The 56,847-nt window shown below is 71.8% G+C and carries 51 protein-coding genes and 1 pseudogene (2 of these 52 only partly in view); 19 read left to right on the top strand and 33 right to left on the bottom strand.

Going from position 1 to position 56,847, the window contains the following annotated elements; translation table 11 throughout:
• Positions 1-839 carry the 3' portion of an ABC1 kinase family protein gene (locus tag GUI43_RS09050; protein ID WP_112698549.1) on the top strand. 508 nt of this gene lie to the left of the window's left edge, so the window shows 839 of its 1,347 coding nt (coding positions 509-1,347); its start codon lies beyond the left edge, outside the window; it ends in the stop codon at positions 837-839.
• Between the two features lie 315 nt (positions 840-1,154).
• Here the strand turns inward: GUI43_RS09050 and GUI43_RS09040 are convergent, their stop codons facing one another.
• The 3 genes from GUI43_RS09040 to GUI43_RS09030 all read right to left on the bottom strand — a co-directional run bounded on the left by GUI43_RS09040 (position 1,155) and on the right by GUI43_RS09030 (position 4,187).
• Entirely contained in the window at positions 1,155-1,520 is a 366-nt protein-coding gene (locus tag GUI43_RS09040; RefSeq protein ID WP_030490434.1) for a WhiB family transcriptional regulator, read from the bottom strand.
• 130 nt (positions 1,521-1,650) lie between these two features.
• Positions 1,651-1,866: a hypothetical protein gene (locus tag GUI43_RS09035; protein ID WP_181518366.1), complete on the bottom strand. Its 216-nt coding sequence runs from the start codon at positions 1,864-1,866 to the stop codon at positions 1,651-1,653.
• Positions 1,867-2,021: 155 nt separating this feature from the next.
• Entirely contained in the window at positions 2,022-4,187 is a 2,166-nt protein-coding gene (locus GUI43_RS09030; protein ID WP_112583694.1) for an ATP-dependent DNA helicase UvrD2, read from the bottom strand.
• A gap of 92 nt (positions 4,188-4,279) precedes the next feature.
• Here GUI43_RS09030 and GUI43_RS09025 point away from each other — a divergent pair, with 92 nt between their 5' ends.
• Positions 4,280-4,522 carry a mycoredoxin gene (locus GUI43_RS09025; RefSeq protein ID WP_112583695.1) on the top strand — a complete coding sequence of 81 codons (243 nt, stop codon included), beginning with the start codon at positions 4,280-4,282 and terminating at the stop codon, positions 4,520-4,522.
• On the opposite strand, the gene GUI43_RS09020 is transcribed toward GUI43_RS09025, so the two are convergent.
• Entirely contained in the window at positions 4,512-5,885 is a 1,374-nt protein-coding gene (locus GUI43_RS09020) for an MFS transporter (RefSeq protein WP_112698548.1), read from the bottom strand. The two genes, GUI43_RS09025 and GUI43_RS09020, sit on opposite strands and share 11 nt — an antisense overlap.
• Positions 5,886-6,098: 213 nt before the next feature.
• On the opposite strand from GUI43_RS09020, the gene GUI43_RS09015 reads away from it, so the two are divergent.
• From GUI43_RS09015 to GUI43_RS09005, 3 genes are all read left to right on the top strand, one after another.
• Positions 6,099-7,079 (top strand): helix-turn-helix domain-containing protein, encoded by a 981-nt coding sequence (locus tag GUI43_RS09015; RefSeq protein WP_112583697.1) that lies wholly within the window; start codon positions 6,099-6,101, stop codon positions 7,077-7,079.
• Positions 7,080-7,153: 74 nt separating this feature from the next.
• On the top strand, positions 7,154-7,393 hold the full coding sequence (locus GUI43_RS09010; RefSeq protein ID WP_112583698.1) for a DUF397 domain-containing protein: 240 nt from the start codon (positions 7,154-7,156) through the stop codon (positions 7,391-7,393).
• A 277-nt stretch (positions 7,394-7,670) separates the two neighbouring features.
• Positions 7,671-7,946, top strand: a complete 276-nt coding sequence (locus GUI43_RS09005) for a hypothetical protein (protein ID WP_091406149.1) — start codon at positions 7,671-7,673, stop codon at positions 7,944-7,946.
• A 127-nt stretch (positions 7,947-8,073) separates the two neighbouring features.
• Here the strand turns inward: GUI43_RS09005 and nudC are convergent, their stop codons facing one another.
• The 4 genes from nudC to GUI43_RS08985 all read right to left on the bottom strand — a co-directional run bounded on the left by nudC (position 8,074) and on the right by GUI43_RS08985 (position 11,911).
• A complete protein-coding gene (nudC, locus tag GUI43_RS09000) occupies positions 8,074-9,033 on the bottom strand; it encodes an NAD(+) diphosphatase (RefSeq protein WP_112698547.1) in 960 nt (319 codons plus the stop codon).
• Positions 9,034-9,109: 76 nt separating this feature from the next.
• Positions 9,110-10,456 (bottom strand): M16 family metallopeptidase, encoded by a 1,347-nt coding sequence (locus GUI43_RS08995; protein ID WP_112698546.1) that lies wholly within the window; start codon positions 10,454-10,456, stop codon positions 9,110-9,112.
• On the bottom strand, positions 10,453-11,763 hold the full coding sequence (locus GUI43_RS08990) for a M16 family metallopeptidase (protein WP_112672130.1): 1,311 nt from the start codon (positions 11,761-11,763) through the stop codon (positions 10,453-10,455). Before GUI43_RS08990 ends, GUI43_RS08995 begins: the two co-directional genes overlap by 4 nt.
• A gap of 10 nt (positions 11,764-11,773) precedes the next feature.
• Complete coding sequence (locus tag GUI43_RS08985; protein ID WP_346265194.1) at positions 11,774-11,911, bottom strand: hypothetical protein; 138 nt, start codon at positions 11,909-11,911, stop codon at positions 11,774-11,776.
• A gap of 195 nt (positions 11,912-12,106) precedes the next feature.
• Here GUI43_RS08985 and GUI43_RS08980 point away from each other — a divergent pair, with 195 nt between their 5' ends.
• The 4 genes from GUI43_RS08980 to GUI43_RS08965 are packed head-to-tail and all read left to right on the top strand — an operon-like array spanning position 12,107 to position 15,281.
• A complete protein-coding gene (locus GUI43_RS08980; RefSeq protein WP_112698545.1) occupies positions 12,107-13,171 on the top strand; it encodes an ABC transporter substrate-binding protein in 1,065 nt (354 codons plus the stop codon).
• The gene (locus GUI43_RS08975) at positions 13,168-13,947 is read left to right on the top strand and encodes an ABC transporter ATP-binding protein (RefSeq protein WP_112698544.1); all 780 of its coding nucleotides are present in this window, start codon (positions 13,168-13,170) and stop codon (positions 13,945-13,947) included. Before GUI43_RS08980 ends, GUI43_RS08975 begins: the two co-directional genes overlap by 4 nt.
• A complete protein-coding gene (locus tag GUI43_RS08970; protein ID WP_112698543.1) occupies positions 13,937-14,821 on the top strand; it encodes an ABC transporter permease in 885 nt (294 codons plus the stop codon). The genes GUI43_RS08975 and GUI43_RS08970 overlap by 11 nt, the downstream gene beginning before the upstream one ends.
• A gap of 1 nt (position 14,822) precedes the next feature.
• The gene (locus GUI43_RS08965) at positions 14,823-15,281 is read left to right on the top strand and encodes an RrF2 family transcriptional regulator (RefSeq protein ID WP_112698542.1); all 459 of its coding nucleotides are present in this window, start codon (positions 14,823-14,825) and stop codon (positions 15,279-15,281) included.
• A gap of 214 nt (positions 15,282-15,495) precedes the next feature.
• Here GUI43_RS08965 and GUI43_RS08960 read toward each other — a convergent pair whose 3' ends face one another.
• The 7 genes from GUI43_RS08960 to GUI43_RS08930 form a co-directional block, all read right to left on the bottom strand.
• Entirely contained in the window at positions 15,496-15,696 is a 201-nt protein-coding gene (locus tag GUI43_RS08960; protein ID WP_112583796.1) for a hypothetical protein, read from the bottom strand.
• Between the two features lie 244 nt (positions 15,697-15,940).
• Positions 15,941-17,254 (bottom strand): DEAD/DEAH box helicase, encoded by a 1,314-nt coding sequence (locus GUI43_RS08955; RefSeq protein ID WP_112583706.1) that lies wholly within the window; start codon positions 17,252-17,254, stop codon positions 15,941-15,943.
• Between the two features lie 223 nt (positions 17,255-17,477).
• The gene (gene cspE / locus GUI43_RS08950) at positions 17,478-17,681 is read right to left on the bottom strand and encodes a transcription antiterminator/RNA stability regulator CspE (RefSeq protein WP_007464836.1); all 204 of its coding nucleotides are present in this window, start codon (positions 17,679-17,681) and stop codon (positions 17,478-17,480) included.
• A gap of 226 nt (positions 17,682-17,907) precedes the next feature.
• The gene (locus GUI43_RS08945) at positions 17,908-21,333 is read right to left on the bottom strand and encodes an ATP-dependent helicase (RefSeq protein WP_112698541.1); all 3,426 of its coding nucleotides are present in this window, start codon (positions 21,331-21,333) and stop codon (positions 17,908-17,910) included.
• A gap of 133 nt (positions 21,334-21,466) precedes the next feature.
• Positions 21,467-25,021, bottom strand: a complete 3,555-nt coding sequence (locus GUI43_RS08940; RefSeq protein WP_112698540.1) for an ATP-dependent helicase — start codon at positions 25,019-25,021, stop codon at positions 21,467-21,469.
• A 181-nt stretch (positions 25,022-25,202) separates the two neighbouring features.
• A complete protein-coding gene (locus tag GUI43_RS08935; protein WP_112604943.1) occupies positions 25,203-25,748 on the bottom strand; it encodes an LOG family protein in 546 nt (181 codons plus the stop codon).
• Positions 25,748-26,602 carry an LOG family protein gene (locus GUI43_RS08930; RefSeq protein WP_112583710.1) on the bottom strand — a complete coding sequence of 285 codons (855 nt, stop codon included), beginning with the start codon at positions 26,600-26,602 and terminating at the stop codon, positions 25,748-25,750. The genes GUI43_RS08935 and GUI43_RS08930 overlap by 1 nt, the downstream gene beginning before the upstream one ends.
• Positions 26,603-26,756: 154 nt before the next feature.
• On the opposite strand from GUI43_RS08930, the gene GUI43_RS33795 reads away from it, so the two are divergent.
• Positions 26,757-26,924 (top strand): hypothetical protein, encoded by a 168-nt coding sequence (locus GUI43_RS33795; protein WP_167457759.1) that lies wholly within the window; start codon positions 26,757-26,759, stop codon positions 26,922-26,924.
• Positions 26,925-26,965: 41 nt separating this feature from the next.
• Here the strand turns inward: GUI43_RS33795 and dapE are convergent, their stop codons facing one another.
• Entirely contained in the window at positions 26,966-28,039 is a 1,074-nt protein-coding gene (gene dapE, locus GUI43_RS08925; protein WP_091406181.1) for a succinyl-diaminopimelate desuccinylase, read from the bottom strand.
• Between the two features lie 78 nt (positions 28,040-28,117).
• Here dapE and dapD point away from each other — a divergent pair, with 78 nt between their 5' ends.
• A complete protein-coding gene (dapD, locus tag GUI43_RS08920) occupies positions 28,118-29,077 on the top strand; it encodes a 2,3,4,5-tetrahydropyridine-2,6-dicarboxylate N-succinyltransferase (RefSeq protein WP_112604946.1) in 960 nt (319 codons plus the stop codon).
• Positions 29,078-29,127: 50 nt separating this feature from the next.
• Here dapD and GUI43_RS08915 read toward each other — a convergent pair whose 3' ends face one another.
• Positions 29,128-32,547, bottom strand: coding sequence for a S8 family serine peptidase (locus GUI43_RS08915; RefSeq protein ID WP_112698539.1), 3,420 nt, complete (start codon positions 32,545-32,547; stop codon positions 29,128-29,130).
• 76 nt (positions 32,548-32,623) lie between these two features.
• Between GUI43_RS08915 and GUI43_RS08910 the strand changes: the two genes are divergently transcribed.
• Positions 32,624-33,181, top strand: coding sequence for a sugar O-acetyltransferase (locus GUI43_RS08910; RefSeq protein ID WP_112583797.1), 558 nt, complete (start codon positions 32,624-32,626; stop codon positions 33,179-33,181).
• On the opposite strand, the gene GUI43_RS08905 is transcribed toward GUI43_RS08910, so the two are convergent.
• From GUI43_RS08905 to fdxA, 5 genes are read right to left on the bottom strand one after another with little or no spacing between them, the layout of a single operon-like run.
• Positions 33,178-33,825: a nucleoside/nucleotide kinase family protein gene (locus tag GUI43_RS08905; RefSeq protein ID WP_112698538.1), complete on the bottom strand. Its 648-nt coding sequence runs from the start codon at positions 33,823-33,825 to the stop codon at positions 33,178-33,180. The genes GUI43_RS08910 and GUI43_RS08905 overlap by 4 nt on opposite strands.
• A complete protein-coding gene (locus GUI43_RS08900) occupies positions 33,825-34,475 on the bottom strand; it encodes an SIMPL domain-containing protein (protein WP_112698537.1) in 651 nt (216 codons plus the stop codon). The genes GUI43_RS08905 and GUI43_RS08900 overlap by 1 nt, the downstream gene beginning before the upstream one ends.
• 9 nt (positions 34,476-34,484) lie before the next feature.
• Complete coding sequence (locus GUI43_RS08895; protein ID WP_112698536.1) at positions 34,485-35,504, bottom strand: prephenate dehydrogenase; 1,020 nt, start codon at positions 35,502-35,504, stop codon at positions 34,485-34,487.
• Between the two features lie 22 nt (positions 35,505-35,526).
• Entirely contained in the window at positions 35,527-36,630 is a 1,104-nt protein-coding gene (gene dapC / locus GUI43_RS08890) for a succinyldiaminopimelate transaminase (protein ID WP_283016224.1), read from the bottom strand.
• The gene (gene fdxA, locus GUI43_RS08885; protein ID WP_030490464.1) at positions 36,627-36,953 is read right to left on the bottom strand and encodes a ferredoxin; all 327 of its coding nucleotides are present in this window, start codon (positions 36,951-36,953) and stop codon (positions 36,627-36,629) included. Before fdxA ends, dapC begins: the two co-directional genes overlap by 4 nt.
• 79 nt (positions 36,954-37,032) lie before the next feature.
• Between fdxA and GUI43_RS08880 the strand changes: the two genes are divergently transcribed.
• A complete protein-coding gene (locus GUI43_RS08880; RefSeq protein ID WP_112698535.1) occupies positions 37,033-38,004 on the top strand; it encodes a GNAT family N-acetyltransferase in 972 nt (323 codons plus the stop codon).
• Between the two features lie 258 nt (positions 38,005-38,262).
• Here GUI43_RS08880 and GUI43_RS08875 read toward each other — a convergent pair whose 3' ends face one another.
• The 3 genes from GUI43_RS08875 to mshB form a co-directional block, all read right to left on the bottom strand.
• The gene (locus GUI43_RS08875; RefSeq protein WP_112583719.1) at positions 38,263-38,727 is read right to left on the bottom strand and encodes a hypothetical protein; all 465 of its coding nucleotides are present in this window, start codon (positions 38,725-38,727) and stop codon (positions 38,263-38,265) included.
• A 115-nt stretch (positions 38,728-38,842) separates the two neighbouring features.
• Positions 38,843-39,280 (bottom strand): hypothetical protein, encoded by a 438-nt coding sequence (locus tag GUI43_RS08870; RefSeq protein ID WP_112698565.1) that lies wholly within the window; start codon positions 39,278-39,280, stop codon positions 38,843-38,845.
• A gap of 17 nt (positions 39,281-39,297) precedes the next feature.
• On the bottom strand, positions 39,298-40,224 hold the full coding sequence (gene mshB / locus GUI43_RS08865; RefSeq protein ID WP_112698534.1) for an N-acetyl-1-D-myo-inositol-2-amino-2-deoxy-alpha-D-glucopyranoside deacetylase: 927 nt from the start codon (positions 40,222-40,224) through the stop codon (positions 39,298-39,300).
• Positions 40,225-40,311: 87 nt separating this feature from the next.
• On the opposite strand from mshB, the gene GUI43_RS08860 reads away from it, so the two are divergent.
• Positions 40,312-42,456 (top strand): S9 family peptidase, encoded by a 2,145-nt coding sequence (locus GUI43_RS08860; RefSeq protein WP_112698533.1) that lies wholly within the window; start codon positions 40,312-40,314, stop codon positions 42,454-42,456.
• Between the two features lie 9 nt (positions 42,457-42,465).
• On the opposite strand, the gene GUI43_RS08855 is transcribed toward GUI43_RS08860, so the two are convergent.
• The gene (locus GUI43_RS08855; protein WP_249037688.1) at positions 42,466-42,849 is read right to left on the bottom strand and encodes a nuclear transport factor 2 family protein; all 384 of its coding nucleotides are present in this window, start codon (positions 42,847-42,849) and stop codon (positions 42,466-42,468) included.
• Between the two features lie 144 nt (positions 42,850-42,993).
• The gene (locus GUI43_RS08850; RefSeq protein WP_112583723.1) at positions 42,994-43,392 is read right to left on the bottom strand and encodes a winged helix-turn-helix transcriptional regulator; all 399 of its coding nucleotides are present in this window, start codon (positions 43,390-43,392) and stop codon (positions 42,994-42,996) included.
• Positions 43,393-43,496: 104 nt separating this feature from the next.
• On the opposite strand from GUI43_RS08850, the gene GUI43_RS08845 reads away from it, so the two are divergent.
• Positions 43,497-44,399, top strand: coding sequence for an NADP-dependent oxidoreductase (locus tag GUI43_RS08845; RefSeq protein ID WP_112698531.1), 903 nt, complete (start codon positions 43,497-43,499; stop codon positions 44,397-44,399).
• A gap of 67 nt (positions 44,400-44,466) precedes the next feature.
• A pseudogene (locus tag GUI43_RS08840) lies at positions 44,467-45,277 on the top strand (MerR family DNA-binding transcriptional regulator).
• Positions 45,278-45,520: 243 nt separating this feature from the next.
• Here the strand turns inward: GUI43_RS08840 and pip are convergent.
• From pip to GUI43_RS08810, 6 genes are all read right to left on the bottom strand, one after another.
• Positions 45,521-46,477: a prolyl aminopeptidase gene (gene pip, locus GUI43_RS08835; RefSeq protein ID WP_112698530.1), complete on the bottom strand. Its 957-nt coding sequence runs from the start codon at positions 46,475-46,477 to the stop codon at positions 45,521-45,523.
• 63 nt (positions 46,478-46,540) lie between these two features.
• Positions 46,541-48,283, bottom strand: coding sequence for an ABC transporter substrate-binding protein (locus tag GUI43_RS08830; RefSeq protein WP_112698529.1), 1,743 nt, complete (start codon positions 48,281-48,283; stop codon positions 46,541-46,543).
• A 156-nt stretch (positions 48,284-48,439) separates the two neighbouring features.
• Positions 48,440-49,426, bottom strand: coding sequence for an ABC transporter permease (locus tag GUI43_RS08825; protein ID WP_091406222.1), 987 nt, complete (start codon positions 49,424-49,426; stop codon positions 48,440-48,442).
• Positions 49,427-49,437: 11 nt separating this feature from the next.
• A complete protein-coding gene (locus GUI43_RS08820) occupies positions 49,438-50,445 on the bottom strand; it encodes an ABC transporter permease (protein WP_112583727.1) in 1,008 nt (335 codons plus the stop codon).
• The gene (locus GUI43_RS08815; RefSeq protein WP_249037687.1) at positions 50,442-51,503 is read right to left on the bottom strand and encodes an ABC transporter ATP-binding protein; all 1,062 of its coding nucleotides are present in this window, start codon (positions 51,501-51,503) and stop codon (positions 50,442-50,444) included. The genes GUI43_RS08820 and GUI43_RS08815 overlap by 4 nt, the downstream gene beginning before the upstream one ends.
• Positions 51,500-52,564 (bottom strand): ABC transporter ATP-binding protein, encoded by a 1,065-nt coding sequence (locus tag GUI43_RS08810; RefSeq protein WP_167457770.1) that lies wholly within the window; start codon positions 52,562-52,564, stop codon positions 51,500-51,502. The genes GUI43_RS08815 and GUI43_RS08810 overlap by 4 nt, the downstream gene beginning before the upstream one ends.
• Before the next feature lie 754 nt (positions 52,565-53,318).
• On the opposite strand from GUI43_RS08810, the gene GUI43_RS08795 reads away from it, so the two are divergent.
• From GUI43_RS08795 to sdhC, 3 genes are all read left to right on the top strand, one after another.
• Positions 53,319-54,755, top strand: coding sequence for a TldD/PmbA family protein (locus GUI43_RS08795; protein WP_112583729.1), 1,437 nt, complete (start codon positions 53,319-53,321; stop codon positions 54,753-54,755).
• Positions 54,756-54,875: 120 nt separating this feature from the next.
• Complete coding sequence (locus GUI43_RS08790; protein ID WP_112583730.1) at positions 54,876-56,282, top strand: TldD/PmbA family protein; 1,407 nt, start codon at positions 54,876-54,878, stop codon at positions 56,280-56,282.
• 245 nt (positions 56,283-56,527) lie between these two features.
• Positions 56,528-56,847, top strand: partial view of a succinate dehydrogenase subunit SdhC gene (sdhC, locus tag GUI43_RS08785; RefSeq protein WP_112583731.1) — the 5' end (the start) only. Its footprint extends 487 nt past the window's final position; only the first 320 of its 807 coding nucleotides appear in the window; the start codon lies at positions 56,528-56,530; its stop codon lies beyond the right edge, outside the window.

Raw genomic sequence — 56,847 nt, 5'->3', positions numbered from 1 at the left:
ACGCCCTGCTCGCCGACCTCAAGCAGCTGTCCCGCCTGGGTGGGATGTTCCGGGCCATCCAGCCCGGCCTGGACGTCAAGCCACTCCTGGCCGAGCTGCGCGAACGGATCACCGAGGAGTTGGACTACGAGTTGGAGGCCGAGTCGCAGCGCACCTTCGCCGCCGCGTACGCCGACGACCCGGAGATCTTCATCCCGGAAGTGGTCGACGCCTCACCCCGGGTGCTGGTCACCGAATGGGTGACGGGCACCCCGCTGGCCGACATCATCCGCGAGGGCACCGAGGAGGAGCGCGACGAGGCGGGTCGGTTGATGGCCACCCTGCACCTCTCCGCGCCGCAGCGGGCTGGGCTGCTGCACGCCGACCCGCACCCGGGAAATTTCAGGCTGCTGCCCGACGGTCGGCTCGGGGTGATCGACTTCGGTGCGGTGGCCCGGATGCCGGAGGGCACCCCGGAGCCGATCGGCCGTATCGCCGCGACGGCCCTGCGCGGCGATGCCAACGAGGTGGTGGCAGGGCTGCGGTCGGAGGGGTTCATCGGCTCGACCGAGGAGATCGACGCCGAGGGGGTGCTCGACTTCATCCGCCCCATGTTGGAGCCAATCGCGGCGGACGGTTTCCGGTTCACCCGGGCCTGGCTACGGGCCGAGGCGGGTCGACTGGCCAGCCCCCGCTCCCCCACCTACCAGCTGAGCAAGCGGCTCAATCTGCCCCCCTCGTACCTGCTGATCCACCGGGTGACACTCGGGTCGATCGGGGTGCTCTGCCAGTTGGAGGCGAAGGCGCCGTACCGAAGCATCCTGGAGCGCTGGCTGCCCGGCTTCGCCCCGGTCGCCTGACCGTCGAGGCCCGGGCGCCTGACGACATGGGGAAGGGCGGGTGCCGACCGGCACCCGCCCTTCTGCGTGGGGTGGTACTAGAGAACGCCCAGGTCGCGAGCCGCCTGGTTGCGGCTGGTCATGGCGACGGTACGGGCGGATCGGGTTGCCTCAGTGCTCGTGGTGGTACGACCGGCCTGAGGCCGGCGCATTCGAGCCCGGGTCAACGCTTCGTGGAGTAGTTGCATCTCGAAGGCTCCACTCGGAACGTTCAACATCGTTTTCTCACTCACTGCCGGTGTGCCACCGGCGTAGTTGGAACGGGTCGGGAACATGTCAGGCTGCCAGCCGGACCGCGCCACGCACCTCGGACAGCCCACTGGCCGCCAGGCGCGCCTCGGCCTCGACCCGAAGCTCGGCGTCACGGGCGACGTCCTCCTTACGCGGACGGCCACGGGGCCGCTTACGCGGGACAACCGCGCCACGCTCGAAGATCTCGCCGCCCCAGACGCCCCACGGCTCCGCTCGCTCAACGGCTCCGGCCAGGCACTCGACACGCAGCGGGCAGTCCCCGCAGAGTGACTTGGCCAGCTCGAGCTCGGTGGGCGAGTCGGAGAACCACAGGTCGGGGTCGAACTTCCGGCAGGGCAGGTTCGCCTCCATCTCGACGCTCATGTCGAGGGGGGCCAACGCCAGACTCATCTCCCGGTCACCTCTCTCTCACTTCGATCTCGTGGATCGCATTCCGACGTACTTACGGCGGGCAAAAAACTGAGGCCGCGGATCCCGGTAAGCGGGTTCCGCGGCCTCGAGGTGAGCCGGAGTCTGATGGTCAGACCGGTTTACCTCGAGGTGGAACGCCGCGGACATCCATGCGCTTCTTGGCGACCTGGATGCCATTGCCCGTGAAGCCACTGGTCCCCTCGACTCCAGCGGGCGCGACGGTCAGGATCAGCTCGGCCTGAACCTGGTGCACCTGTGGAACCGACGGTCGTGCAGCCGCAAGGGCCACCCGGACAGCCGACAGCGGAGCGCAGACAGACGGCATCGCCGCCAGACGCTCATAGGTGAAGATCTTCACGGGAACCACCTCCCTCACGTTCCTCGAATCGACTGGACCGCACCCCGTGAGCAGCCGGAATGGCGCCGCTCGCGTGGTGTGTCCTGAGGCTATTCCTCGCGCCGGGGCGAGGGCAAACGAATTTACGACGAGATTTCGAAAGTTTTCTCCGGGCAGACATCGTCCACCCCGGCACCGGCCACGAGGGCCAGCACCGACTCCCCGTAGAGGCCCAGCTTGCGCGGGCCGATACCGGCGATGGCGATCAACTCCTCCGACCGGCCCGGACGTCGCTCGGCCAACGCGACAAGCGTCGCGTCGGTGAAGACCACGTACGCCGGGACCTTCTGCGCACCGGCCACCCGCTGCCGCCACTCGCGCAGCCGTTCGTGCAGCTCATCGTCTATGTCGGACGGGCAGGTGGGGCAGCGGCCGAGCTTGCGGTCCGGGCCGGCGAGCAGGGTGGCGCCGCAGATCCGGCAGGAGACGATCTGGGTTCGCCGTCGCTCGGGACGGCGGGCCGGACCAGCGCCACCGGTCGCCCGTTCGGTGCCGCCGGAGCGGTCCAGTTGGGGCAGGAACCGCGACGGCCGCCGGGCCCGTCCGCCCGGCGAGCGTGCGGTGGCGTACGACAGCCAGAGCCACTCCCGGGCGCGGGTGATCCCGACGTAGAGCAGCCGGCGCTCCTCCTCGACCTGTTCGACGGTCTTGGCGTACGTGGTGGGCAGGGTGCCCTCGGCGAGGCCGACCAGGAAGACCGCGTCCCACTCCAACCCCTTGGCCGAGTGCAGGGACGCCAGCGTCACGCCGTCCACCGTCGGCACGTGCTGCTGGGCGGCCCGGCGCGCCAGTTCCTCGGTGAAGTCGGTGAGGGTGACCGGGCGCTCCACCGAGGCGGCCTCGCCGATCGGCACGACCTCGGGGGTGGCCGCGTACTCCTCGGCGAGTTGGACCAGCGCGGACAGCGCCTCCCATCGCTCGCGGGCCGCGCCGCCGGCCGGGGGCGCGTCCGGAGCCCAGCCGACGGCGGTGAGCGCCTCGACGACGGCGGCCGGCAGCGGTGTCTCCCCCGGGATCGAGCGGGTGGCCGCACGCAGCGCGACCATCGCCTGGCGCACCTCGGTCCGTTCGAAGAACCGCTCCGCGCCCTGCACGACGTACGGCACCGCGGCCTCGGTGAGCGCCTTCTCGTACGCCTCGGACTGCGCGTTGACGCGGAACAGCACGGCGATCTCCTTCGCCGGCGTGCCCGCGTCGATCAGTGACCGGCAGCGCGCGGCCACCGCGTTCGCCTCGGCCGGCTCGTCGGTGAAGATCCGCAGGTCCGGCTCGGGGCCGGATGGGCGTTGCCCGCTCAGCTCCAGCCGCAGGCGCGCCTCGGTGCCCCGGGCCTGGGAGATCACCGCGTTGGCCAGCCCGACCACCTGCGGGGTGGAGCGGTAGTCACGGACCAGCCGCACCACTGTGGCATTGCGGTGCCGGCGGGGAAAGTCGACCAGGTACGCGGAGGTCGCCCCGGTGAACGAGTAGATCGTCTGGCTGGCGTCGCCGACCACGGTCAGGTCGTTGCGGCCGGCCAGCCAGGCGTCCAGCAACCGCTGCTGGAGGGGGTTGACGTCCTGGTACTCGTCGACCACGAAGTGCCGGTACTGGGTGCGGATCTGCTCACCGACGTCGGGGTGCTCCTCGATGCCCCACACCGCGGCCCGCAGCATGTCCTCGAAGTCGATCACGCCGTTGGACCGTTTGAGCTGTTCGTACGCGGTGAACACGTCGGCGACCTTCGTCGGCTCGTGCGGTGTGTCGCGCAGTGCCCGGGCCGCGGCCACCACGTAGTCCGTCGGCTCGATCAGCGACGACTTCGCCCACTCGATCTCGCCGGCCAGGTCGCGGGCGGCGGCCCGGTCGGTACGCAGGCCGACCCGGGCGGCTGCGAGGGTGACCAGTCGTACCTTGCTGTCCAGCAGTTCGGGCATGGCGCGGCCGGCCAGCAGCCGGGGCGCGAAGTACCGCACCTGGCGCAGCGCGGCCGCGTGAAATGTTCGCGCCTGGACACCGTGCGCCCCGAGCAGAGTGAGACGGTGTCGCATCTCGGCGGCGGCGCGGGCGGTGAAGGTGACAGCGAGCACGTGCCGGGGGGAGATCTCCCCGGAGAGCGCCCGGTGGGCGATTCGGGAGGTGATCGCCCGGGTCTTGCCGGTGCCGGCGCCGGCCAGGATGCAGACCGGGCCGGCAGGTGCGGTCACGGCGGAGCGTTGCTCCGGGTCCAGCCCGGCGAGCACCTGTTCCGACGCTGAGTGAACCGCCACAACCAGGAATCATCTCAGCTCCTCCCAGCGTTGCAGCGAACAGGCTCGGCTTGATCCGCAAGCCGCGGCCGGAGGAGTTGGAGGATCCGAGGATGCTGACGATGTATTCCACCCCCTGGTGCGGCTACTGCCACCGGCTGAAGTCACAGCTCGACCGGGAGGGCATCGGGTACGAGGTGGTCGACATCGAGCAGGACCCGAAGGCCGCGGAGTTCGTGATGAGCGTCAACGGCGGCAACCAGACGGTGCCGACGCTGCGCTTCGCCGATGGCAGCGCCCTGACGAATCCCTCGATCGTCCAGGTGAAGCAGCACCTGGAGACTCTCAACGCCTGATCTGCCGGTTCATTCTCGACGAGCGGCCGCCCCACCCGGGACGGCCGCTCGTCGTGTTCCGGAGCGGGTCACGGCGGCGGCGGTCGGCGGGTGACGAAAGCTCGGATCGGTCGGCGTCCTCGGCCGGTCGGCGGGGTGCCGGGAGCGTCGGGCGGGTGGGCGGCGTCGGCGGGCGGGCCCCGGCCGGCGCGCTCAGGTGCCGGCCCCTCCACAGGTAGCTGCCGGCGGCCAGGGTGGCCACCCCGACCAGCGCGAACAGCAGCCGGTAGTCCAGGAACCCGACCAGCAGGGCACCCGCCCCGATGGAGACCGCCTGCGGCCCGCTGACCACCGCCTGGGTGGCCGCGGCGACCCGGCCGACCAGCGAAGGCGGCGTGCGGCGCTGGATCAGCGTGTGCAAACCAACCATCGTCAGCGGGAGCGAGACCCCGGCCAGCAGCACCGCCGCGAACCCGAGCCGCAGATCGGGGAACGCGAGCGCGAGCGCGGCCGGAGAGAAGAAGGCGACCCCGGCGGCCAGCGTGCCGACCTCTCCGAGCCGGCGGACCAGCGTCGGTGAGCAGAGTCCACCGAGCAGACCACCGACGCCCTGCACGGTGACCAGCACCCCCACGAAGGCGGCATCCCGGTTCAGCCCCTGGTCGACGTAGGCGAAGATGAGCGACTCGCTGAAGCCCATCACCAGTGACCCGAGCCCGTAGCCGAGCAGGGCCCGCCGCAGGACCGGCTCGCCGGCCAGGTGCCGCAGACCGGCGCCCAGTTCGGCCGGCCACCGCAGCCGTACGGCCGGTGGCAGCTGTTGCGGGGTGGGCAGCGCGGTGACCACCGCCGCCGCGGTCAGAAATCCGACCATGCCGATTCCGGCCAGCGCCCACCCGCCGAGCGCCGCGTAGAGCGCCGCGCCCACCAGCGGGCCGACCAGTCGGATCCCCTGACGTACGGTCTGCAGCACGCCGTTCGCGTCGGCCAGCAGCTCGACCGGCACCATCTCGCGGATGAGCCCACTGAGCGCCGCGCCGAGCGTGATGGACGAGAGTCCGTACAGGGCGGCCACCAGATAGACGACCCAGACGTCGCCCGCATCGCGGACGGTGAACAACGGGGCGAGCAGGGCTGCGGTCAGCACGTTCGCGGCCACGAAGAACGGTCGGCGCGGGTAGCGGTCGACGACCCAGCCGACCAGCGGCGCCAGCGTCATCGGCGCGATGACCGCGAAGATCGTGGCACCGGCCAACCCGTTCGAGCCAGTCAGATCCTTGACCCAGATGGCAAGTGCGAGCAGCAGGATCGACTCGGCGGTCATGCTGGCCAGCAGGCCGCCGAAGAGCAGGCGGAAGTCGGGTCGGCGCAGGATCGTGCGCATGGGTCCCTCCGGCGGGATGGCTGCCCAGGTGGGCGAGGTCGACGGGCCGCGACCGCGGGTCCGTCGTCGTCCGGCATTCCCGTGGTGCGATTTTCGCAAGACACGCCCTCGCCGGAACCTCCGACACCGGTCGCGCCGTCCATACTGACCGTGGGGGGCGAATTTCATACAGTTACCGTCGCGTCTGCGGCGGTCGACGGGAAAGAGGACACTGTGCCTCCTGCCGCACCCAGCCCGATCCTGCGTCGTCGCCGGTTGGGCATCGAGCTGCGCCGCCTACGTGAGGCTGCGGGCCTCACCGGCGATCAGGTCATCGAGCGTATCGGTTGGGCCTCCGCGTCCAAACTGTCCCGCTTGGAGAACGGCCGCAGTCGACCGGACCCGCAGGACGTCGGCGACCTGCTCGACCTCTACGGCGCCGACCAGGCGCTGCACGACGAGTTGCTGGGCATCACCAACGAGGCCGGCGACATGCGCGGCTGGTTGAAGAACTTCCCGGTGATGACGCAGCAACAGCGCGGCTGGGCCGAGTTGGAGGCGGGCTGCGCGGAGATCTCCGAGTACAACCCGGTGCTCGTGCCGGGCCTGTTGCAGACCCCCGGGTACGCCCAGCTCCGGATCGTGTCGGCCCGGCAGGTGAACGCGGGCGCGGGCGAGCCGGAGCCCGGCGACGAGCCGGAGACCGAGGTGCAGGCGCGGCTGGCCCGCCAGTCGCTGCTGACCCGCGAGCCGCACGCTCCCCGCTACACCGCCGTGTTGGAGGAGGCGGCTCTCGGCCGCCGGGCCGGGCCGCCGGAGGTGCTGCACGAACAGTTGCTCCAGCTCTGCGAGTTGGCGCTGCTGCCCAACGTGGCCCTGCACGTGCTGCCCCGGGACACCCAGATCGGCGATTGGTACCTTCCGCCGACCGCCTTCTCGGTCTATCGGTTCGCCGATCCCCTCGATCCGGAGACATTGGCCATCGAAGGTGGCTTCACCGACGTCATGTCGACCGAGTCAATCACGCTAAATCGCTATAAAGTGGTGTTCGAGTGGCTATGCAAGGCGGCACTTGACGCCTCGGACACCCTCTCCTGGCTGATCGAGGCGACGGGACGGCTGACCGAGGCGACGCCCCCATCCACAGTGGCGTTCGGGCCGGCAACGGCGCCGACCCAACGCCGCCGGGAATCAGGGCGACTGACGGACCGGTGATCCACGGGGGACCCTCCGTCGGGACGTGCGGCACCACTCGTCCCATCGGATCGCTGCACATCAGGAGCAGAACCATGAACGAAATCCGCAACACGCCGTCCGTCTCCGCCCACTCGTTGGCGGACGCCCCGTGGCGTACCAGCACACGCAGCCAGACCTCCAACTGCGTGGAGGTCGCCCCGCTGGCCACCGGCCCGTCGGCGGTCGCCCTGCGCGACAGCAAGGACCGGGGCGGCCCGGTACTGCTGTTCAACCGCGCGGGATGGCTCGGTTTCATCACCGGGGCAAAGAAGGGCCAGTTCGATCTGAACTGATTCGGTGACTGGTACGGGGCCGTCGGCGCACTGCCGGCGGCCCCGTCGCGTCATACCCGCCGGCTCCGTCGCTCGGCGACACGCCGACTCGGTCGACCCGCCGACTCCGTCGCTTTGCGACCCGGCGACCCTGCTGAGCAGCCATCCGCCGATCGGACGAGGCTCGAAACCGATAGGCGCGTTTCAGTTGCTGGGACGAACACGGGGCGTAACATGGCCCTCGGATACGTGGAACTTCCACACTGGCTCATCCGTCGCGGTTCATCCGGAGACCCTCATGCGGTTCCTGATCGTTCGCACCGACATCCGCGCCGTCGCTGACGGGGACATCGCCGCCGCCTGGGCGGACGGCCACCGACTTCGCGACGAGACGACCACGCCCGAGCCGCGCCGGCAGATCGTGCACGCCGAGGACCGGGACGCCGCGCTGCTGCTGGCCCGCGCCCTGGCCACCGTCGGCGCGGTCCGCGCCGGCAAGCAACGGGTCAAGGTCCTCCCGCTGATCGAGTCGCGGCCCGCCTTCCGACACAGACCGGGCCGCACCGGCACCTGATTCCACAGGTCGTCCGTCGTGGTCGGACCGGCTCCCCCGCCGCGTTACTCGCACCCGCCGACCACGACGGCCCGTGTTCCCGGCCCGTGACCGCCGCGGCAACGGCGGCCACGGGCCGGGACCGTGCTCAGCGGTCGACGTCCACCCAGCCGTCCAGCCAGCGGTGAATGAGGAACAGCGCGATCGACGACGGAGGCGGCAGGATCAGCCGGGCCCCGTCGCCCACGTCCACCGACTCCCCGGCCAACGCCGCTCCGATCTCCCGGCGGGAGAACCACCGGGCGTACGCAATCTCGGACGGGTCGACCCGCACCGGCTCGGCCGGGTTCGCGGTGGCCAGGAAGCCCAGCATCAGCGAGCCGGGGAACGGCCAGGCCTGGCTGCCCACGTACCCGACGCGCTCGACCCCGATGCCCACCTCCTCGCGGACCTCGCGCAGCACGGCCGCCTCCGCCGACTCCCCCGGTTCCACGTAGCCGGCCAGGCAGGAGTAGCGGCGACCACCCGGGGTGCCCTGCCAGCCGGCATTGTTGCCGAGTAGGCAGCGGCCGTCCGGGCCGTCCACGCCGTCGTGCACGAGCACGATCATCGCCGGGTCGGTACGCGGCCAGATCCGCCCACCATTGCGGTCCACCCGGGACCAACCGGCCTCGTCCATCGCGGTCGGCGCGCCGGTGCTCGTCGAGTAACCGTGTCGGGTGTGCCAGTTGACCAGCGCCAACGCGGTGGTGAAGATGCCGGCCTCCCGGTCGGCGAGCAGGTGACCCACCTCCCGGAGGTGGACCGCCCGGGTCCCCGGGATCGCCGGAAGAGGCGCGTCGACAGCGAAGACCGGCACCCCGTCCGGTTCGACACCCAGGAACATCGCCATCGACTCTGACCCGGCGGGTACGTCAGCCGCCCCGAACAGCACCAACGTCGGAGGCGACGTCTCGGTGCGGGCCAGCGTCCGACCCTCGTCGGTCGAGTCGAGCAGCAACACCCGGGCGCGCAGCCACGCCTCGGTCAACCACTGCGAGTCACCCCGCCGGTGCGCGGCCCGATCCAGCGTGGACCGCGCCAACGGCGGCGCCGCCTCCCCGCTCACGCCGGCGCTCCGCTTCGCTGCACGCCGCCGTGAGACAGCCCGCTGCTGAACCCCATGGCCCGCTCGCTCCGCTCGCTCACGCCTCGTGCTCGGTCTGAACCGTGGTCAGCGCGGCCAGCCCCGGGGTGACCCGCTCCGCGTCGCCGAGCACCACGATCGCCGCCCGAGCCGGGGCCAGATAGCGCGCCGCCGCCTCCGCGACGTCGCCGATGCTCGCCTTCGCCAACCTCGCGGCGTACTCGGCGAGGAAGTCCAGGCGCAGACCGTTGCCGGCGTACGCGCTGGTCAACGCCGCCAACCCGGCCTGGGTGGACATGCCGAGCTGGAGGGTGCCCAGGGCGTACTGCCGGGCCTGCTCCAACTCCTCGGGCTTCGGCGGGAGTGACGCCAACCGACCCAGTTCGTACGTCGTCTCCAGCAGCGCCGGGCCGGTGACCTCGGTGGCCACGTCGGCGGCGGCGACCAGCACCGACCCCGCGACGGAATGCTCGATCACCGAGTGCGGGCCGTAGGTGTAGCCCTTGTCCTCGCGGATGTTCTCCACCCACCGGGAGGAGAAGTAGCCGCCGAAGATCAGGTTGGCCAGTTGCAGCGGGGCGTGGTCCGGGTCGGTGCGCGACACCGCCGGCAGCGCGATCCGCAGCGAGGACTGCACCGAGCCCGGCCGGTCGACCAGCAGCAGCGGCCCCGGCTCCAGCGGCGGGGTAACCGGAAGCTCGGCCACGCGCCCGGCACCCGACCAGCCGCCGAGCGCCCGCTCGGCCGCGTCCAGTGCCTTCTCCGGCTGCACGTCACCGACCAGCACCAACTGCGCGCCGGTCGGGTGGACCCGCTCCGAGTGCAGGGTACGCAGCGCCGCCGGTCGGACGGCACGGATCTGACCGGGCTCCGGCGTCTGCGTCGCGTACGGGTGCCGGCCGTAGATCCGCTTGAGCAGCGCCTCCCGGGCCAGGTGCGAAGGCTGGCTCTGCGCCACCTGGATCCGGTCGACCAGCCGGTCCCGTTCGGTGGCCACCTCGTCACCGGGGTAGCTGGCACCGGTCAGCACCTCGGCCAGCAGCTCCAGCATCCGGTCCAGACCGGTGACCAGGCCGGCGCCGGAGAGCATCAGCCGGTCCGGGTCGACGCCCGCGGAGAGCCCGCCGCCCACCTTCTGCAACTCGGCGGCGATCTGCACGCTGGTCATCGACCCGGTGCCGGAGAGCATGGTCTGCGAGAGCATCGCGCCGCGGGCCAGGTGGACCCGCCCGAACGGCACCCAGAGCCGCAGTTCGACGAGGGGTACGGCGGGCCGGCGTACGGCGATCACGGTGAGCCCGTTGCGCAGTGTGCGCTCGGCCTGCTTGGGCACCTTGAGCTTGCGGGTCGGCCCGAGCGGCGGCAGCGTACGCGGGCCGACCTGAGCAGTGGTGGTGGTCGTCATCGGGCGCCTCCGGCGATGACCTCGATGGCGGCCCGGCGCTCCGGGCGCACTGTGGCCGCAGCGGCCCGGACCTGCTCCTCGGTGACCTCGCCGACCAGCCGGGGCAGTTCGTTGAGCAGACCCGGTTCACCGCGTTGCTGCTCCAGCACTGCCATCCGCAGTGCCCGACCGAGCACCGCGTCGGTGTCCCGCAGCAGGTGGGTCGCCATCCGGGCCTGGGTGCGTGCCAACTCACCGTCGGTCAGGCCGTCGGTGGCCAGCCGGTCCAGCTCCTCGTCGATGGTGCGCAGCACCTTGTCCACATCGCCGCCGGGCGGCAGGTGCGCCTGCAACAGCAGCGCTGTGGGGTCGCGGACGTCGAACGGGTCGCCCATGAAACCGAGGTATCCGCCGAGGCTGGTCACCGTGCGGTCCCGCTGCACCAGCCGTTCGACCAGCCGCGATGCGTCGCCGTCGGTGAGCACCTCGGCCAGCACCACGTACGGCAGGTAGCCGGCGAAGTCGGTGACCGGGTCGGGCACGCGCCAGGCGCCGGCCACCGCCGGCAGCGGCGCCAGGGCATCGGTGTACGAGGTGCGCCGCTCGGCGCTCAGGTCGGGCTCGGTGAAGTCGGGCCGTTGCGGTGCCGGCCGGGCCGGCACGTCGCCGAAGTGCCGGGTGACCAGCTCGGTCGCCTCGGCCACGTCGATGTCGCCGCTGACGGCCAGCACGGCGTTGCCGCTGGCGTAGTAGCGGCGGAAGAAGTCCGCGGCGTCGGCGACGGTCGCCGACTCCAGGTCGTCGAAGGAGCCGTAACCGTCGTGGGCGTTCGGGAAGGTGTCGAACATGACCGGCGGCAGAGTGAGCCAGGGGAAGCCGCCGTACGGCCGGTTGAGGACGTTGACCCGGATCTCCTCCTTGACCACGTCGACCTGGTTGCGAAGGTTCTCCTCGGTCAGCCGGGGGCCCCGCATCCGGTCCGCCTCCAGGAACAGCGCGCGCTCCAGCGCGTTGCTCGGCAGCGTCTCGAAGTAGTCGGTGTAGTCCAGGTGGGTGGAGCCGTTGAAGGTGCCGCCCGCGCCCTGCACGTGCCGGAAGTGGGCCAGCTTCTCCAGGTTCTCCGAGCCCTGGAACATCAGGTGCTCGAAGAGGTGGGCGAAGCCGGTACGCCCCTCCGGCTCCGAGCGGATGCCGACGTCGTAGACCACCGCCACCCCGATCACCGGGGCACTGCGATCGGGGGTGAGCACCACCCGCAGGCCGTTGTCGAGGGTGAACCGCTCGACCGGATACTTCGTCGCTGGAATTCTGGATCTCCGCGCCGCCACGGAGTCGACCCTAGCGCGTCGACACCTCCGCCACCCGCGACCTTCCCGGAGCCGCCGCGACCGGGGCCGTCACCAGGGGCAGCACCTCGGCGCCGACCCGCTCGGCCTCCTCACGGTGCGGCCAGCCGGAGAGGATGAACTCGTCCACGCCGAGCGCGGCGAACTCGTCGATGCGGGCCGCGACCTCGGCGTTGACCGGATGGCGATTACCCCAGCAAGCTGATAGGAAATACCGACATAACTGAGACGCACCATCCCGCCATGTGGATGGGTCTTGACGCTGGCCGCAGCCTGGCCCACTCTTCCTACCAACTAAGTAGGAATACTGTGGATTGGATGAGCGATGAGACGGCTCCCCCTGCGCCGGTTGGTCACCCTGGCCACCCTCGCCGCCCTCGGCGCGGCGACCCTGGGCAGCACCGCCGCCTGCGGCGACGACAGCGAGGGCGCGGGCGGCAGCTCCGGCCCGGTGACGCTGCGCCTCGGCTACTTCCCCAACATCACCCACGCGCCGGCGGTCGTCGGCGTGGAGAAGGGCATCTTCGCGGAGAAGCTCGGCACCAACGTCAAGCTGGACCCGAAGACCTTCAACGCCGGCCCGGCCGCCATCGAGGCCGTCTTCTCCGGCGCGCTGGACGCCACCTACATCGGTCCGAACCCGACGGTGAACGCCTTCTCCAAGTCCAAGGGCGAGGCCGTCCGGGTCATCTCCGGCGCGGCCTCCGGCGGCGTGGCGCTGGTCGTCAAGCCCGGCATCACCGGCGCGCAGGACCTGAAGGGCAAGAAGATCGCCACCCCGCAGTTGGGCAACACCCAGGACGTGGCGGTCCGTTACTGGCTCAAGCAGCAGGGCCTCACCACCACCAAGGAGGGCGGCGGCGACGTCAAGATCGTGCCGCAGGAGAACGCCCAGACCATCGAGACGTTCAACAGCGGCGCGATCGACGGCGCCTGGGTGCCCGAGCCGTTCGTCTCCCGCCTGGTCAACGCCGGCGGCAAGGTTCTGGTCGACGAGCGCGACCTGTGGCCGGACAAGAAGTTCGTCATCACCAACCTGCTGGTGAGCACGAAGTTCCTCAAGGCGCACCCGGACGTGGTGCAGAGGCTGGTCGACGGTCAGGTGGCAGCCAACGAGTTCGTCAACACCAAGCCGGACGAGGCGCAGCAGGCCATCTCCGACGCGATCGGCAAGATCACCGGCAAGCCGCTGGACCTGAAGCTCATCAAGCAGGCGTGGCCGACGTTGGAGTTCACGAACGACCCGATCTCGTCCTCCCTGAAGGCAGGGCTCGACCACGCCGTCGACGTGGACCTGACCGAGCCGGTGGACCTCAAGGGCCTGTACGACCTGAAGTACCTCAACAACGCGCTCAAGGCGCAGGGCAAGCCCGAGGTCGTCCAGCCATGACGTCGACCACGACGACGCCGCAGAGCGCGACCACTGCGGTCGCGCTCTCCGGCGTGACCAAGGTGTACGGGCGCGGGGCGAACGCGGTCCTGGCCCTGGACGGTGTGTCGCTGAACGTCGCGCCCGGCGAGTTCGTCTGCCTGGTCGGCGCGTCCGGCTGCGGCAAGAGCACCCTGCTCAACCTGGTGGCCGGGCTGGACCGGGTCAGCGGTGGGCAGATCACGCTGGCCGGCGACGCCAACCCGGGCCTGATGTTCCAGGAGCCGGCGCTCTTTCCGTGGCTGACCGTCGACGCCAATGTGGAGGTGCCGCTCAAGCTGCGTCGGCTCCCCCGCGCCCAACGCCGCGAGCGGGTGGCCGAGCTGCTGCGGACGGTGCACCTTGCCGACTTCGGCCGCAAGCGCCCACACGAGCTCTCCGGCGGAATGCGGCAGCGGGTCGCGCTCGCCCGCACGTTGGCCCTGGACACTCCGGTGCTGCTGATGGACGAGCCGTTCGGCGCGCTGGACGCGATGACCCGGGACATCCTGCACGACGAGCTGGAGCGGATCTGGTCCGAGCGCAAACTCTCGGTGCTCTTCGTGACGCACAACGTCCGCGAGGCGGCCCGGCTGGCCGACCGGATCATCCTGCTCTCCAGCCGACCCGGCCGGATCATCTACTCCACCGAGGTGAACATCCCGCGCCCTCGCCGGATCGACTCCCCCGAGGTCGCCGCCATCGCCGCAGAGGTCACCGAGCGGCTGCGTACGGAGGTGGGCCGCCATGGCCAGTGACACCCTCACCAGTTCGGCGCGTACCGACGCGGAGATCACCGGCCTCGACGCGCTGGAGATCGCCGGTCGGGACAAGGAGGTCTCCCGGGGCGCCCGGATCTGGGCGGCCACCTGGCCCAAGCTCGCCGCGCTGGCCATCGCCGTCGGGATCTGGCAGGCCGTGGTCTGGACCGGGTGGAAGGACCCGTGGGCCCTGCCTGGCCCGGGGCCGGTCTTCGCCGACCTCGCCGACTACTTCCTGAGTCAAGCGCTCTGGGACGGGCTGGCCACCACGGCACGGCGTGCGGTGATCGGCTTCGCCGCCGCAGTGGCCGTCGGGCTGCTGCTCGGCCTCGGTGTCTCTCGGTCGAAGGTGCTCCGGGCCGCCATCGGGTCCATGATCACGGCACTGCAGACGATGCCGTCGATTGCCTGGTTCCCCCTGGCGATCCTGCTGTTCGAACTCAGCGAACAGGCGATCTTCTTCGTGGTGGTGCTCGGCGCCGCGCCGTCCATCGCCAATGGTGTCATCCATGGCGTGGACTACGTCCCGCCCCTGCTGCAGCGCGCCGGCCGCAACCTCGGTGCCCGAGGTCTGAACCTGTACCGGTACGTCATCGCGCCAGCCGCGCTGCCCGCGATCGTCGCCGGCCTCAAGCAGGGCTGGGCCTTCGCGTGGCGCAGTCTGATGGCCGGTGAGTTGCTCGTGGTCATCGCCGCGCGAACGTCGATCGGCGCTCAGCTCACCTACGCCAGGGATTTCTCGGACGCGGAACGGCTGATGGCCATCATGATCGTCATCCTTGTCGTCGGGCTTCTCGTGGACACCGCGTTCGGCGCTGCGGACAAGGCGATCAGGCGCCGCTGGGGCGTACTGGACCAGGCTGGTCAGTGACGTGTTCGTCTCCGCGCGCAGCGACTACGCGCTCCGGGCGATGCTGGCCGTCGCCGCCGCCGGTGGTGGCGGCGACGGCGACCGGGCCGGCGAGTTGGCGAAGGCGGCCAGCCTGGCCGAGGTGCAGGACATCCCGCTCAGTTTCCTGCAGGGCATCCTGCTCGACCTGCGCCGGGCCGGTCTGCTGCACAGCCATCGCGGCGCCGACGGCGGGTACGCGCTGACCCGCCCAGCGGACGAGATCACCGTCGGAGACGTGCTGCGTGCGGTCGGCGGCTCGCTCACCACGGTGCGCGGTCTGCCGGCCGAGCGGGTCGGCTATCACGGAGTGGCCGCGGGGCTCACCGACGTCTGGCTGGCGGTGCACGGGGCGATCGCCACCGTGGTCGACAGCACCACCCTGGCCGACCTGCTCACCCACGCCCCGAGTGCGGTCAGCACCGACGCACCGCTCGCATGATCGCGCCCGATCATTGATGTAGTGGCCTCGCCCGCCTGGTGAGGGGCCTACTTCCTGGATCGAGCGCGATCTTGGGCTGGTGCGTCGTGCTCGGGCGCACCGAGGAGGGTGCGAAGGCGATGTGGTCGGGCCGGTGCCCCGCCGACCCGACCACACCTCGTACCGATCCTGACCGGGCCTGCCCCTCCGCCGGCACCGGTAGGCCGGTCGCTGCTCAGCCCACGTGTGCGGTCGTCGGGCCGAGGCCCGGGTCGCCAGGACTGTGCAGCTCCACCAGACCGGCGGGAGCGTTACCCGCCGGGGTGGCATGCCAGGGCGCGAAGGCCGCAACCATGGCGAGCAACAACCCGGCGAGCGCGACCGCGACCACCAGTATCAGTTCACGCAGTGCGCCCGAGCCGGCTTCGCCCGCCATGGTCACCCCTCCCGTGCCGGGCCCCCCGCCCGACTTCCCCCGTCGGTCAGCCTCGACCACGAACGGCCGGGGCGCAGTCGGCCAGCCGACCCAGCAGAGGCTGATTACCGACTCAGCAGAGGGGCCACCCGGCGCGGCCGGCTGGCCGGTCGGGCCGCACGGACAGCCGACCGGCCCGGGACACCGCGCAGACAAAACCGACCCGCCCCACCGAAGCGGGACGGGTCGGTCGACGCGCAGAAGATCAGACGGTACGCGGGCGACGCGGGCGACGGGACCGGCCCGACGCGCGGTGCGCCGGACGGGCGCCACCATCGGCGGCCGAGCCCCCGGAGGTACGGGCGCGAGAGGCGGGCGCCGGCGGAGCGACGATGGTCACCGGCACACCGGACGGCTCGCGGGCACCGGTCACCCGGGCCAGCGCCCCGTCACCCAGGCGAACCTGGACCGACTCGGGCCGGATACCGGCGGTGGCCATCAGCCGGGACACGTCCCGACGCTGCTCCGGCAGGACCAGGGTGACCACGGAACCGGACTCGCCGGCCCGGGCGGTGCGGCCGCCCCGGTGCAGGTAGTCCTTCGCCTCGGTCGGCGGGTCCACGTTGACCACCATGTCGAGGCCGTCCACGTGGATGCCACGGGCCGCCACGTCGGTGGCGACCAGCGCGGTCACCTGACCGTTGCGGAACTGCTCCAGGATCCGGGTGCGCTGCGGCTGGGACTTGCCACCGTGCAGCGCGGCCGCGCGTACGCCCTTGGAGAGCAGCTGGCGGGCCAGCCGGTCGGCGCGGTGCTTGGTGCCCATGAACAGGATGGTGCGGCCCTCACGGGCGGCGATCCGGGTCAACGCGTCGGGCTTGTCCGCAGCGTCGACGTGCAGCACGTGGTGGGTCATCGCAGTGACGGTCGCGGTGCCTGGGTCCACCGAGTGGGTGACCGGGTTGCTTAGGAAGCGGCGGACCAGCCGGTCCACGCCGCCGTCCAGGGTCGCGGAGAAGAGCATCCGCTGCCCCTGCGGCGCGACCTGCTCCAGCAGCTTGGTGACCTGCGGGAGGAAGCCCATGTCGGCCATCTGGTCGGCCTCGTCGAGCACTGTGATCTCGACCTGGTCGAGCCGGGCGTCGCCACGGTTGATCAGGTCGTGCAGCCGACCGGGGGTGGCCACGACCACCTCGGTGCCGGCGCGCAAAGCGTCCGCCTGCCGCTGCAACGACAGGCCGCCGACCACTGTGGCGCAGCGCAGCCCGACGGCGCGGGCGTACGGGGCCAGGGCGGTGGTGACCTGCTGAGCCAGCTCGCGGGTCGGCACCAGCACCAGGGCCAGCGGGCGACCCGGCCGCGCCTTACGGCCGGCGGTGCGGGACAGCAGCGGAAGCCCGAAGGCGAGGGTCTTGCCGGAGCCGGTACGACCCCGGCCCAGCACGTCCCGGCCGGCGAGCGAGTCGGGCAGCGTCGCCGACTGGATCGGGAACGGCTCGGTGATGCCCTGCGCGGTCAGCGCGGTGAGCAGCGCCGGCGCCAGACCGGTATGAGCGAAAGAAGGAATAACTGTGGTCATGCGGAAGCCTTCCTCGACGCGGCACGTGTCGAGGGAGGGCGCCGAAGTCGGCGCTGTCACCGGCGGAAAAAGGCCGCCAGGACTCACAAGCACGAACCGAAAGGGAGTACAGGCCGGCCCGCCGCCGGGCCGCCGCCTGCGTAGGCAGGCGGCAGCGGGGCGGGCCGGTCCCGTCACCGTCACACCCGGAGGGCGCGACAGGTAATGCTGACCGATCCGAAGATCAGAGCGGGCGGATGTTCTCCGCCTGCGGGCCCTTCTGGCCCTGGGTCACCTCGAACTCGACCCGCTGGTTCTCGTCCAGGCTCCGGTAGCCGGAGGACTGGATCGCCGAGAAGTGGGCGAAAACGTCGGCGCCGCCGCCGTCGGGGGTGATGAAGCCGAAGCCCTTGTCAGCGTTGAACCACTTCACGGTGCCAATAGCCATGTGTTTCGTCTCCTTGACGGAACGTCGGACGCGCACTTGTTGCGCGCCCGAAGAGGAGCGCTCCGCGCGGGGATGCGCGAATCGCCTGTCGCTTCTGGTCGCCCCGCCCGGAGAACTCCGGACACAACAAAGAGCGCCTGGGGCCACAATCCCGCCAGGCGCACACAGAGTCTCTGGTAACCAAAACTGCAACCCGGTCAACCTACCACGGTTTTCCCCGCCATGGTCAATGTTGGGCAGAATCCTCGGGCAACTGGGCGATCAGGGCCGTGAGGCCAGTCACATCCAGCAGGTCGGCGGGCCGGACGGTCACCCCGTGGCGGACGTAGTGGAACGCCGCGCCCACCCGGTCGACCGGCACGCCGGCCAACTCCGCCCAGGCCAGCCGGTACACCGCCAGCTGCACGGCGGCCACGTCGGCCGCCGGCCCGGAGGGCTGCGCGCCGGTCTTCCAGTCGACCACGTCGAACCGACCCCCCGGCCGGGCGAAGACCGCGTCCATCCGGCCCCGCACCACCACGCCGGCGATCACCGTGGCGAACGGCACCTCCACCTCCACCGGTGACCGGTCGGCCCACTCGCTGGCCAGGAACCGCTCCTGAAGCTCGACCAGCGCCTCGTCGGGTGCGGCATCGGCGTCGGCCGCGCCGGGCAACTCGTCCAGGTCCAACAGGCGGTCGGCGCCGAAGCGCTGCTCCAACCAGGCGTGGAAGGCGGTGCCTCGACGGGCGTACGGGTTGGGTTCGGCCGGCACCGGGCGACGCAGCGTACGGGCCAGCGCCGCCGGATCGCGCCGCAGCGCTACCAGTTGGGTGACGCTCAGCGCCCCGGGCAGCGCCACCTCGACCGCACCGGAGAGCCGGGTCAGCTCGGCGCGCTCCGCCAACAGCAGATCCGCCTCGCGCTGCCAGCGCGCCACCTCCGGATCAACCTCCGGCTCGGCCGGCTCGGCCGTCGATCCGATCGGCGTGACCGGCCCGGCGAGCACCGGCCCGACCGGCCCGGGGAGCGCCGCCGCCGGACCGTCGGCCATCAGGCGACGCACCAGCCCCGCCGCCTCGGCCAACGCCGGCCGGCGACCGCCCAGCGGGTCGGCCGGCCACTCAGCGCGGAGCACCACCTCGGCCGTGGGGTTCGTCGCGTCGGGAGTCGGCTCCGGCGCCCACGCGTCGATCAGGTGCCCCGGCCCGCCGTCGAGGCAGGCGTCGTACACCTCACGCAGGAAGACCGACGGACCTCGCGGTCGCTTCGTGCCCTCTCCCCACCAGTAACCGGAGCAGAGCAGCAGCCGGCGCGGCCGGGTGACCGCCACGTACGTCAGACGGCGTTCCTCCCGCTCGTCGTGGGCCCGCCACGCGTCGGTGAAGTCGGTCACCGCCCGCGCCACGGCCCGCTGGTCTCCCGCCTCGTCGAGCGCCAACTCGGGCAGCCCGTCGGCGTCGCCGCGCAGCGGGAACGGCAGCACGCCCAGCCCACCCAGCCAGTGGTCGGAGTTGCGGACCGGCCCCGGCCACAGCCCACGACTGAGCCCGGCCACCGCCACGACGTCCCACTCCAGGCCCTTGGCGGCGTGCGCGGTGACCACCTGCACCGCGCCCTCCACCACCTCGACCTCGCCCGGCGCCAGACCGCGCTCCTCGTCCTCGGCGGCGGCCAGGTAGGACAGGAACCCGGACAGGGTCGCGCCGGGCGTCTCCCCGCTGAACCGGGCCGCCACGTCGCCGAGCGCGTCCAGATGGCCCCGGGCCAGGCCCGCGTCGCCGGCGCCGTCCCGGCCGGCCCGCACCGCGACCTCCACGTCCAGGCCGATGGTCCGCTCGATGTCCGCGATGAGGTCCGGCAGCGCCTGATCCAGCCGGTAGCGCAGCAGCGCCAACTCCCGGCCGTACGCGCGCAGGCGCGCGAACCCCTCCGCCGAGTACGCCTGCGCCGGCCCGAGGTCGGCCAACGCCTCCACCAGGGTCGCCTCGTCCAACAGGTCAGGGCTGATCTCCGAGGCCTCGTCGGCGGCGACCTGTCGCCGGGCGTTCGCGATGGCCCGGGCCCGCCGGTGCAACGCCACCAGGTCACGTGGCCCGATCCGCCAACGGGCGCCGGTGAGCAACCGCAGCAGCGCGGCGCCATCGGTCGGGTCGGCCAGGACCCGCAGCGTGCAGACCACGTCACGTACCTCGGGGGTGTCCAGCAGGCCGCCCAGCCCGACCACCTCGACCGGTAGGCCACGCTCCCGCAGCGCCGACTCGATCGCCGGGATCTGGCTGCGCACCCGGACCAGCACGGCGGTCGTCGGACGGCGGTCCACCGGGATGTGTTCCGGGGCCGCGCCCGACATCCCGGCCGCCCCACGCCAGGCGGCGAGCACGCTGTCGGCGATCCAGTCGGCCTCGTCGGCGTACGTGGGCAGCATCGCGCAGTGCACAGTGCCGCCGGCCGCACCGCCCGGACTGCGGTGCGGGATCGGGTCCCGGACGGTCAGCGCGGAGCGCAGCTCCGGCACCCGGGCACCCGCCGCCCGCAGCGGGGTGGAGAGCGCGTTCGCCACCCGGAGGATCTCCGGGCGGTTGCGCCAACTCGTGGTGAGCCCCAGCGCCGGGGCCGGCTCGCCGTTGGCGCGGGCGAACTCGGTGGGGAACCGGTCCAGGGTGCCCGCGCTGGCCCCCCGCCAGCCGTAGATCGACTGGCACGGGTCGCCCACCGCGGTCACCGGGTGCCCGCCACCGAACAGCGCGTTGAGCAGCACCACCTGGGCGTGGCTGGTGTCCTGGTACTCGTCGAGCAGCACCACCCGGAAGCGGTCCCGCTCGATCACGCCGACCCCCGGGTGGTCCCGGGCCACCCGGGCCGCCCGGGCGAGCTGGTCGGCGAAGTCCATCGCCTCGAAGTCCTCCTTGCGCCGGGCGTACGCCCGCACCAGCGGCAACAGGCGCAACCGGGTCTGCTGGAGGGTGAGCGCCTTGCGCACGTCGGCGTACACCCGACCCGGCCGGGACTGCACCTCGGCGAAGAACCGACCGGTCCAGGCCGCCAGGTCGTCCGGCGCGACCAGATGCTCGTCCAGCTCCCCGGCCAGCGCCAGCACCGCGTCGGTGATGGTGCTCGGCATCCGGTCCACCTCGGACATGTCGCCGTCGTAGTTGCGCACCAGCAGGTCGACCAACTGCCAGCGGGACGCCTCGGTGAGCAGCCGGGTGGACGGCTCGTAGCCGGCCCGCAGCCCGTGCTCGGTGACGATCCGCCCCGCGTACGAGTGGTAGGTGGAGACGGTGGGCTCACCCGCGAGCGGATCGCCCAGCGGGTCCCGTCCCTGCCGGCCGAGTCGGCGGATCAGCTGGTCGAGCCGGGTCCGTACCCGATGGGCCAGCTCGCCGGCCGCCTTGCGGGTGAAGGTCAGCCCGAGGATCTGCTCCGGCCGCACGTACGAGTTGGCCACCAGCCAGACCACCCGGGCGGCCATCGTCTCGGTCTTGCCCGACCCGGCGCCCGCGACCACCAGCAGCGGCTCCACCGGGGCGGCGATGATCGCGGCCTGCTCCCGGGTGGGCGCCGGCAACCGCAGCAGCTTGGCCAGCTCCACCGGTGTGTACCGGGGGCCGGAGTCCGCGAGTCGGGGTGTCGGCGCGGGGCCCGCGCCGAACAGGGTGGGCTGACTCACCGTGCCGTCTCGGTTCCCAACACCGGCGCACTCCTCGCCCTCACGGTGCCATCTCAGTTCGTGACTGCGGGGCTCGCAAGCTCACTCCTCGCCCTCACGGGTGCCGTCCCAGGTTGCGACTGGGCTCGCAAGCTCACTCCTCGCCCTCACCTGTGCGTCGGACGGTGGGCGGCTCGACGACCTGGCGACCCTGCCCGGAGACCGGGCAGCTGGTGCGCACCGGGCAGACCCGGCACTTCGAGTTGGCCACCGCGGCGAACGTGGCGGCTGCCATCGTATCGGCGGTCCGCCGGACCAGCGCGGTCGCCCAACCGGCCGCCGGCCCCTCGCTGGCGGCGGGCTGATTCTGCTCCCTGGCGTCCTTGGCGGAGGTTCCGAGCTGCACCAGCGCGGCGCCCCCGGACTCGTCACCGAACTCGGCGAACGCCCCCGCCTCAACCGCCGCCTGGTAGGCGCCGAGCTGCGGGTGCTCCGCCAGGTCGGTGCCGGTGACAGCGGTGGACTTGCCGGTCTTCAGGTCGATCACCACGAGCCGTCCGGCCTCGTCGACCTCCAGCCGGTCGACCCGGCCGGTCAGGTCGATGGGCCGGTTCGGGTCGTCCAGGCGGACGGCGAACTCGTGCTCGATGGCGAGCAACCGGCGCGGATTGGTGGCCAGCCAGCGCAGCAGCTTGTCGACCATCGCCTCGGCGCGTTCCCGTTCCGGCCCGGCCATCCACCGGGCCGCCAGCTCGATCGCGTCGAACCGGGCGGCCACGTAGTCGAGCAGCGCGCCCCGGTCGGCGCTGGCGTCCTCGGCGAGCATCGCGGCGGCGTGCACCAGGTTGCCCACCCCCTGCGCTGTGCTGGTCGGGCCACTACCGCCGTGCCGTTCCAGCAGCCAGCGCAGACTGCACCGCAGCGCGCTCTCCATGGCCGACGGGGTCACCCGCACCGGGTCGCCGTCGTCGACCAGCGGCCGGTCGTCGGAGAGCACCCGCAACCCCCACCAGTCGTCGGGGTGCGCACCGGGCACCCCGGCGGCGGCGAGCCGGGCCAGTTCGGCCGCCGCGGCGCGCCGCCGGGCCGCCGGGGCGGCCGGGTCGGTGATGGCGGTACGCAGTTCCGCGACCAACGCCGGCAGGGTGAGCGCCCGGGGTGGACGGGTCACCGGCAGTGCCCCGGGACGGCCCGGCTCCTCGTCCCCGGTCTCGCCCACCGCAGCGCCCCCGGTGTCGCCGGAGGACGGTTCCGTGCGGGGACCGGGCGGCGGGCCGGGCACTGTCGGCGGCGGGTCGGGCGCTGTCGGCGGGGTCGGCGGCGTGCTCGGCGGGGTCGGTGGCGGCGTGCTCGGGCTCAGCTCGTGCAGGAACCGGCTGGGCTGCTCCTCGTGGTCGTCCCCACCGACGGCGGCCGATGCCACCGCGCTGACCAGCAGCCGGTGCCGGGCCCGACTGATGGCGACGTGGAAGAGCCGACGCTCCTCGTCCAGCAACGCCGAGGTCTGACCCACCACGTTCGCCGCGGTCGCCCCGTCGACCGACCGGCCGGCCAGCACGTCGACCAGTCGCTCGGAGCCGAGCAGGCTGCCGCGCAGCCGCAGGTCCGGCCAGATGCCCTCCTGCACGCCGGCCACCGCGACCAGGTCCCATTCCAGGCCCTTCGCCGCGTGCGCGGTGAGCAGGCGTACCGCCGCACCCCGGTCGGCGGTCGGGGCGATGGTGTCTGCCGGCAGGTCCTGGGCGAGCACGTGATCGAGGAAGACCTCGGTACGCGCGCCGGGCAGCCGGTCGGTGAACCGGGCCGCCGCGTCGAAGAGGACCAGCACGGCGTCCAGGTCGCGGTCGGCAGCCTCGGCCCGCCGACGCCGGGCCAGGTCGCCCTCGCCGGCCTCCGGACGCCCCTGGTTGATTGCGCCGGCCCACCGCTCTGCGAGACCACTGGCGTGCCAGACGGCCCAGAGCACGTCCTCGGCGGTCGCACCCGGCCGCACGGCGGCTTCGCGGGCGATGGCCAGCAGCCCGGCCACCGCCTGCGCCGGCTCCGCCCAGCGCCGTTCGATGCCGGTCAACTCCTCCGGATCCTGCAACGCCTCGACGATCAACTCCCCGGAGGGGCGTCGGTCACCGCCGGCCAACGCGAGCGCGCGCAGGCCCTGCCGCAGCCGCCGCTCGGCCAGCGGGTCGGCCCCACCCAGCGGCGAGTGCAGCAGCGCGACGGCCGCCTCCTCGTCGAGTCGTTCCGGCTCCAGCGCGCAGCGCAGCAGGAGCAGCAGCGGCGCGACCGCCGGTTGCAGGTGCAGGGGCAGATCCTCACCGTGCACCACTGTGGGTACGCCGGCAGCGTGCAACGCCCGTCGCAGGGTGGGCAGCTGCAACGCGGTGGACCGCACCAGCACCGCCATCCGTGACCACGGCACGCCGTCGAGCAGGTGGGCCGAGCGCAGCGCGTGGGCCAGCCAGGCGGCCTCGCTGGTCGCCGAACGGAAGGTGTGCACCTCGACCACACCGGGCGGCGCGTCCGGCAGGGGGTGCAGCCGACGGTGCGCGGCCGGACCCCGCAGCCGGCGACCCAGCCGGGCGATCGCCGCGAGCAGACCCGGCCCGGCCCGGTACGACGTGCTCAGCAGCACCTGCGCGGCCGGCGCACCGGATGCCGTCCGGAACCGGTGCGGGAACGTCGCCACCCCGGCCGGGTCGGCGCCCCGGAAGGCGTACGTGGAGGAATCCGGGTCGGCGAACGCGACAAGCGACTTGCCACCGCCGGCGATGACCGAGAGCAGCTCCAGTTGGGCGGGGTCGGTGTCGGCCAGTTCGTCGAGGTAGACGTGCGCGAGCCGACGACGCTCGGCGGCCAGCAACTCCTCGTCGTCGCGCAGCAGCCCGGTGGCTGCCCGGACCAGCTCCGCCGGGTCGTACGCGATGGAGCCCCGGTTGCTGACGTCGCGCAGCGCGAGCACGGCGACGTACTCCCGCAGGAAGCGCGCGGCGGCCGGCCAGTCGGCGCGGCCGAGCTTCTCACCCAGGCGGGCGAGGTCGATCGGGCCCACGCCGCGCTCGGCTGCGCGCATGAGCAGGTCGCGCAGTTGGCCGGCGAACGCCCGGGTGCGCAGGGCGGGGCGCAGGTCGGTGGGCCAGCCGACCGGGTCGTCCTCGGGCTCCTCGCCCACCACGTCCAGCAGCTCACGGATGATCAGATCCTGCTCGGGGCCGGTGAGCAGCCGGGGCGACGGTTCGCCCCGCTCGGCGGCGGCGCGGCGGAGCAACCCGAAGGCGTACGCCGGGAAGGTGCGCACCAGCGGCTCGCGCAGCACCCGGTGGCCGTCCTGCGCGATCCGGGCCTCGATGCGCTGTCGCAGCGCGGTGGCGCCCCGACGGCCGAAGGTCAGCACCAGGATCCGTTCGGGGTCGACCCCCTCGGCCACCCGGGCAGCGACCGCCTCGACCAGCGTGCTGGTCTTGCCGGTGCCCGGGCCGCCGAGCACGAGCATCGGCCCGTCGGTGTGCCCGACCACCTCGGCCTGCACCGGGTCGGCCCGCCAGCCGCCGCCGACGGCCAGCTCGGGCCCGGCCACGCCATCGGGCCCACCCGACGCGCCGACACCGCCCCCGGACGTGCCGCCGCTGGCGGGCACGGAAGCGCTGTCAGGCGTCGCCTCGTCCCCCCGCGCCGGCCCTCCGGGCCGCCGCACCAACCGGTACGCCTGCATCAGCTCATCCCATCAGACCCATACGACACCCACCCACCCAAACCCCACCCGGCCCACCCCACCCCATCCACCCCCGTCGATCATGAGGTTGGCGGGGCGACACGCCGACGGCGGCCTCGCCAACCCCATGATCACCGCGGCCCAGCCGGGGTGGGGTGGGGGTGGGGGTGGGGGTGGGGGGTCAGGTTAGGTGGGATTCCAGGACGTTGAGGGCCTCGGTGACGGTGGTGGTGACCGTCAGGAGGTCGCGGCCGGCGGGCTTGAGGAAGGTCTGGTCGGCCAGCGCGTCGAGCCAGTCCAGCAGGGGGCGGTAGAACCCGTCGGTGTCGATCAGCACCATCGGCTTGGTGTGCAGGGCGAGGGTGGCGGTGGTCCAGACCTCGAACAACTCGTCCAGGGTGCCCAGCCCGCCGGGCAGGGTGAGGAAGGCATCCGACTTGTCGATCATCAGGGTCTTGCGGCTGGCCATCGAATCGGTCACCAGCAGCTCGTCCGAGGCCAGATCAGCGACCTCCAGGTCGACCAGCGACTGCGGGATCACGCCGACGGTGCGCCCACCGGCGGATCGGGCGCCGTCCGCCAGCGCGCCCATCATGCCGACGCAGCCACCGCCGCTGACCAGCGTGTGGCCCCGCCGGGCCAGCTCCGCGCCGGTCTCGGCGGCCAGGTCCAACCAGCGCTGATCGAGGGTACGGGAGGAGGCACAGAAGACGCAGATCGCCGCCATCAGTCGTGGTCCCGAGCCTGAACGGCTGCGGCCTGCTGGTCTGCGCCGGTGCGCGCGACAGCCTCCTCGCGGACCGCCTCCTGCTCGGCGGAGAGCGCGGCCTCCGATTCGACGATGTACCGGACCGCCTCGTTGACGTCGTCGGTGAGGCAGATCAGATCCAGGTCGACCGGCCCGATCTTGCCGGTGGCGGCCATCGTGTCGCGCAGCCAGTCCAGCAGACCCTGCCAGTAGGCGACGCCCATGAGCACCACCGGGAACCGGGTGACCTTGCCGGTCTGCACCAGGGTGAGTGCCTCGAACAACTCGTCCATGGTGCCGAACCCGCCGGGCAGCACGACGAACGCCTGCGCGTACTTGACGAACATCGTCTTGCGGGCGAAGAAGTAGCGGAAGTCGATGGCCAGGTCGACCCAGTCGTTGATGCCCTGCTCGAACGGAAGCTCGATGCCGAGCCCCACGGAGAGCCCACCGGCCTCGCTGGCGCCCCGGTTGGCGGCCTCCATCACGCCGGGCCCACCTCCGGTGATCACCGCATAGCCGGCTCGGGCCAGCGCACCGCCCAACTGCTCGGCCAACTGCCACTCGACGCTGTCCGGCGCGCTGCGCGCCGAGCCGAAGACGCTGACCGCGGACGGCACGTCGGCGAGGGTGTCGAAACCCTCGACGAACTCGGCGAGGATGCGCAGCGCGCGCCAGGCGTCCTTGGTCTTCCAGTCGCCCCGCCCCCGTGAATCCAGCAGTCGCTGGTCGGCGGTGCTGCTCGGGATCGCCCCTCTGCGCAGGGTGACCGCACCGCGATGCCGCTCCTGTCCCGGACCGCGACCGGCCTCCCGCCCGTTGCTCTGGCTCATGGGGCAACCGTAGTGGAGCAGCACCGCTCGGGTGCGCGGGGCGGGGACGCCGAGAAATTGTTCGGGATCATGGGCAACTATTCGGCGCTCCCGTACGTCTTACTATTCACATACCGGGTATGCCCCGGCGCGCGCCTTCGGGGGAGGAGACAGCGTGATCAGCAACAGCGAGATGATCCGGATCCGTCGCCAGATGCAGCGACGCATCCGAGACGTGGTGGCCGAACGCCGCCGAACCCGCCAGCAGAACCCGACCCCCACCTCCCCCACCCCATCCGGAGCCGATCAAGAGGTTTGCGTCGCCGACAACGGGCCAGGCTGACGCAAACCTCTTGATCACCCGGCGGGCGGGGGTCCGGGCGGTCAGGCCGGGGCCAGCCAGCGGTGCAGGGTTGCCGCGCCGTCGCGGATCTTGCTGATCTCGACGTGCTCGTCGGGGTGGTGAGCGAGGTTCGGGTCGCCCGGGCCGAAGTTCAGCGCGGGAATGCCCATCGCCGCGAACCGGGCCACGTCCGTCCAGCCCAGCTTGCCGATCGGCGCGGCGCCGACCGCCGCCAGGAACTCTTTCGCGGGGGCCGCGTCGAGCCCGGGCGCGGCACCGGCAGCCGTGTCGGTGACTGTCACCTCGAAGCCGGCGAACACCTCACGCAGGTGCGCCTCCGCCTCGGCCGGGGTGCGGTCCGGGGCGAACCGGTAGTTCACCTCGACCTCACAGAGGTCGGGGACCACGTTGCCGGCCACCCCGCCGTTGATCCGCACCGCGTTCATGCCCTCGCGGTAGTCGCACCCGTCAATGGTGACCCGGCGCGCCTCGTACGTCTGGAGGCGTCGCAGCACCTCGCCGGCGGCGTGGATGGCGTTGACCCCGTGCCAGGAGCGCGCCGAGTGGGCACGTACGCCGGTCGTGGTGACCACCGAGCGCATCGTGCCCTGGCAGCCCGCCTCGACGATGCCGTACGTCGGCTCCAGCAGCACCGCGAAGTCCGCCTGCAACCACTCCGGGAACGCCTGGGCGACGAGGTTGAGCCCGTTGTACCGGGACTCGATCTCCTCGGCCTCGTAGAAGAAGTACGTCACGTCGTAGCGCGGCTCGGGCAGCGTCACCGCCAGGTGCAGCGCGTACGCGGTGCCGGACTTCATGTCGGAGGTGCCGCAGCCGTACATCAGGTCGCCGCGCATGGTTGACGGAAAGTTGTTGTTCAACGGCACCGTGTCGAGGTGCCCGGCCAGCACGACACGCTGTGACCGACCGAGGTCGGTGCGTGCCATCACCGTGTTGCCGTGCCGGTGGGTGGTCAGGTGCGGTACGCCCCGCAGCACCTCTTCGACACAGTCGGCGATCGCCTTCTCGTTGAGGGACACGGACTCTATGTCGACCAGAGCGCGGGTCAGCTGCACCGGATCGGCGAGGACCTCGGGGGTCAGCGGGTTCTCCATGGTTCGCACGGTACCTTCAGGTCTGTCAGCGCGAGGAGCGAGCCGAGGTCAGCCCGGCCGTGACCGAGAGGTGTAACAGTGACGTCCGCAGATTCCGCCTGGGGCATCGGCCTGGCTACGGTCACCGCAGACGAGCAGGTGCTCGATACCTGGTACCCGACCGGCAAGCTGGGCCTGGGCGAGCTGCCGCTGGTCGCCGGCGAGGACAAGGCGGACGTGCTCGACCTGCCACCCGCCGCGCTCGGTGACCGGGCCCTGCCCGGTCTGCGTACCGTGCAGGTGGTCACAGTGATCGGCTCGCTGGACGACCCGATCAAGGACGCGTCCGACGCGTACCTCCGGTTGCACCTGCTCTCGCACCGCCTGGTCCGACCCAACCAGCTCAACCTGGACGGCATCTTCGGCAAGCTGGCCAACGTGGCCTGGACGTCCGCCGGGCCGTGCCCCCCGGAGCGGGTGGATGAGCTGCGGGTGATCGAGCGGGCCGCCGGCCGGCACCTGTCGGTGTACGGGGTCGACAAGTTCCCCCGGATGACCGACTACGTGGTGCCCTCGGGTGTACGGATCGCCGACGCCGACCGGGTCCGCCTCGGCGCCCACCTGGCCGCCGGCACCACTGTGATGCACGAGGGCTTCGTGAACTTCAACGCCGGCACCGTTGGCACCTCGATGGTCGAGGGGCGGATCGTGCAGGGCGTGCTGGTCGGCGACGGCTCCGACATCGGCGGCGGGGCCTCCATCATGGGCACCCTTTCCGGCGGCGGCACCGACAAGATCAGCATCGGTGAGCGGAGTCTGGTCGGCGCGAACGCCGGCGTCGGGATCTCGCTCGGCGACGACTGCGTGGTCGAGGCCGGCTGCTACATCACCGCCGCGTCGAAGATCACGCTCCCCGATGGCCGGGTGGTCAAGGCCCGGGAGCTGTCCGGCGTCGACGGCCTGCTGTTCTGGCGCAACTCGGTCACCGGCGGGCTGGAGGCCCGGCCGCGCACCGGCCGGGGCATCGAGCTGAACGCCGCCCTGCACGCCAACGACTGACGGACCCGCCGGGTCCGCGGCGCTCGGCCGCGGACCCGGCGGGGTACGCCTCAGCGCAACCGGTACGCCTGGATGATCCGTTGGGTCACCGTGTTGCCGGCGGTGTCCCGGGCGGTGGCCCGCAGCGACACGTAGCCGGTGCCGGCCGGATGCCGCAACAGGGCCGCCCAGCCGTCGGCCGAGGTGCGGACCAGCTTCGCCTTGCCCCAGGTCTTCCCGCTGTCGTACGAGACGTCGACAGCGAGCTTCTCCACCCGGGTGGCCGGTGCGCCGGGCTGCCGCTGCACCCGTACCGGCACAACAAAGCCCTGACCGGCCGGAGCGCTGTTGTCGACCCGCAGCGGTGGTGCGAAGCGCACCGCCGACAGGGGCAGCCGGGCCGGCGTCTCACCGGCGACGTGCCTCGATCGGAAGGTCCAGGTGGATTCGACCTCGGTGCTCAGGTCGGTGAAGCTGCGCTTCGCCGACGTGACGAGCCGGTAGTCTGCCGCACCCGGTGGCACTGTGAACTCTCCGGAGCCGGCGTACTCGCTCTCGCCGACCAGCTTGCCGTTGCGCCAGAGTTTGGTGTGCTCGCTGTCGGTCAGCGAGGCGCCCGGGTGCCCGGCTGCGTCGCTGAACATCGGCACGCCGACCACTATGGTGTCGCCGACACGGCTGACGCTCTGTTCCGGCCAGCGCGGTTTCGGGAAGGACGGTGCGTACGGAGCCTGGTTCCAGAGCTCCTGGACCGTCCGCCCGGCCCGGTACGCGGTGGGGACGGAGAAGAGCGCCGCCTTCGGGCTCAACCAGCCGTCCTCGTCCACCGTTCCGAAGTAGATATCGGATTCCCACTTCACGCCCTTGGTGTTGTAGTACTCCACCCGCTGGCCGGGCACGACGGTGGGCAGGACCATGGCGGAACCACCCACGTTGTACTCCAGCTCGGGGAACACGATCCGCTCGGCCGTCATGCCCGGGTAGCCACCGCGGAACCGGTGCACGACGGTGGCCAGGTCCCGTCGGGCGTAGTCGCGCACGAACCCGGTGGGCATCCGGCCGGGGATCGCCTCGGCCAACGCGTACAGGTACGGGCTGTTGGCCGCTTCCGGCGTGGTCCACTGGCTGCTGACAGTGGCGACGAACTTGTCGGCGGAGACCGGCTTGCCGATCTGACCGCTGCTCAGGCCGGTGAACGTCTCCGCCCAGAGCCCGATTCCGTACCCACTTCCGTCGTCGGCGGTGAAGTTGCCGCTGAGGTCGATCAGTTGCGGGACGGCTGTCCGGTCCGGAACTGTCGACCGCACCGGCTTGGCCCGGCGGGCGTCCACGACGATCCGGGTGTCCCGCTCGACGGTCAACTCGGGCTGCATCAACAGGGACATCCCGGGCTGCTCATCCTCCGGGCCAGGCTCGAAGACGAGGCCACTCAGGCCGTAGTGCCCCTTGGGCACCCGCACGGTGGCCACCCCGTCGGAACTGACGAGGTCCCAGGAGCCGTAGGTGTCCATCCCGACCAGGAGCGTCCAGTGGTCCGCGGTGCGCGCGCCGGCGCGGTTGAGGTGCTCCACTGTGAGCGTGTAGCTCTCCACCTCACGGTTCACGGCCAGCGGCGTGACAGCGACCGCCGCCCCGGATCGGGCCACGATCCGCCCGGTCCAGTAACCGTCGGCGTCGCCGAGCCGGGTGTCAGTGGTGACTGTCGTGGCGGCCGTGCCGCCCGCCGGCACGGTGAGTTGGCTGGCGCCCAGGACGAACAGGCCGGCCGGCAGCGCCCGACCGCCGGGGCCGGCGCCCTCGATGCTGAGGTCCACCGTGACCGGGGCCGGACCGTCGTTGCGCCAGGTCACCGTACGGGTGATCGGGGTGTCGTCACCGTGCGGCCAGAGGGTACGCCCGAACGAGACGCTGACCGGGTCGGAAGTGAGCTGCTGGGTGATCGCGTGTGCGACGTCGACCCGCCCGGCGCCCTGCTGGTAGGCGGTCTGGTCCGGGTGCGGCTTGGCCGCGGCCATCAGGGTGGCCTTGAGCCGGTCGGCCCGCCATCCGGGGTGCTGCTGGGCCAGCAGCGCGGCCGACCCGGCCACGTGCGGGGTGGCCATCGAGGTGCCGGAGAGCGTGACGTAGCGGTCCCCTACCGGGTCGCCGATGACGCCGGTGGCGGACCGTGCGGCGACGATGTCGACGCCGGGCGCGGTGATGTCCGGCTTCAGCGCGTCGTCGCCGACGCGGGGGCCCCGGCTGGAGAAGTCGGCCAGTTCGTCGTCGCGGTCGACAGCGCCCACGGCGAGCCCGGCGTCGGCGCTGGCCGGGGAGCCGACCGAGCCGTCCGAGCCGTCGTTGCCGGCGGCGAGGACGAACAGCGTGCCGGTCTGCGCGGTAAGGGTCTGCACGGCCTCCTCGACCGGGTCGACCTCCGGGGTGTCCCAGCCGCTGAGGCTCATGTTGACCACGGCGGCCTTCTTCTCCACAGCGGCCCACTGCATGCCGGCGAGGATTGCCGAGTCGCTGCAGCCGGCGTCCTCACAGACCTTGCCGTCCAGCAGCGTCGCGTCCGGCGCCACACCCCGGTACTTGCCGCCGGAGGCGGCGCCGGTGCCGGCGATGGTCGAGGCCACGTGGGTGCCGTGGCCGACCGTGTCCCGAGCGTCGGCGACCTCGGTGAAGTTGCGCGCCTCGGCCACCTTGCCGGCCAGGTCCGGGTGGGTGGCGTCGACGCCGGTGTCCAGCACGGCGACGGACACGCCCGTACCGGTGAACCCGGCCGCCCAGGCGGTGGGCGCGCCGATCTGCGGCACGCTGTGGTCGAGGGTCACCCATCGACGGCCGTCCAGCCAGATCCGCTCGACGCCCCCCGCCGCGTCGAGCCTGGCCCCAGCGGGACCGGTGGTGACCTCCTCCCAGACCGCGCCGAGGGAGGACTTGTCGCTGTTCAGGGCGGCACCGCGAATCACCGGCAGGTCGCGGGTCAGCCGAGTGCCGGGCAGAGCTGCCGGGGCACGCCGGGCGTTGCCCGTTGAGCCGTACGACACCAGCAGCGGCAGGGTGTTGCGGTGGGCGTCGTCGTAACCTGCCTCGACCAGCCCGGTGACGTCGAAGAGTCGCCGGTCCACCCGGCCGGAGCGCAGCAACGGCACCGCGTCCGTCGGCGTCACGGTGAGGCGGCCGCGCTCACGCTGGACCAGGAACTGCACGTCCTCGCGGCCGGCACCCGGCCGGACCGAGGCGCCGGATGCGGTGACGGTGACCCGGTCACCGGTGATCAGCGTGACAGTGGTCGAGCGGTTGGCGGTGGGTCCACCCGAAGTGGACTGTGGGCCGGTGCCGCCCGGTGGGGCGGGCACGGCGGCCGTGGCTGAGGCGGGAGCCGGCGCGGAGAGCGCCAGCGCGAACACGAGGCCGAGGGCGGCCAATCTTCTTCCCTGGTGCAACGGATCCTCCTGGTCAAGCGTCTTGATGGATGGAGTCACATTGACAACCCAGAATTGCATACCGAGTATGCAAAATGAAGGCCAAAAAATGACGGACCGGCCACGAGCCGACGAACCGGGCCGGCATGATCGGGCGGTGACCTCCATGAAGGACAAGATGCTCGCCGGCGAGCCATACATCGCCGACGATCCCGATATCATCGCCGATCTGGACCGGGCCGCCCGGCTGATGGAGCGCTTCAACACCAGCCCCGCGGCCGATCCGCAGGCCCGGATCGCGGCACTGCGTGAACTCCTCGGCGAACTGGGCGAGGACACCTGGATCCGACCACCGTTCTACTGCGACTACGGCTGGCAGATCCGGATCGGCCCACGCAGCTTCGTCAACTACAACGCGGTCTTCCTCGACGTCGCTCGGATCACCCTCGGCGCGGACGTCCAGGTCGGCCCGAACGTGCAGCTACTCACCCCGACGCACCCGGTCGAGCCCGGCCCCCGACGGGACAAGTGGGAGGCGGCCAAGCCGATCACCATTGGCGACAACGTGTGGCTCGGTGGTGGCGCGATCGTGCTGGCCGGCGTGACGATCGGCGCGGACACCGTCGTCGGCGCGGGCGCGGTGGTCACCCGGGACCTGCCCGCCAACGTGGTGGCAGTCGGCAACCCGGCCCGGCCGGTCCGCGAACTCGGCTAGACCGTCGGTGGATCCGACAGGCGGACGACCAGGTCGGCCCGGTCGGCGGTGGGTGTGATCAGGGCGGCGTTCGACTCGTCGCTGCCCAGCGCCCACGCCCGCGCCTGCTTCGGAGACCGACCGAACGCCTCGTGCCGGGCGGTCAGCCGGCGGTGCCGCACCTCGGCGTCCAGATCGAGAAACCACGCCTCGTGCAGCAGCGATCGGATCTCCTGCCAGGGGAAATCCGGCAACAGCAGGTAGTTGCCCTCGGTCACCACCAGCCGGACCGACGGCGGCACCTCGATCGCGCCGGCCACCGGCTCCTCCAGCTCCCGGCGAAACTCCGGCGCGTAGACCGACGTCGGCTCCAGCCGGTGCAGCCGGCGCAGCAGCGAGACGTACCCGTTGGCGTCGAAGGTGTCCACGGCGCCCTTGCGGTCGGCGCGGCCCAGGCGAACCAGTTGCGACTGCGCCAGGTGGAAGCCGTCCATCGGGACCAGGCAGGCGGCCGACCCGATCTCGGCGACGATCCGCTCCGCCAGGGTGGACTTCCCGGCGCCCGGTGCGCCGGCGATGCCGAGCAGTTGCCGCGGGCCGGCCTCGGCGAGCACCAACGCCCGCGCCACCAACTCGTCGGCGGACAGCACCCGGGCCTGCGGCATCAGCCCAGGACCGGGTCGCTGATGGTGAACCGCGCCTGCACCGCCGCCTGCACAGTCTGCGGCTGCGGGTCCAGCTCAAGCTCCGGCGGACCACCGCCCGCGCCACCACCCCCGCCGAAGGCCGCACGGGCGAACATCGGCCGGTCGGCGGGGCCCGCATCGGCCAGCTCGATCAACGAGGTGACCCGGGCGCCCAGCGCCTCCGCGTACTCCCGGGCCCGCAGCAGCGCGTCGCTGATCGCGGCGTGCCGGGCCGCACGATGGGCGGGGCTGTCCGGACGAAGCTCCCACCACGGACCGGCCACCTCGACCTGGTCCTGGTCGGCGAGCCGGAGCATCAGCTCACCCAGCGCGGTGAAGTCGGTGACAGTGACGGTGGTGGTGACACTGCCGTGCCAGGCGACCACCCGCTCACCCGAGCGCCGGGTCTCCGGCCGCACCCGCAGGTCGCCGGTCTCCCGCCGCGCCACCGCCGGCCCGGAGCCGTCCAGCAGCACCCGCACCGCCGCGGCCCGCTCGGCCAACCGGGTCAGCGTCGCCTCCCGGTCCCGGTCGCGGGCTGTCGCGGTGACCGCGAACCGGGCCAGCTCGGGCGGCACCTCCCGGTACGCCTCGCCGCGCACCTGCACCACCGGACCGTCCACCGCCATGCCCCCAGCCTAGTCAGCGACAGGGCGCCGCGCCGCGTAGGAGACAGTGTCCGCGTCGACGTGCAGGCCGGTCAGGTAGCCGCCGGCCACCCCCAGCTCGCGCAACCAGGACACTTCTGCGGCGTGGTCACCACCGGCCGGGAACTGCCGGTCGTACGCGTCGAACCGCCGGTCGCGCAGCGCCACGCGAGAGGCCCGCGCCTCGTCGTAGTGTGCGGTGAGCGCCGGGGCGTCATCGGCGCGCAGCGCGGCGGTCAGGTCGTCCAGGAACGCGGTGACCTCGCCCAGCTCACGCAGCACCCGGTCCCGGTTGCCGAGCAGCATGTTGGCGGTCCGATCGGCCGGGGTTCCGGCGACCCGGGTGCCGTCGGAGAAGCTGCCGGCGGCGAGCGCGAGGATCGCGTCGCGCAGCGGTGCGCGTTGCACGGCGCCGGCCAGCGCGCCGGCGAGCAGGTGCGGCACGTGTGAGGCGAGCGCGGCAGCCGAGTCGTGCTCCGTCGCCGACATCGGCACCACCCGGGCCTCGAACACCTCCACCAGCAGCTCGGCCAGCCAACGGAACGCGGTGGTGGCCGGCCCGGGCGCCGGACAGAGCACCCAGGCCGCGCCGGTGAGCAGGTCCGGCAGCGCGGCCGTCAGGCCCGCCCGGTCGGTGCCCGCCATCGGGTGGCCGGGCACGAACCGGTGCGTCAGCCCCTGCGCGGCGGCGAACGCCGCCACCTGCTCCTTGGTGCTGCCGACGTCGGTCAGCACACACTGCTCACCGGTCATCGCCGCCACCTCGACCAGCGTCGCCGGCAGGGTGGGCAGCGGCCCGCACAGGAAGACCACGTCCCGGTCGGTCACCGCCTCGACCAGCCGGTCCGGAGCGGGTACGCCCAACCCGCGGGTCTCTCGCCGGGTGGCCTCGTCCGGGTCCCACCCGACCACGTCGATGCCGGCGGCGACCATCCGGAGCAGCACCGAGCCACCGATCAGGCCGGTGCCGACCACCGCCGCCCGTACCCGCGCACCTGGCCTGTCCACCATGCTCGACCGCCCGGAGCCGCGATCAGGCGAGACGTGCCGCGACGCCGGCGATGTGCTCGTCGGACTCGGTGAGGGCGACCCGGACATGCTGCCCGGCCGTCGGGCCGTAGAAGACGCCGGCGGCGACCAGGATGCCGCGTCGGGCCAGCCAGTCGACCGTCTGCCAGCAGTCCTCACCCCTGGTCAGCCAGAGGTACAGGCCAGCCTCGGAGTGCTCGACGGTGAACCCGGCACCGGTGAACGCCGCGGCGAGCACCTCCCGCCGGGCGCGGTAACGCTCCCGCTGCTCCTCGGCGTGTCGCTCGTCCCCCAGGGCGGCCACCATGGCAGCCTGCACCGGCGCGGGCACGATCATGCCGGCGTGCTTGCGGACCTTGAGCAGCTCGGCGACGAGCGCCGGGTCGCCGGCGACGAAACCGGCCCGGTAGCCGGCGAGGTTGGACCGCTTGGAGAGCGAGTGCACGGCCAGCACCCCGGCGTAGCTACCCCCGCTGACCTGCGGAGACAACACCGAGACCGGGTCGGCCGACCAGCCCAGGGGCAGGTAGCACTCGTCGCTCGCGACCACCGCGCCACGTTCGCGGGCCCAGTCGACCACCTTGCGCAGGTGCGCCGCGGGCAACACCCGGCCGGTCGGGTTGCCGGGCGAGTTGACCCAGACCAACCGGACCCGCGGGGTCGGCCCGAGCGAGGTGAGCGAGTCGGTACGGACGACGGTGGCGCCGGCCAGCCGGGCGCCATCCTCGTAGGTGGGGTACGCGATCGACGGCACCACCACCACGTCACCCGGGCCGATCCCGAGCAGCGTGGGCAGCCAGGCCACCAGCTCCTTCGAGCCGATGGTCGGCAGCACACCGAGACCGTCGACGCCGGCACCACAGGCTCGGGACACCCACGCCGCGATCGCGGCCCGCAGCGCCGGGGTGCCGGCGGTCAGCGGGTAACCGGGAGCATCGGACGCGTCAGCCAACGCCCGCCGGATCACCTCGGGCACCGGGTCGACCGGCGTACCCATGGAGAGGTTGATCAGGCCCTCCGGATGCGCCGCGGCCAGCGTGGCCGCGGCGTCCAGGGTGTCCCAGGTGAACTCGGGCAGCCGCGACGAGACCGGCGCGGGCCGGTTCAGTGGCCCTCGCCGCGCGGCGGCTGCGCGGCGACGAAGGTGGCGTCCTTCTCCACCTTGCCGACCTTCGAGGCGCCACCGGGCGAGCCCAGGTCCTCGAAGAACTCGTAGTTCGCGCCGGTGTAGTCCTTCCACTGCTCCGGGACGTCGTCCTCGTAGAAGATCGCCTCCACGGGGCAGACGGGCTCACAGGCACCACAGTCGACGCACTCGTCGGGGTGGATGTAGAGCATCCGATTGCCCTCGTAAATGCAGTCGACCGGGCACTCCTCGATGCATGCCTTGTCGAGCACATCTACGCACGGCTCGGCGATGATGTAGGTCACCGGTCTTCTCCTCCGCAAGACTCGCCGCGATCTCCCGCGACGGTAAGAGCCTAGTATCTCGCCGGGGAGGGGGTCGATCGTGCTCCGACAGCAGGATGTGGGACACCGGATCGTGGTCCGCCGGATTGTGGGGATTCGCGAAGGCCGCCCACTATTTTCCGATGCCCTCGGCGAGCTGGTCGAGCTGAGCGAGACTCATCTCACGTTGGCCACCGCTCAGGGGCCGCTTCGGGTCCCGGTGGCGCAGGTCCACCGCGCCAAGCGCGTTCCGCCGACCCGTCGGCCGACCGCCGCGGCGGTCGTGGCGCTGGAGCGGGCCGCCGACGAGGCCTGGCCGGCACCGACCCGGGGCCGACTCGGTGACTGGCTGCTCCGGTCGGCCGAGGGCTGGACCGGGCGCGCCAACTCGGCGCTGCCGATCGGCGACCCGGACCGACCACTGGCCGCCGCGGTCGACGCTGTGGAGCGCTGGTACGCCGAGCGGGGGCAACCCGCGTTGATCAACACGCCGCTGCCCCTCGCCGCACCGGTCGGCGCCGAGCTGGACGCCCGCGGCTGGGGCACCCGCCCGCCGACGCTGGTACAGACCGCACCGCTGCCCCTGCCGGCGTCGACGCCCGCCAGCGGCCAGGCCGACGGGTGGGGCAGTGCGGTCGTCGAACTGGCCACCGCGCCCAGCGACGAGTGGCTGGCCATCGCCGCCGGCCGCAAGGGCGGCCTGCCGGACGCCGCCCGGCACGTCCTCACCGCCGTGGACCAGGTCCGCTTCGCCCACGTGTACGCCGACGGCGCCCTGGTGGCTGTCGGCCGTGGCACGGTGACCGGCCAGAGGCGCTGGTTGGGCCTCAGCCTGATCGAGGTCCTACCGGCGGCCCGCCGCCAGGGGTTGGCCCGCCGCGTGATCCACGAACTGACCAGCTGGGGCGTGTCGGGTGGCGCGACGCACGCGTTCCTCCAGGTCGAGCAGCGCAACACGGCGGCGGTCGCGCTCTACCAGCGGCTCGGCCTCGTCACCCACCACACCTACCTGACCCGGGTCGCCCCGAACTGACCTCGACCGCCGCCCGGCGCGGCGGCGGCCCGGAGCGGCGGCGGCCCGGCGCTTGATCCACTCGGCTTTCAGGAAGTCGCGGCATCCGGACGCCCGGGACCCCCCGACTTCAAGGATGCCGAGTCGATCAAGCTGCGCTCGGGCGGCCACACAAGCGGCCGCGGACGGGCGGCCCCGGAGGGGCCGCCCCGGACGGGCGGCCGCGACGTCCGGCCGCGGCGTCCGGCCGCGGCGTCCGGACGGCGAGCTGGGCGGTGATCAGCGGCGGACGACTCGGCGGGGCTTCGCGGCCTTGACCTCGGCGTACCGCTTGAGCTGCTGAGAGCGGTAGTCACGGCCGAGCGCGGTGAGCACCAGGTAGCCGATCAGCAACCCGGCGCCGGTGGCGAGCAGGTAGAGCCAGATCTGGGCGAAGAACGTCGCCGCGCCGCCGGCGAACGGGTTGTGACCGACCAGCAGGGGCCCGACCAGCACGGTCAGCAGCATCGCCACCGGCACCACGAGGGCCATGTCGGCTGCCCAGCCGGCCAGCGGCCGGCGTCGGCCCCAGCGGAAGGCGACCACGGCGAGGATCAGGCCGATCACCGTGAACATCGCCAGCGACACCCGGTCGGCGGCGGTGTCGTCACTGTCAAATCCGAACCGTGTGATCAGTCGGGCGACCACGTTGACCGCGAACAGTGCCGCTACGAGCACGCCGAGGTCACGCCACCGTTTGTCCATCGCCGGACCCTCCTGCCGTACGCCCCGTCGCGGGGTTCGCATCCCTGGCAGGAATATCTACCACCCTTACCTGGGAGACGTCATCAGTCGGCAGCACCCCAAAAGCAGCCGAGCGTCAGTTGCCGAGCAGGGGCGGCTGCGGGGCGAGGATCTGCCGGAAGCCCATCACCGCGAAGGTCATCGCGCCGGCCACGATCATGGCCAGCCCGACCCAGTTGTCGCCGGCCAGCAGGAGGTCGCCCTCGTTGGTCCGGATGGCGGCGACCACCATCAGCGCGAACCACGGCACCGCCGGCAGCGCCACCGCCCAGCGACGGCCGACCGCCTCGTACGCGAACCAGCTCAGCACGATGTTGGCGCCGATGGCGAGGAGCACCGACACGCCGACCAGTTGCCCGCCGACGCGAACAGTGGCGAGCAGCAGCTCCAGTACGCCGGTCAGCACACCGGCGAGGATCACCACGATCGCACCGACCAGCCGGACGCCCAGGTCCAGCAGCCGCGACGGTGGCCCCGCCGGGGGCGGGGCTTCCTGCTCCTCCACGACCGTCATCGGTGCGGCCGGCACTGTCACCGGAGACCCGCCGCCGCGACCGGTGACCGGTCCGGGGCGGTCTCCGCGGGCAGACCGGCGAAGAGGTCGTCCTCCCACCCGTACGGCCCGGTGCCCGGGCCCTTCTCACCGACCGCGAGGGTGAAGAACTCCACGCCCATGAACTCGCCACCGAAGTTGCCGGCGATCGAGTAGAGCCACGAGTTGGCCGGGATCTGGGTGGCGTGCGCCCGCATCGCGGCCTCCTTGGCCGTGTGCTGGTCGGTGCCGTCGATCCGGGCGGCGATCTGGGCGTCCGGGGTGCCGAAGGGCAGGTCGGCGATGTCCTCGATGCCGCCGAACGGGTTGTCGGAGGACTCGGCGAAATGCGTCATGCCGGCCTCCAGGACGCTGAGCGGCATGGCCGTCCAGTAGACCTTGAGCGGGGCGCAGCCCTCGGCGGTGGCCAGCTCGACGGCGCGCATGGCCACCCGGTGCGCCTGGATGTGGTCGGGGTGACCGTAGAAGCCGTTCGGGTCGTACGTGACGAGCACCTGCGGGCGTACCTCTCGCATGATCTCCACGAGGTGCCCGGCGGCCTCGTCGAGGTCGGCCTGCCAGAAGGCCCGGGGGTGCTCATTGGTCGCGAGCCCCATCATCCCGGAGTCACGGTAGCGGCCGGCGCCGCCGAGGAAGCGGTGGTCGGTGACGCCGAGCGCGGCGCACGCGGCGGCCAGCTCGGCCACGCGGTACCCGCCGAGCTGGTCGGCCTCGGCGGCGGCGAGCTGCGCCAGCGCGGGCACATGGATCTCGCCCTCCTCGCCGAGCGTGCAGGTCACCAGCGTGACGTGCGCGCCGTCTGCGGCGTAGTGGGCCATCGTCGAGCCGGTGCCGATCGACTCGTCGTCGGGGTGCGCGTGGACCAGCAGCAGGCGGCGGTCGGGCAGCATCGTCACGACGGTCACTCTAACTGGCGGTTCTCCCCCGGCCGACGCTGACGCGTCCGCCCAGGTAGGCCACATCACCCCCGCTCCCGCTCTACGATTTGGCGTGTGGACTTTCCGGAGCTGGCCGCCCGCACCCGACGGTTCAGCCACGGCGCGCCACGCGCTGTCTCGGTGGCTGAGGACGGCTCCCGGGTGATCTTCCTGCGCTCCGCCGGCCCCGAGGATCCGGCGGACGCGCTCTGGCTGTTGGACGTGGGCACCGGCGAGGAGCGGCTGGTCGCCGATCCGGCGACCCTGCTGGGCGAGGGCGGAAACGTCCGGTCCCTCTCCCCCGGCGAACGCGCGCTACGCGAGCGGCTGCGGCTCAGCGCCGCCGGCATCGGCTCGTACGCGTTGGACGCGGCCGGCCGGGTTGCGGTGTTCGCGCTGGCCGGGCGGTTGTTCCGGGCCGATCTGGTGCACGGCGACGTGGTGGAGGTGGCGGCCGTCGGCCCGGTGCTTGACCCACGTCCGGACCCGACCGGGCAGCGGTTGTCGTACGTGACGGACGCGGCCGAGGGTGTGCGCCGGGGTGAGCTGCGGGTGATCGACCCCGACGGCACCGACACCCTGCTGGCCGGCGAGGACGCCGGGGTGAGCTGGGGGTTGGCCGAGCACATCGCAGCGGAGGAGTTCGGCCGGTTCCGGGGGTACTGGTGGGCGCCCGACGGCCGCTCGGTGCTCGCCGCCCGGGTCGACGAGTCCCGCCTGGAGCGGTGGCACCTGCACGACCCGGCCGAGCCGGCGAGCCCTCCGACCGCCATCGCGTATCCCCGGGCCGGTGGCCCGAACGCGGAGGTCAGCCTGCACCTGCTGGACCTGGACGACGGCTGGGTCGACGTGCACTGGGACCGGGAAACCTACCCGTACCTGACCGGTGTCAGCTGGGGTGAGGGCAGTCCGTTGATCACCGTGTTGCGCCGCTCGCAGCAGCACGGGCTGGTGCTGGCGGTGGACCCGCGCACGGGTGAGACGCAGGTGCACGCCGAGCTGGCCGACCCGCGCTGGGTCGAGCCGATCGCCGGCACCCCCGCGCACCTTCCGGACGGCCGGGTGCTGGTCGGTGGGGAGCTGGCCCACGACGGGTACGACGCCCGGTGCCTGTTCGCGGACGGCACCCTGCTCACCCCGCCGTCGCTGTACGTACGACGGGTGGTTGGTCGGCTGCCGGCCGCCGCCGGCCCGGCCGACCTGCTGGTGGAGGCGAGCGACGGCGAACCGAGCGAGCGGCACCTGTTCCGGGTCCGCACCACCATCGGCGGCGGGGTGGACGCGCGTCGGCTCACCACCGACTCGGGCTGGTACACCGCCGCTGTGGGCGGGGACGTGCTGGCCGTCGGCGTCGCGTCGCTGGACCACGCCGGAGTGCGCTGGACGGTGCGCCGCGGCGATCAGGAGATCGCCGAGCTGCGCTCGTTCGCCGCCGCCCCGCCGTACTCTCCGTTGCCGCTGCTGGAACGGGTGACCGATCGGCGGCTGCCGGCGGCGGTGCTCTACCCGGACAACCACGTGACGGGCCGGCGGCTGCCGGTGCTGCTGGACATCTACGGCGGCCCGGGGCACCAGGAGGTCGTGGCGGCGCGGGCCGCGTGGCTGGAACGGCAGTGGTGGGCCGACGCCGGGTTCGCGGTGGTCACCATCGACAACCGGGGTACGCCGGGGGTGGCGCCGTCGTTCGAGAAGGCGATCCACCGGCGGGTCGCCGACGTGATCCTGGCCGACCAGATCGACGCGCTCACCGCGCTTGCCGGCAAGCACCCGGACCTGGACCTGGGGCGAGTGGGGGTGCGCGGGTGGTCGTTCGGCGGGTGGCTGGCCGGGTTGGCGGTGCTTCGCCACCCGGAGCTGTTCCGGTGCGGAATCGCGGGCGCCCCGGTGACCGACTGGGCGCTGTACGACACCGCGTACACCGAGCGTTATCTGGGGTTGCCGGAAGACGGCCAGGACATCTACGCGCACCACTCGCTCGTCGAGTTGGCCGCCGAGCCGGTCACCAGCCCGGACCAGGCCCGGCCGTTGCTGCTGGTGCACGGCATGGCTGACGACAACGTGGTGGCCGCGCACACGCTCCGGCTCTCCGCGGCCCTGCTGAGCACCGGCCGGCCGCACGCCGTGCTGCCGCTGACCGGGGCCACCCATCTGGCCGCGAACGGCACCGCCGAGCGGCTGCTCCCCCTGGAGCTGGACTTCCTCCGTACCCATTTGCTGTAACGGCCACGATCACCAACGCTCCACGAGGTGTCCCCGGCCCTGCGGCGGATCGTACGACTCGGGCCAGTAGTCGATGATCTTGCTGATCAGCCCATGCTCGGACATCTCCAGCCAGACGCACGCGTCCTGCTGCTCGTCACCGACGCGGACGTCGAGCAGCAGGGCAGCGAGGCGGCCATCGGCGATCACCCGTAGCGGCCGGAGGTGCCAGTCGCCGGGGTACTCGGTGTTGAACCGCAGGAACGCGTCAGTGCCGCGAATGCGCTCCCGAGTCTGCGGCATCTCGTAGACCACATCATCGGTGAGCAGGGCGGCCAACCCGGACCAGTCGCGGCGCTCCAGAAGATCAACGTAGGCGCGGGCGGTCTGCCGGGTCGTCGAGGTGTCGTCCACGACGCGGACCCTAGCCGCCGCCAGCGACAATCCGACGAGCCCTCGGCGGGCTCAACACCGGGCGAGACAACATCCCCGGCACATGCTCACAGCCCATGAACGGATTCGTTGCGGCGGACTCGACGTGATCGGCGCCGCCGGTATTCAGGGGCGTGTGTCGTACCGGGTCCGGGCTTCGAAGACGCGGTCCATGTGCGTCTCGGCCCAGCTCTTGATCGCGATCATGACCGGGAACAGTTCATGGCCGAGCGGGGTGAGCTCGTAGTCCACGCGGACCGGTACCGAGGCGGTGACGGTGCGGGTGACGAGACCGTCGCGCTCCAGGGTGCGCAGGGTCTGGGTGAGCATCTTCTGGCTGACGCCCGCGATGCGCTGGGCGAGCTCGCCGTGCCGCTGCGGGCCGTTGACCAGCGCCGGGATCACCAGGGCGACCCACTTGTCGGTGAGCCTGCTCAGCAGCTCACGCGTCGGGCACTGTTCCAGGAACGCGTCGTAGTCGCGTTTTGCCTGTTCGCGGCGTTGCGCTGCGGTCGACGTCGCCATTCTTTCCTCCTTGGTGCCCTAGGCACTTTAAGGTACCTACTTTCTCATAGTGCCGAAGATTCGTACGGTCGTGGTGATCACGAAATCCCACGAAGGAGACGGCGATGCGCGCAGTCAGCTACGCAGAGTTCGGAGGGCCGGAGGTCCTGCACGTGGCCGAGGTGCCGGTGCCCGAGCCGGGGCCGGGGCAGGTCCGGGTGCGGGTCGCGGCGTCGGTTGTCCATCCGGTCGATCTGATGGTCCGCTCCGGTCGGTTCCCGGCTCCGTTGCCGACCGGTCTGCCCTACACGCCCGGTTGGGACGTTGCCGGCAGCGTCGACGCGGTCGGACCGTCGGTCGACGAGTTCACGATCGGCGACGAGGTCATCGGCTTCTCGCCGTGGCTGCAAACCACTGTCGGCGCCCACGCCGAGTACGTGGTCCTCGATGCCGCCTGGCTGACCTCCGCGCCCGCCGGCGTCTCCGCCACCGAGGCGGCGACACTGCCGACCAATGGCCTCGCCGCCGCCCAGGCACTCGACCTGCTCGCGCTCCCGGCGGGTTCGACAGTGCTCGTCACCGGCGCCGCTGGGCAGGTCGGTGGGTTCGTTCTGGCGCTGGCCCGGGCGGCCGGTCTGCACGCCACCGGACTGGCCGGGGCCGACGACCGCGCGTTCGTCGAGTCAATGGGCGCGGCGTTCCTGTCGCGCGACGACGATCCGACGGGAACGTTCGACGCGGTCATCGACCTGGCGGTGATCGGCTCCTCGCTGCTGGACCTCGTTCGGGACGGCGGCGGTTACGTGGCCGCGTCACCCCCGCTTCGCCCGGAGCCGGTGCGGGGAATCCGGACCGTCGCGCTGGAGGTGCTACCGGACGGAACCCGGCTGGGCGAACTGGTCGAACTCGTCACCAGCGGCGACATCCCGCTCCGGGTCGCTGACGTGTACCCCTTCGCCGCCGCGTCGGCCGCCCACGAGCGGCTGGCCCGAGGCGGGGTGCGCGGCGGCGTGGTGATCGTCCCCTGATCCGCCGCCGCGGAAGCTCGATGAGGGGCTTGTATCTCAAGCCGCTCGAGATCGCATAGTGGGCGTCGTGGACAGAAAAGAGCTGTACGCCATCGGGGATGTCGCCCGGCGGACAGGCCTGAGCGTCAGTGCCGTCCGGTACTACGCGGACGCCGGTGTTGTCACGCCGGCCGCCAGCACCCCGGCCGGCGGTGCTGTCGGCCATCCTGCGGCAGGACTCCACGGCCGAGCAGGTCACGCTGATGCACAAACTGGTCGGCATGTCGGACGAGGAACGCGACCGGCTGATCGACGAGTTCTGGACCGAGGTCTCCGCCGGCTGGGAGCCGCCGGAGCGGATGGTCGAGTGGTGGCGGGCGGCCCGACCGGAGCTGCCCGAACATCCCACCGCAACCCAGTTGGAGGCGTGGATCGAGCTGGCCGAGCTGGTCCGGGACAGCGAGGTCCGGCAGGCCGTACGCCGTGACTTGCACGAGGCGTGCACCACCGGGGCCGGGCCGCTGATGACCTCCTCGCCGATGCTGGACGCCCTGGAGGAGGGCGCCACGATCGGCCAGCCGGTGATGGACGCGGCGCGCGAGCAGGTGCCGCCCGACTCGCCCAGAGGCCGGGAGATCGCCGACCAGTGGATCGGGTGGCTGACCGGCATCTTCGCGACGCCGGACAGCCCCGGGATACCGGACACGCCCGAGTTCCGGATCCAGGCCGCCGACCAGATGCGCAAGGGCGCGGAATGGGACCGCACGCCGCCGGAGCAGGAGGGTCCGTTCGACAGGTACATGGAGTTGGTCACCACAGTGAACGACGCGCCGCCGGAGCGGTTCCCGTACGAGTGGCTGGCCGACGCACTGCGCGCGTCCGCCGTGCCGGCCTCCTGATTGCCGATCCGCGACCCGGCACGTATGTCCGTGCCGCCGCCATCGCCGAGGCTGGAACGCATGGACAACGTGGTGGAACTCGACGGGGTGCGCGATGAGCCCCACCGGGAGCACACCCTCCGGCGTGCGCCTTGGCTGGCGCCCATGTCGATGTGCTGTTGAGCGGTATACCTCAGAGGTATGAATATGACTCTGAGGTATACCGCTCCACACCGAATCTGCCCGGATGGAGGTGACGGACGGTCACCGCCGGCCCTTGAGGAACTGGGTGGTGGCTTCGATGAGCAGACTGCGGGTGCCAGGTTCGGAGCCGCTGTGGCCCGCGTCCTCCACGATGTGGAACTTCGCCTCGGGCCAGGCCCGATGCAGGTCCCAGGCTTGGCTGGGCGGCGTCTTGATGTCGTAGCGGCCGTTCACGATGACCGTCGGGATGTGTCGAATGCGGTCGACGCCCGCCAGGAGACCTTCCGGCGGGAGGAAGCCGCCGTTGCTGATGTAGTGGTGTGTGATGCGGGCGAACGCCAGCAGGCTGGTGTCGTCGATCCCGGGCAGCGTCATCGGCAGCAGGGTGTTGGCCGAGAGCTCCCAGCCCATCCAGGCGCGGGCCGCCGGGTCGTGGACCGCGGGGTCGGGGTCGGAGATGCGGCGGCCATACGCGCCGACGAGGTCGTCCTGTTCGGTCACGGGGATCGCAGCACAGAACGCCGCCCACTCGGCGGGGAACAGGTGTGCTGCGCCCGCCGGGGTGAACGCCCACGCCTCGTCTGATTTGCGAACCAGCCACACGCCACGGAGCACGAGTTCGGTGACCCGCTCGGGATGGGCCTGCGCGTAGGCCAGGCCGAGGGTGCTGCCCCAACTGCCGCCGAAGACGAGCCAACGCTCGATTCCCAGGTGCTCGCGTAACCGCTCGATGTCCGCCACCAGGTGCGGGGTGGTGTTGTGTTCCAGTGACGTCTTCGGGTCGCCCGCGAAGGGCCGGCTGCGACCGCAGTTTCGCTGGTCGAACAGCACGATCCGGTAGCCGGACGGGTCGAAGTACCGCCGATTGTCGGGGAGCAGGCCACCGCCGGGACCGCCGTGCAGGAACACCGCGGGTTTGCCTCCGGGGTTCCCGCACAGTTCCCAGTAGAGCTCATTACCGTGGCCGACGCTGAGCATCCCGGACTCGTACGGCTCGATGGGCGGATACCAATCCATAAACAGCAGGGTCCCCTCCCGACGGCGTTGTCGGAAGGGGACCCTGCTGGTCTGCGGTGCGACTTACGGCTTGACGTGCGCGTTCACGAACGACGGGTAGCCGAAGACACTGGAGATGAAGATCCCGCCCGCCTTGGACCCGTGCACGTTGTAGGCCACGTCGACGAAGAGCGGCACCACCGGCGCGTGCTCCTTCATGATCCGCTCGTCGAGCTTGGCCCACTCCGGGCCCTGCTCGGCCGCGGACAGCGCCGAGATGCGGTCCATCTCGGTGTTGATCGCCGGGTCGTTGAAGTAGGCCTGGTTGCTGTTGCCCTCGGCCTTGATGGTGCGGCCGTCGTAGAGCACCGGCAGGATCGACGCCCCGCTCGGCCAGTCCGCCGCCCAGTTACCGATGTACAGGTCCCACGGGTTGTTCTTCTTCTTGATCTCGTCGAGCTTCGCGTCGTCGGAGATGTTCCGCAGCGTGATCTTGAAACCGGCCCGCTCCAGGTTGGCCTTGAGCTGCGCGCCCTGCTGCTGCTCGGTGGAGTTGTCGGCGACGCCGAGGACCAGCTCCGGCGTCTTCCCGCCGAGCAGCTCCTTGGCCTTGTCGACGTTGCCGTTGGCCCCCGCCGGGTACGCGTCGTACGCCTTGTAGCCGATGGTGGCCGGCGGCATCAGCGTGGTCAGCGGCGCGGCGACGGTCTGCCCGCCCATTGCCTTGATGAAGCCCTCGCGGTCGATGGCGTAGTTCAACGCCTGGCGGACCTTGAGGTCGGTGACCCGCTGGTTGTTGATGACGAGCTGGTTGGCACTCGGCGTCGGCGAGAGGATGCTGCGCGACTTGAGCGTGGCGTCCCCGGCCACCTTGGCGACCAGCGAGGCGGGCACTGTGTTGAAGGCGAGCGCGCTCTGGTCGGCGCCGTTGTCGGCGATCACCCGGTTGTTGGCGGCGTCAGCGGTCGGGCCGAAGCTCCAGACGAACTGGTCCGGGTACTGGTGCCGTACCGGGTCGGTCTTCGGGTCCCAGTTGGTGTTGCGGTCCAGGGTGATCTGCACGCCGACCTGGTTCTTGGCAACCTTGTAGGGGCCGGACGAGAACGGCTGCTTGTCCAGGTCGACGCCGGTGTCCTTGTCGGCCGGCAGCGGCGCGGTGGTCGGCAGCGAGACCGCGAACGGCAGGTCACAGCGGGGCTTGGCGAACTCGAAGCGCAGCGTCTTGGCGTCCGGCGTGCTCAGGCCGGGCGGCAGCGACGTCTTGTTCTTCTTGAAGTCCCACTTGGTGTCGAACTGCGCGGTGTCGGCCAGCCACTCCTGGATGTAGGTCGGGCCGCCGGACAGGTCCGGGTCGAAGGAGCGAGCGATGCCGTACGCGATCTCCTTGGAGGTGATCGGCCGGCCGTCCTCGAACTTCACCCCGTCCTTGACGGTGAATTCCCAGACCTTGCAGTCGTTGTTGACGTTCTTGCCCGGCGTCTCGGCCAGGTCGCCCACCAGGACCAGGCCGCCCTTGCCGTCGTCCTTCCAGGTGGTCAGGTAGCGGGCGAAGAGCGGGTTGGCCATCAGACCGGCGAACGAGTACGTCCGCTGCGGGTCGAGGTGGGAGATCGGCGACTCCCGGATGATGGTGAAGGTGCCGCCCTTCGCGGCGCCGCTCACCTCGGCCGCCGGCCCCTGCGAGTCCTTGGGGTCGGTAGCGATGACCCCGGTCTGCTGCCGTTCGGTGTCGACAGTGGTGCCCTCGCCCGTGTTCTTCGAGCACGCACCCAATGCCACAACCAGAGCGATCGCGCCGCCTGCGGCAACCGCCACGCGTGGTCTCATGAAGTACCCCCTTCACCATGTGCCGTGCGGTTTCGTCGGGGCGAGAACCGCCGACGTCCCGAGGATCGTAAGGAAGAAAACCTACGAGTTGTGTAACAGTTGTCGATAAATTTCGCCACCGGCCCAGCCGCCGGTCACAGGCTGGACATCGACAGGTCAGCGCAGCCGCACCCGGGGGTCGATGGCCGCGTAGAGCAGGTCCACCAGTACGTTCGCCAACACCACGAAGACCGCGGCGATCAGCACGGTGGCCATGATGGTGGGCAGATCGCCCGAGCGCACCGCGTCCACCGCCGTACGCCCCAACCCCTGGATGCCGAACGTCGTCTCGGTGATCACCGTCCCGCCCAGCGCCCCGCCCACGTCCAGCCCCGCGATGGTCACCACCGGGGTGATCGCCGCGCGCAGCGCGTGTCGCCCGTACACCTTGGGTTTGGCCAGGCCCTTGGCCCGCGCGGTCCGGACGAAGTCCTCCGACAGCGTCTCCAACATCTGCGCCCGCGACAACCTGGCGTAGATGGCCGAGAAGAGGAAGGCCAGCGCCACCCAGGCCAGCACCAATCCGCTGGCCCACTTCGCCGGGTTGTCGAAGATTGAGGTGTAGCTCGGCACCGGCAACAGCCGCAGGTTGTAGACGAACACCAGCAGCAGCACCGCGCCCACGAAGTACAGCTGCAACGACGCGCCGGTCAGCGAGAATCCGATCGCCAGCCGATCCAGCCAGGTGCCCCGACGCAGCGCGGACACCATGCCGAGCCCCACGCCGAGCAGCAACCAGAGGATGGCCGCAGGGATCACGATGCTCAGCGTCACCGGCAGCACCCGGGCGATGGTGTCCGAGACGGCCTCGTTGGTGACGTACGACCAGCCCAGGCAGGGTGCGTCGCACCGGCCGCCCTGGGCGCTGCCCAGGTCCCGACCGGTCACGATGCCCTTCATGTAACCGGCGTACTGGCTGATCAGCGGGTCGTTCAGGCCCAGGTCGTCGCGGACCCGCTCCAGCCGCTCCGGGTTGCAGTTCTTCGAGCAGATGCTGCTGACCGGGTCACGCGGCAGGGCGAAGAACATCAGGAAGGTCAACACGCTCACCGCGAAGAGGGTCAGCGTGGCGGAGAAGAGTCGCTTGAGCAGAAATCGCGCCATGATTTTGACCCCTACCGGGACGACTTCGGGTCGAGCGCGTCCCGCAACGCGTCGCCGAAGAGGTTGAAGGCGAACACCAGCGCGAAGATCGTGATGCCCGGGAAGAACACGTACGCCGGGTCGGTCTGGAGGAAGTCCAGACTGCGGTAGATCATTCGGCCGAAGCTCGGCGTCTCGTCGCTGAGACCGACGCCGATGAACGACAGCGCCGCCTCGCTGGTGATGAACTGCGGCACCGCCAGGGAGAACGACACCAGGATCGGCGCCCAGATGTTCGGCAGCAACTGCCGGAAGAGCATGTGCCCCAGCCCGGCCCCGCTGGCCCGGGCCGCCTCCACGAACTCCCGCTCGCGCAGCGCGATCACCTGCCCGCGGACCAGCCGGGCCGTGCTGGTCCAGCCGAAGATGGCGAAGACGGCGATCAGCACGCCCACCCCGAAGGCGGACGACACCTGCCCCCGCTCGCCGTAGAAGCGCAGCGTGATGGTGGGAGTGAGCGCCAACGCGATGATCAGGAAGGGCATAGCCAGGGTCAGGTCGGTGATCCAGTTGATCACCGCGTCGAGCCAGCCGCCGAGGTAGCCGGCGAGCGCGCCCAGCACGATCCCGATCGTCGCGGTGATCAGGGCCGCTGCGAACGCGATGAACAGCGAGGTCCGCAGCCCGTAGATCAGCCGGATGAAGATGTCCCGGCCCAGCCCCGGCTCCAGACCGAACCAGTGCTCGCCGCTGACCCCGCCGGCGTACCCCAGCGGCATGCCGAAGCCGTCCAGCATGTTCTGGAACTGCTCCCGCGGGCCGATCCCGTAGACCATCTCGATCAGCGGGGCGGCCAACCCCAACAGCAGGAAAAAGACCAGGAGTACGCCGCTGACCACGGCCGTACGGTCGCGGCGCAGCCGCAGCCAGGCGAGCTGACCGGGCGAGCGACCGACGACGCCCTTGGTCGCGGCTCCGCCCTCGTCGCCACCGGACTCGATCTCGGCCAGCGCGACACCCTCCACCGGGGACAGGCTCACGACGGCACCTCCTCGACGTTCGCTTCGACCCCGCGGCCCTCCGGCTCGACGCCGATCGCGGCGGCCTCCGCCACCAGGCCGGCGCCGGCTGGTTCCGGGAAGTGGCACGCGGTGGCCTGGTTGCCGCCGTCGCGCGGCACCAGCGCGGGCTCCTCGGTGGCACAGACGTCCTGCGCCTTCCAGCAGCGGGTACGGAACCGGCAGCCCGACGGCGGGTCCAACGGGGTGGGCACGTCACCGGTCAGCCGGATCCGACCCGCCGGACCGAGCTGGGTGACGTCCGGGATCGCCGAGAGCAACGCCCGCGTGTACGGGTGCTGCGGGCGCTCGTAGATGTCCGCCCGGTCGCCGATCTCCACGATCCGCCCCAGGTACATGACAGCGACCCGCTGGCAGAAGTGCCGGACCACGGCCAGGTCGTGCGCGATGAACACGAAGGCCAGGCCAAGCTCGCGTTGCAGGTCGCGCAGCAGGTTGACGACCTGCGCCTGGATCGAGACGTCCAGCGCGCTCACCGGCTCGTCCGCGACGATCAGCTTCGGCCGCAGGGCCAACGCGCGGGCGATACCGATGCGCTGGCGCTGACCACCGGAGAACTCGTGCGGGTACCGGTTGTAGTGCTCCGGGTTCAGCCCGACCAGCTCCAGCAACTCCTGCACCCGGGCCTTGATCCCACCCGGCGGCTTGATCCCGTTGACCTGTAGCGGCATCGCCACGATCCGGCCCACTGTGTGCCGGGGGTTCAGCGAGGCGTACGGGTCCTGGAAGATGATCTGGAGTTCCTGGCGCAGCGGGCGCAACTCCCGGCGGCCGGCGTGCGTGATGTCCCGCCCGTCGAACTCGATGCTGCCGCTCGTCGGTTCCAGCAGCCGCACCAGCATCCGACCGGTGGTGGTCTTGCCGCAGCCCGACTCCCCCACCAGGCCGAGCGTCTCGCCGGGGCGCACGTCGAAGTCGAGCCCGTCCACCGCCCGCACCAGACCGGTGGCACGCAGCCCCTGGCGTACCGGGAAGTGCTTGCTCAGGCCGCGTACCCGCAGCAGTGGTTCATCGGTCATCGGGCCACCCCCACGGATGCGATGTCCTCGGCGTAGAACGTGGCGCGCTCCTCGGCGCTCAGGTGACAGGCGACCAGATGGCCGGCCGAATCGCCCTCCCCCGCCGGGCGCAGCTCGGGCACCTCGGTGCGGGAGCGGCTGCCGGCGCGGTCCGCGTACCGGCAGCGGGGGTGGAACGCGCAGCCCGGCGGCAGGTTGATCAGGCTGGGCGGGTTGCCAGGGATGGGCACCAGGTCCGCGTCCGCGTCGCCGTGCAGCGACGGCACGCTGGAGAGCAGACCCCAGGTGTACGGATGCTGCGGCGCCCGGAGCACCTGCTCGACGCTGCCCCGCTCGACGGCCCGCCCGCCGTACATGACCAGCACGTCGTCGGCGACCTGGCCGACCACGCCGAGATCGTGGGTGATCAGGATGATCGCGGAGTGGAACTCGGCCTGGAGGTCGGCGAGCAGGTCCAGGATCTGCGCCTGGACGGTGACGTCCAGCGCGGTGGTCGGCTCGTCGGCGATCAGCAGCGCCGGGTCGTTGACCAGGGACATCGCGATCATCGCCCGTTGGCGCATGCCGCCGGAGAACTCGTGCGGGTACTGGTCGAAGCGGCGCGCCGGCTGCGGGATGCCGACCCGGTCCAACATGTCGACCGCCCGCTGGCGGGCCTCGCGCCGGTTGGCCTTCGGGTGGTGCACCCGGTACGCCTCGGCGATCTGCCGGCCCACCGTGTAGTACGGGTGCAGCGCCGACAGCGGATCCTGGAAGATCATCGCCATGTCCCGGCCGCGCAGCCGGCGTACCTCCTCGTCGGCGAGGCCGACCACCTGCCGGCCACCCACGGAGATCTCCCCGGTGATGGTGGTCCGCTTCGGGTCGTGCAGGCCGAGAATGGCCAACGAGGTGACGCTCTTGCCGGAGCCGGACTCACCAACGATGCCGAGGGTGCGGCCCCGCTCGACGGCGAACGACACCCCGTCGACCGCGCGCACCACGCCGTCCTCGGTGTCGAACCGGACCCGAAGATCACGCACCCGCAGGTAGGCGTCCTGGTCGGAGCGCTGTGCCGGCACGACGGGGCGGTCGTCCGGTTCGCCGGACGGCGAGGGTTCCGAGCTGTCCACGGCCACCTCCCTCAGTGACGAAGGGAACTTACAGGAAAGTCCCGAGGGTGAAAATAAGCTACAAAGTCGGCACGTGTCAGCGGGCCCGAGCGTAACGAGTCGGCATCGGCCCCGCACCCCCCTCACCTCGCCATCCACGCCCATTCATGTCGCGCCTCACGCCCGCGCCCCCGCGCCTCACGCACCGCGCCCCGCGCCAGGCGCCAGGCGCCCCGCGCCAGGCGCCCCGCGTCCCGCGTCCCGCGTCCCGCGCCAAGATCTCCGCACCTTCCCTGAAGTTGCTGCCTCCGACGCGCCAGAGACAGCAACATCCCTGATACTGCGCGGATCTTGACGACAGACACCGCCCCCGAGAGCAGGAGCGGGGTCTGGTGCGCCCACCGCCACCAAGGTCGCGCTCGAACCAGGATCTAGTGGCATCGCCGACGCGCCGATACCACTACAACCAGGATGTTGCGCGATCTTGTGCTCGCACGTCGGCTGCGACCTCGTCGATCCGGCGTGAGCTGCACTCGGCAGGTGACTCCCGCCGGCATTCCTGGCCACGCGGTGCCATGGACCGAGTCGGACCCTCCCACTACGTGGAGCGGTCGACGGCCAAGGCCGGCGAGGTGTTGGAGTTGGCGGAGCCGGTGCGAGCCACCATTCGGCCGGAGGATCTGCTGGCCTGACGGGTGTCGGTCGGCTGGCCTAGGGTCGGTCCATGACCGAGTTCGACGCGGCCGCCGCCGCCGTCCAGGCCGCCCTCGACGCGGGCGCGCGGTACGCCGACGCCCGGGTGATGCACCGCCGCTACGAGTCGATGACGGCGCGCAACGGTGACGTGGAGGAGCTGACGCAGGACGAGAGCATCGGGCTCGGGGTCCGAGCGTTGGTCGGGGCGAGTTGGGGCTTCCACGCCGTACCCGATCTGTCCGATGCCGCCGCCCGCGACGCCGGCCGGCGCGCGACGCGGACCGCCATGGCGAGCGCGCGGGTGCCGGGCCCTCCGGTCGACCTGGTGCCGGTCCAGGCGGTCACCGCGAGCTGGGCCTCCGGCTGCCAGATCGATCCGCTCGGGGTGCCCCTGTCGGACAAGGGCGATCTGCTGGTCGACGCGACCCGCACGATGGCCGAGCACGGCGCGGACCTGGCCGAGGGCCTGTACCAGATCTGGGACACCGCGAAGTGGTTCGTCTCCAGCGAGGGCCACCGGATCGACCAGCGCATCCGCGAGTGCGGTGGCGGCATCTCGGCCACCTCGATCGGTGACGGCGAGACGCAGCGCCGGTCCTGGCCGAGCTACCGCGGCCAGTACGGCACCACCGGGTGGGAGCTGGTCGAGTCGCTGGATCTGGCCGCGCACGCCGCGCAGATCGCCGAGGAGTCCCGGGCGCTGCTCACCGCGCCGCCCTGCCCGGCCGGCGAGACCGATCTGATCCTCGGCGGCGAGCAGTTGGCCCTGCAGATCCACGAGTCGGTCGGGCACGCCATCGAACTGGACCGGATCCTCGGCTGGGAGGCGGCGTTCGCCGGCACGTCCTGGCTGGACCTGGCCCAGCTCGGCTCGCTGCGTTACGGCTCGGAGCTGATGAACATCACCATCGACCCGACCATCCCGGGTGCTCTGGGCAGCTTCGGTTTCGACGACGAGGGCTCCCCGGCGGTCAAGCGGGACGCGGTCCGCGACGGTCGCTGGGTGGGTGTGCTCGCCGGCCGGGATTCCGCCGCGATGGCAAACCTGGACTACGGCGGCAGCGTACGGGCCGACGGGTGGGCCCGGCTGCCGATGGTGCGGATGACCAACGTCGGCCTGGAACCCGGCCCACACACGCTGGAGGAGATCATCGCGGCTACCGACGACGGCGTGTTGATGGACCTCAACCGGTCCTGGTCGATCGACGACAAGCGGCTCAACTTCCAGTTCGGCTGCGAGGTCGGCTGGGAGATCAAGAAGGGGCGGCGGGGGCGGATGCTGCGCAACCCCACGTACACCGGGATCGGTCCGCTGTTCTGGCGCTCGATGGACATGCTCTCCAGCGAGACGGTCTCCTGGGGCACGCCCAACTGCGGCAAGGGCCAACCCGGCCAGGTCGGGCACACCGGCCACCCGGCCGCGCCGGCCCGGTTCCGCAACGTCCGGGTGGGGGTCTCGGCGTGAGCGCGAGGAGTGAGCCGGGTTTGCGAGCCCCGCAGTCGCGAACGAAAGGCGGCTCGGCGTGAGCGCGAGGAGTGAGCCGGGTTTGCGAGCCCCGCAGTCGCGAACGAAAGGTGGCTCGGCATGAGCGGGCAGACGGAGTTGGAGCTGGCCGGGCAGGTCGTGGAGCTGGTTCGGCGTCTTGGCGGGCCGGCCGCGCAGGCCGAGGCGGTGGTGACGCGGGCGGACCTGGCGCTGACCCGGTTCGCCAACTCGGGCATCCACCAGAACGTCTCCGAGTCCACTGTCGGGGTCCGGCTGCGGGTGCACGTCGACGGTCGGACGGCTGCCGGTGGCGGCAGCGTGGTCACCGCCGACGGGTTGTCCGCCCTGGTGGAGCGCACCCTGACTGCGGCCCGGCTCTGCCCGCCCGACCCGGGTTGGCCGGGGCTGACCCCGCCCATGCCCATGCCGGACGCCCCGCCCGTCGACGAGGCCACCGCGCACGCCGAGCCGGATCAGCGGGCCGATCGGGTGGGGGCGTTCGTGGCCGCCGCCGGGGGCCTCAGCACCGCCGGTTACTGCCGCACCGCGCACCGCTCGTCGGCGTTCGCCAACTCGGCCGGGCACTCGGCGTACGGCCGCTCGGTGGAGGCTGCGATGGACGGCATCGCCCGCCGTGATGGCGCGGACGGGGTGGCCCGGCGCAGCACCGACCGGCTGTCCGACGTCGACGGCGCCGAGTTGGGCGCGCAGGCGGCCGCGAAGGCGCAGGCGGCGGCCGACCCGGTCGAGCTGCCGCCGGGGCACTACGAGGTGGTGTTCGAGCCGGCCGCCGTGGCGGACCTCCTGCAGAACCTGTCCTTCTACGGCTTCAACGGCAAGCGCTACGCCGAGCGGCAGTCGTTCGCCGAGCCGGGCGCGGCCCAGTTCGACCGGGCGGTGACCCTGGTGGACGACCCGCTGGGCGGGTCCGGGTTGCCGTTCGACGCGGAGGGCACCGGCCGACGGGCGCTGACACTGGTCGAGGCGGGCACCACCCGGGCGGTGGCGCACGATCGCCGAACCGCCGCCGAGGCGGGCGCGGAGTCCACCGGGCACGCGGTCGCGGGGGGTGCCACCTGGGGCCCGATGCCCCGTAACCTGCGGCTGACCGGCGCGGTGGCGGGTCCGGCGAGTGCGGTGGGCCGGAGCACCACCGGCGCGGCGGCCGGGGCTGTCGTCGACGCGGACACCGCCGCGTTGGTGGCCGGCGTACGCCGAGGGCTGCTGGTCACCGACCTCTGGTACACGCGGGTGCTCGACCCGAAGAGCCTCGTCGTCACCGGGTTGACCCGCAACGGCGTCTGGCTGATCGAGGACGGCACTGTCGTCCGGGCGGTCCGTGACCTGCGGTTCACCGAGTCGTACCCGCGGGCGCTCGGGCCGGGGGCGGTGCTGGGGCTGGGGGCGCGGGCGGTGCGCCAACCGGAGCGGGTGGACGGTGCCTGGTGGGCGGCGCCCTCACTGCGGCTGGCGTCCTGGCACTTCACCGGAGGCGCCTCCGGCTGACGTTCTCGACCGCAGGCGCCAAACCGGCGTGTCGAGGGCTTTTCCGCAGGCCAGACACACGGGACACTCCCTTGCGCGGACGGCTCGCAGAGATCGGCGTAACGTGTGTCACTTAGCTGCGTCGGTCGATCCGGCGTGGTCGTTGGTGTGCGCATGACGTGGCAGCGGGTGCGGGTTCGCCGGTCCGCGTGCCGACCGGAGAGAGACCAGCCCGCCCGTACGGGCCCGTCGAGGAGACGACTCGAATGACTTCAACGGCAACGAGGCCGAGGGGGGCGCGGGCGCGCGCCGCCATCGCGGCGAAGACGTTGCGTACCGACCGATGGTGGTTCGCCCCGCTGATCACCGTGATCGGGCTCAGCGCCTGGGTCGCGTACGCGACCGTCCGGGTCTTCATGCACAAGTGGTACTGGGTGGACCAGTTCCACTACCTGACCCCGTTCTACTCCCCGTGCGTGACCGACCGGTGTGTCGAGGAAGCCTCGCACTTCGGCCGGTTCCTGCCCGGCTGGTGGATCATCCCGGACGCCGCGCTGACCCTGCCGTTCCTGCTGCTGTTCCGGCT

This window comes from Micromonospora noduli (genome assembly GCF_003264365.1).
In the GTDB taxonomy this organism is placed as follows: Bacteria; Actinomycetota; Actinomycetes; order Mycobacteriales; family Micromonosporaceae; genus Micromonospora; species Micromonospora noduli.
The sequence above is the reverse complement of the archived record's forward strand: the minus strand, read 5'-3'. Positions and strand labels throughout refer to the sequence as shown.

Bases quoted from the DNA above. Each gene is read 5' to 3' on its own strand.
- GUI43_RS09040 (WP_030490434.1), bottom strand. From the start codon at position 1,520: ATGAGTCTGGCGTTGGCCCCCCTCGACATGAGCGTCGAGATGGAGGCG.
- GUI43_RS09035 (WP_181518366.1), bottom strand. From the start codon at position 1,866: ATGCCGTCTGTCTGCGCTCCGCTGTCGGCTGTCCGGGTGGCCCTTGCG.
- GUI43_RS09025 (WP_112583695.1), top strand. From the start codon at position 4,280: ATGCTGACGATGTATTCCACCCCCTGGTGCGGCTACTGCCACCGGCTG.
- GUI43_RS09020 (WP_112698548.1), bottom strand. From the start codon at position 5,885: ATGCGCACGATCCTGCGCCGACCCGACTTCCGCCTGCTCTTCGGCGGC.
- GUI43_RS09010 (WP_112583698.1), top strand. From the start codon at position 7,154: ATGAACGAAATCCGCAACACGCCGTCCGTCTCCGCCCACTCGTTGGCG.
- GUI43_RS09005 (WP_091406149.1), top strand. From the start codon at position 7,671: ATGCGGTTCCTGATCGTTCGCACCGACATCCGCGCCGTCGCTGACGGG.
- GUI43_RS08995 (WP_112698546.1), bottom strand. From the start codon at position 10,456: ATGACGACCACCACCACTGCTCAGGTCGGCCCGCGTACGCTGCCGCCG.
- GUI43_RS08980 (WP_112698545.1), top strand. From the start codon at position 12,107: ATGAGACGGCTCCCCCTGCGCCGGTTGGTCACCCTGGCCACCCTCGCC.
- GUI43_RS08975 (WP_112698544.1), top strand. From the start codon at position 13,168: ATGACGTCGACCACGACGACGCCGCAGAGCGCGACCACTGCGGTCGCG.
- GUI43_RS08970 (WP_112698543.1), top strand. From the start codon at position 13,937: ATGGCCAGTGACACCCTCACCAGTTCGGCGCGTACCGACGCGGAGATC.
- GUI43_RS08960 (WP_112583796.1), bottom strand. From the start codon at position 15,696: ATGGCGGGCGAAGCCGGCTCGGGCGCACTGCGTGAACTGATACTGGTG.
- GUI43_RS08955 (WP_112583706.1), bottom strand. From the start codon at position 17,254: ATGACCACAGTTATTCCTTCTTTCGCTCATACCGGTCTGGCGCCGGCG.
- cspE (WP_007464836.1), bottom strand. From the start codon at position 17,681: ATGGCTATTGGCACCGTGAAGTGGTTCAACGCTGACAAGGGCTTCGGC.
- GUI43_RS08940 (WP_112698540.1), bottom strand. From the start codon at position 25,021: ATGCAGGCGTACCGGTTGGTGCGGCGGCCCGGAGGGCCGGCGCGGGGG.
- GUI43_RS08935 (WP_112604943.1), bottom strand. From the start codon at position 25,748: ATGGCGGCGATCTGCGTCTTCTGTGCCTCCTCCCGTACCCTCGATCAG.
- GUI43_RS08930 (WP_112583710.1), bottom strand. From the start codon at position 26,602: ATGAGCCAGAGCAACGGGCGGGAGGCCGGTCGCGGTCCGGGACAGGAG.
- dapE (WP_091406181.1), bottom strand. From the start codon at position 28,039: ATGGAGAACCCGCTGACCCCCGAGGTCCTCGCCGATCCGGTGCAGCTG.
- GUI43_RS08915 (WP_112698539.1), bottom strand. From the start codon at position 32,547: ATGCAATTCTGGGTTGTCAATGTGACTCCATCCATCAAGACGCTTGAC.
- GUI43_RS08905 (WP_112698538.1), bottom strand. From the start codon at position 33,825: ATGCCGCAGGCCCGGGTGCTGTCCGCCGACGAGTTGGTGGCGCGGGCG.
- GUI43_RS08900 (WP_112698537.1), bottom strand. From the start codon at position 34,475: ATGGCGGTGGACGGTCCGGTGGTGCAGGTGCGCGGCGAGGCGTACCGG.
- GUI43_RS08895 (WP_112698536.1), bottom strand. From the start codon at position 35,504: ATGGTGGACAGGCCAGGTGCGCGGGTACGGGCGGCGGTGGTCGGCACC.
- GUI43_RS08875 (WP_112583719.1), bottom strand. From the start codon at position 38,727: ATGGACAAACGGTGGCGTGACCTCGGCGTGCTCGTAGCGGCACTGTTC.
- GUI43_RS08870 (WP_112698565.1), bottom strand. From the start codon at position 39,280: ATGACGGTCGTGGAGGAGCAGGAAGCCCCGCCCCCGGCGGGGCCACCG.
- GUI43_RS08850 (WP_112583723.1), bottom strand. From the start codon at position 43,392: ATGGCGACGTCGACCGCAGCGCAACGCCGCGAACAGGCAAAACGCGAC.
- GUI43_RS08845 (WP_112698531.1), top strand. From the start codon at position 43,497: ATGCGCGCAGTCAGCTACGCAGAGTTCGGAGGGCCGGAGGTCCTGCAC.
- pip (WP_112698530.1), bottom strand. From the start codon at position 46,477: ATGGATTGGTATCCGCCCATCGAGCCGTACGAGTCCGGGATGCTCAGC.
- GUI43_RS08830 (WP_112698529.1), bottom strand. From the start codon at position 48,283: ATGAGACCACGCGTGGCGGTTGCCGCAGGCGGCGCGATCGCTCTGGTT.
- GUI43_RS08825 (WP_091406222.1), bottom strand. From the start codon at position 49,426: ATGGCGCGATTTCTGCTCAAGCGACTCTTCTCCGCCACGCTGACCCTC.
- GUI43_RS08815 (WP_249037687.1), bottom strand. From the start codon at position 51,503: ATGACCGATGAACCACTGCTGCGGGTACGCGGCCTGAGCAAGCACTTC.
- GUI43_RS08795 (WP_112583729.1), top strand. From the start codon at position 53,319: ATGACCGAGTTCGACGCGGCCGCCGCCGCCGTCCAGGCCGCCCTCGAC.
- GUI43_RS08790 (WP_112583730.1), top strand. From the start codon at position 54,876: ATGAGCGGGCAGACGGAGTTGGAGCTGGCCGGGCAGGTCGTGGAGCTG.